The 54,011-nt window shown below is 35.4% G+C and carries 40 protein-coding genes; 10 read left to right on the top strand and 30 right to left on the bottom strand.

What is annotated here, in order from left to right; translation table 11 throughout:
- From ACJAT0_RS03700 to ACJAT0_RS03680, 5 genes are all read right to left on the bottom strand, one after another.
- On the bottom strand, positions 1 to 1,013 hold a 1,013-nt coding region (locus tag ACJAT0_RS03700; RefSeq protein WP_415180577.1), incomplete at its 3' end, for a M28 family peptidase.
- A 160-nt stretch (positions 1,014 to 1,173) separates the two neighbouring features.
- Complete coding sequence (locus ACJAT0_RS03695; protein ID WP_415180574.1) at positions 1,174 to 1,839, bottom strand: hypothetical protein; 666 nt, start codon at positions 1,837 to 1,839, stop codon at positions 1,174 to 1,176.
- 800 nt (positions 1,840 to 2,639) lie between these two features.
- The gene (locus ACJAT0_RS03690; protein WP_415180573.1) at positions 2,640 to 3,464 is read right to left on the bottom strand and encodes a mechanosensitive ion channel family protein; all 825 of its coding nucleotides are present in this window, start codon (positions 3,462 to 3,464) and stop codon (positions 2,640 to 2,642) included.
- A gap of 15 nt (positions 3,465 to 3,479) precedes the next feature.
- Positions 3,480 to 5,675 (bottom strand): acylase, encoded by a 2,196-nt coding sequence (locus ACJAT0_RS03685; RefSeq protein WP_415180572.1) that lies wholly within the window; start codon positions 5,673 to 5,675, stop codon positions 3,480 to 3,482.
- A gap of 692 nt (positions 5,676 to 6,367) precedes the next feature.
- Positions 6,368 to 6,565: a hypothetical protein gene (locus ACJAT0_RS03680; protein ID WP_415180571.1), complete on the bottom strand. Its 198-nt coding sequence runs from the start codon at positions 6,563 to 6,565 to the stop codon at positions 6,368 to 6,370.
- On the opposite strand from ACJAT0_RS03680, the gene ACJAT0_RS03675 reads away from it, so the two are divergent.
- Positions 6,564 to 6,728, top strand: coding sequence for a hypothetical protein (locus ACJAT0_RS03675; protein WP_415180570.1), 165 nt, complete (start codon positions 6,564 to 6,566; stop codon positions 6,726 to 6,728). The two genes, ACJAT0_RS03680 and ACJAT0_RS03675, sit on opposite strands and share 2 nt — an antisense overlap.
- A 449-nt stretch (positions 6,729 to 7,177) precedes the next feature.
- On the opposite strand, the gene ACJAT0_RS03670 is transcribed toward ACJAT0_RS03675, so the two are convergent.
- The 9 genes from ACJAT0_RS03670 to fumC form a co-directional block, all read right to left on the bottom strand.
- Complete coding sequence (locus ACJAT0_RS03670) at positions 7,178 to 8,377, bottom strand: glutamate-5-semialdehyde dehydrogenase (protein ID WP_415180569.1); 1,200 nt, start codon at positions 8,375 to 8,377, stop codon at positions 7,178 to 7,180.
- Positions 8,378 to 8,391: 14 nt separating this feature from the next.
- Positions 8,392 to 9,162, bottom strand: coding sequence for a glutamate 5-kinase (gene proB, locus ACJAT0_RS03665; RefSeq protein WP_415180568.1), 771 nt, complete (start codon positions 9,160 to 9,162; stop codon positions 8,392 to 8,394).
- Between the two features lies 1 nt (position 9,163).
- On the bottom strand, positions 9,164 to 9,967 hold the full coding sequence (gene proC, locus ACJAT0_RS03660; protein WP_415180567.1) for a pyrroline-5-carboxylate reductase: 804 nt from the start codon (positions 9,965 to 9,967) through the stop codon (positions 9,164 to 9,166).
- 1,037 nt (positions 9,968 to 11,004) lie between these two features.
- Positions 11,005 to 14,226 (bottom strand): ice-binding family protein, encoded by a 3,222-nt coding sequence (locus tag ACJAT0_RS03655; protein WP_415180566.1) that lies wholly within the window; start codon positions 14,224 to 14,226, stop codon positions 11,005 to 11,007.
- A gap of 259 nt (positions 14,227 to 14,485) precedes the next feature.
- Positions 14,486 to 15,598, bottom strand: a complete 1,113-nt coding sequence (locus ACJAT0_RS03650; RefSeq protein WP_415180565.1) for a sensor histidine kinase — start codon at positions 15,596 to 15,598, stop codon at positions 14,486 to 14,488.
- Positions 15,599 to 15,631: 33 nt separating this feature from the next.
- A complete protein-coding gene (locus ACJAT0_RS03645) occupies positions 15,632 to 17,905 on the bottom strand; it encodes a PAS domain S-box protein (protein ID WP_415180564.1) in 2,274 nt (757 codons plus the stop codon).
- Position 17,906: 1 nt separating this feature from the next.
- Positions 17,907 to 18,104, bottom strand: a complete 198-nt coding sequence (locus tag ACJAT0_RS03640) for a hypothetical protein (protein ID WP_415180563.1) — start codon at positions 18,102 to 18,104, stop codon at positions 17,907 to 17,909.
- Positions 18,105 to 19,232: 1,128 nt separating this feature from the next.
- Positions 19,233 to 19,541 carry a DUF6122 family protein gene (locus ACJAT0_RS03635; RefSeq protein WP_415180562.1) on the bottom strand — a complete coding sequence of 103 codons (309 nt, stop codon included), beginning with the start codon at positions 19,539 to 19,541 and terminating at the stop codon, positions 19,233 to 19,235.
- 1,372 nt (positions 19,542 to 20,913) lie between these two features.
- The gene (gene fumC / locus ACJAT0_RS03630; protein ID WP_415180561.1) at positions 20,914 to 22,308 is read right to left on the bottom strand and encodes a class II fumarate hydratase; all 1,395 of its coding nucleotides are present in this window, start codon (positions 22,306 to 22,308) and stop codon (positions 20,914 to 20,916) included.
- Between the two features lie 277 nt (positions 22,309 to 22,585).
- On the opposite strand from fumC, the gene ACJAT0_RS03625 reads away from it, so the two are divergent.
- Positions 22,586 to 22,750 carry a hypothetical protein gene (locus ACJAT0_RS03625; RefSeq protein WP_374002847.1) on the top strand — a complete coding sequence of 55 codons (165 nt, stop codon included), beginning with the start codon at positions 22,586 to 22,588 and terminating at the stop codon, positions 22,748 to 22,750.
- A gap of 563 nt (positions 22,751 to 23,313) precedes the next feature.
- On the opposite strand, the gene ACJAT0_RS03620 is transcribed toward ACJAT0_RS03625, so the two are convergent.
- From ACJAT0_RS03620 to ACJAT0_RS03605, 4 genes are all read right to left on the bottom strand, one after another.
- The gene (locus ACJAT0_RS03620; RefSeq protein WP_374002848.1) at positions 23,314 to 24,027 is read right to left on the bottom strand and encodes a pirin family protein; all 714 of its coding nucleotides are present in this window, start codon (positions 24,025 to 24,027) and stop codon (positions 23,314 to 23,316) included.
- A 921-nt stretch (positions 24,028 to 24,948) separates the two neighbouring features.
- A complete protein-coding gene (locus ACJAT0_RS03615; RefSeq protein WP_374002849.1) occupies positions 24,949 to 25,902 on the bottom strand; it encodes an NAD(P)-dependent oxidoreductase in 954 nt (317 codons plus the stop codon).
- 249 nt (positions 25,903 to 26,151) lie between these two features.
- The gene (gene serC / locus ACJAT0_RS03610) at positions 26,152 to 27,213 is read right to left on the bottom strand and encodes a 3-phosphoserine/phosphohydroxythreonine transaminase (protein WP_374002850.1); all 1,062 of its coding nucleotides are present in this window, start codon (positions 27,211 to 27,213) and stop codon (positions 26,152 to 26,154) included.
- 221 nt (positions 27,214 to 27,434) lie between these two features.
- Positions 27,435 to 28,544: an acyl-CoA reductase gene (locus ACJAT0_RS03605; protein ID WP_415180576.1), complete on the bottom strand. Its 1,110-nt coding sequence runs from the start codon at positions 28,542 to 28,544 to the stop codon at positions 27,435 to 27,437.
- Between the two features lie 44 nt (positions 28,545 to 28,588).
- On the opposite strand from ACJAT0_RS03605, the gene ACJAT0_RS03600 reads away from it, so the two are divergent.
- The 4 genes from ACJAT0_RS03600 (at position 28,589) to ACJAT0_RS03585 (ending at position 31,579) form a co-directional block, all read left to right on the top strand.
- Positions 28,589 to 28,939 (top strand): 4Fe-4S dicluster domain-containing protein, encoded by a 351-nt coding sequence (locus ACJAT0_RS03600; protein ID WP_374002851.1) that lies wholly within the window; start codon positions 28,589 to 28,591, stop codon positions 28,937 to 28,939.
- A 920-nt stretch (positions 28,940 to 29,859) separates the two neighbouring features.
- Complete coding sequence (locus ACJAT0_RS03595) at positions 29,860 to 30,045, top strand: DUF6503 family protein (RefSeq protein ID WP_415180575.1); 186 nt, start codon at positions 29,860 to 29,862, stop codon at positions 30,043 to 30,045.
- Between the two features lie 51 nt (positions 30,046 to 30,096).
- The gene (locus ACJAT0_RS03590) at positions 30,097 to 30,795 is read left to right on the top strand and encodes a hypothetical protein (protein ID WP_415180560.1); all 699 of its coding nucleotides are present in this window, start codon (positions 30,097 to 30,099) and stop codon (positions 30,793 to 30,795) included.
- Entirely contained in the window at positions 30,779 to 31,579 is an 801-nt protein-coding gene (locus tag ACJAT0_RS03585) for a hypothetical protein (RefSeq protein ID WP_415180559.1), read from the top strand. Before ACJAT0_RS03590 ends, ACJAT0_RS03585 begins: the two co-directional genes overlap by 17 nt.
- Positions 31,580 to 31,755: 176 nt before the next feature.
- Here ACJAT0_RS03585 and ACJAT0_RS03580 read toward each other — a convergent pair whose 3' ends face one another.
- The 7 genes from ACJAT0_RS03580 to udk form a co-directional block, all read right to left on the bottom strand.
- Entirely contained in the window at positions 31,756 to 32,259 is a 504-nt protein-coding gene (locus ACJAT0_RS03580; RefSeq protein ID WP_415180558.1) for a CIA30 family protein, read from the bottom strand.
- Between the two features lie 560 nt (positions 32,260 to 32,819).
- Positions 32,820 to 35,213 carry a T9SS type A sorting domain-containing protein gene (locus ACJAT0_RS03575; protein WP_415180557.1) on the bottom strand — a complete coding sequence of 798 codons (2,394 nt, stop codon included), beginning with the start codon at positions 35,211 to 35,213 and terminating at the stop codon, positions 32,820 to 32,822.
- A 419-nt stretch (positions 35,214 to 35,632) separates the two neighbouring features.
- Positions 35,633 to 37,756 (bottom strand): methylmalonyl-CoA mutase, encoded by a 2,124-nt coding sequence (gene scpA, locus ACJAT0_RS03570; RefSeq protein ID WP_415180556.1) that lies wholly within the window; start codon positions 37,754 to 37,756, stop codon positions 35,633 to 35,635.
- On the bottom strand, positions 37,753 to 38,046 hold the full coding sequence (locus ACJAT0_RS03565) for a hypothetical protein (RefSeq protein WP_415180555.1): 294 nt from the start codon (positions 38,044 to 38,046) through the stop codon (positions 37,753 to 37,755). Before ACJAT0_RS03565 ends, scpA begins: the two co-directional genes overlap by 4 nt.
- Before the next feature lie 199 nt (positions 38,047 to 38,245).
- On the bottom strand, positions 38,246 to 39,670 hold the full coding sequence (locus tag ACJAT0_RS03560) for a methylmalonyl-CoA mutase subunit beta (protein WP_415180554.1): 1,425 nt from the start codon (positions 39,668 to 39,670) through the stop codon (positions 38,246 to 38,248).
- Positions 39,663 to 39,998, bottom strand: coding sequence for an FtsB family cell division protein (locus tag ACJAT0_RS03555; protein ID WP_415180553.1), 336 nt, complete (start codon positions 39,996 to 39,998; stop codon positions 39,663 to 39,665). The genes ACJAT0_RS03560 and ACJAT0_RS03555 overlap by 8 nt, the downstream gene beginning before the upstream one ends.
- A gap of 18 nt (positions 39,999 to 40,016) precedes the next feature.
- On the bottom strand, positions 40,017 to 40,625 hold the full coding sequence (gene udk / locus ACJAT0_RS03550; protein WP_415180552.1) for a uridine kinase: 609 nt from the start codon (positions 40,623 to 40,625) through the stop codon (positions 40,017 to 40,019).
- Between the two features lie 396 nt (positions 40,626 to 41,021).
- Between udk and ung the strand changes: the two genes are divergently transcribed.
- Positions 41,022 to 41,687: a uracil-DNA glycosylase gene (ung, locus tag ACJAT0_RS03545; protein ID WP_374002201.1), complete on the top strand. Its 666-nt coding sequence runs from the start codon at positions 41,022 to 41,024 to the stop codon at positions 41,685 to 41,687.
- Positions 41,688 to 42,205: 518 nt separating this feature from the next.
- On the top strand, positions 42,206 to 43,273 hold the full coding sequence (locus tag ACJAT0_RS03540; protein ID WP_415180551.1) for a methyltransferase: 1,068 nt from the start codon (positions 42,206 to 42,208) through the stop codon (positions 43,271 to 43,273).
- Positions 43,274 to 44,069: 796 nt separating this feature from the next.
- Here the strand turns inward: ACJAT0_RS03540 and ACJAT0_RS03535 are convergent.
- Complete coding sequence (locus ACJAT0_RS03535) at positions 44,070 to 45,362, bottom strand: ectonucleotide pyrophosphatase/phosphodiesterase (protein ID WP_415180550.1); 1,293 nt, start codon at positions 45,360 to 45,362, stop codon at positions 44,070 to 44,072.
- Between the two features lie 880 nt (positions 45,363 to 46,242).
- On the opposite strand from ACJAT0_RS03535, the gene ACJAT0_RS03530 reads away from it, so the two are divergent.
- A complete protein-coding gene (locus ACJAT0_RS03530) occupies positions 46,243 to 47,535 on the top strand; it encodes an ice-binding family protein (protein ID WP_415180549.1) in 1,293 nt (430 codons plus the stop codon).
- Positions 47,536 to 48,519: 984 nt separating this feature from the next.
- Here ACJAT0_RS03530 and thiD read toward each other — a convergent pair.
- The 4 genes from thiD to thiM are packed head-to-tail and all read right to left on the bottom strand — an operon-like array spanning position 48,520 to position 51,377.
- Positions 48,520 to 49,332, bottom strand: coding sequence for a bifunctional hydroxymethylpyrimidine kinase/phosphomethylpyrimidine kinase (thiD, locus tag ACJAT0_RS03525; RefSeq protein ID WP_415180548.1), 813 nt, complete (start codon positions 49,330 to 49,332; stop codon positions 48,520 to 48,522).
- The gene (gene tenA, locus ACJAT0_RS03520) at positions 49,320 to 49,973 is read right to left on the bottom strand and encodes a thiaminase II (RefSeq protein WP_415180547.1); all 654 of its coding nucleotides are present in this window, start codon (positions 49,971 to 49,973) and stop codon (positions 49,320 to 49,322) included. The genes thiD and tenA overlap by 13 nt, the downstream gene beginning before the upstream one ends.
- The gene (gene thiE, locus ACJAT0_RS03515; protein WP_415180546.1) at positions 49,949 to 50,593 is read right to left on the bottom strand and encodes a thiamine phosphate synthase; all 645 of its coding nucleotides are present in this window, start codon (positions 50,591 to 50,593) and stop codon (positions 49,949 to 49,951) included. The genes tenA and thiE overlap by 25 nt, the downstream gene beginning before the upstream one ends.
- The gene (thiM, locus tag ACJAT0_RS03510) at positions 50,586 to 51,377 is read right to left on the bottom strand and encodes a hydroxyethylthiazole kinase (RefSeq protein ID WP_415180545.1); all 792 of its coding nucleotides are present in this window, start codon (positions 51,375 to 51,377) and stop codon (positions 50,586 to 50,588) included. Before thiM ends, thiE begins: the two co-directional genes overlap by 8 nt.
- A gap of 980 nt (positions 51,378 to 52,357) precedes the next feature.
- Here thiM and ACJAT0_RS03505 point away from each other — a divergent pair.
- Positions 52,358 to 53,626 (top strand): ice-binding family protein, encoded by a 1,269-nt coding sequence (locus tag ACJAT0_RS03505; protein ID WP_415180544.1) that lies wholly within the window; start codon positions 52,358 to 52,360, stop codon positions 53,624 to 53,626.
- Positions 53,627 to 54,011: the final 385 nt, after the last annotated feature.

Raw genomic sequence — 54,011 nt, 5'->3', positions numbered from 1 at the left:
GGTCGAGTAGGAGCCCATGCCAGCTGAGCAAGGCTTATTGCATTTACAGCAGTCAATTTTCTTGCATAAGGAAAGTTTACATGTTCTACTACATCTCCATAATTGATTCCATCTTCTGTCCTTATGTCTTGATGTTGTTGGGTATAGTTTTCATGAGCTTCCATAATACGTATCCCTGGAAAACCTAAATCTGCAAAAGGCCTGTGGTGGCCGCCACGGCCAAAACGGTCCAATCGATATACCATCATAGGCTTCATTTCTGGCATGTAGCTTTTTACAGATTTGTAAATGTACCTAGCTAACTGTCTTGAAATTCCATCTACTTCACCGCCGTAAAATCGTCTTCCTTTTCGTTGTCTTTCGGTTTCTGTAGGATCTGTTGGTTCTGAAAAAATGCGGAACTCGCGGTTATCAATTACCCCATCGACGCCTTTAATGTTTCCTATCATGTCATTGTTTAAAAAACCGATGACATTCCATTCTTTTTTCTTTGCATATTCAGCCAGTCCTTTACCACCAAATAATCCTTGTTCCTCACCACTTAACCCTACATAAACAATGCTGTTTTTAAACCTGCGTTTTGATAACACTCGGGCGGCTTCAATCGTTCCTGCCATACCGCTAGCATTATCATTTGCTCCTGGAGCATCTGTTGTAAAGTCCATGGTGTCGCTGGCACGAGAATCTATATCTCCACTCATCATAACCATATTATTGGGATTTTCTGTGCCCCGTTGAATAGCCACTACGTTGACTACCCAAGCATCCTGTGGAATCCTACCACCCATACTTGTAGTTACGTAATCCTTTTGATAAAACACTTCCAGACAGCCATCACAATCTTTAGAGATTTGGTCAAATTCTGCTTTGATCCATCTTCTTGCTGCTCCTATTCCTCGTGTGTTGGACACCGTATCAGAAAAGGTATTTCTTGTTCCAAAGCCAGCCAGCTTACGTACATCTTTTTCTATACGGTCTTCACGTACTTCATCAATGATGTTGTAAAGATCCATTTGATGATCTGTAGGGACTTGTGCGACTCCATAAAAGCATCCTAGCCATATGATAATTAGATGTCTCATAGTTGATTTTTTTTTTAAAGATAACAGATGTCTCGCTTTCGCGAAAGCGAGAATTAAAAAAAGCCTTACATAAAGAATAGCTCTTATAAATTTACTCCTCCATCTCTATGTTCACATCAGCTTCTGAAGCTGTAAAATGATTTTTGTTGATCCAATAGTCTGAAGTAATGATTTCATATTGATTATGTTCTAAAACTTTAAAGTACCAAATAATACCTTCCGCTTCCTGAAATTCTTCTTCCCCTAATAATTGATTTATATACAGCCGCTTTAGGATAGCGTGATCATCAATGATAGGTGCCAGACATTTTAAAACTATTTTTCTATCTATAACGATGTCCGTTTCTTGTTGAGGTGTGATGGATAGTCGTATAACACTTGCTTTAGCATGTGGAAATTTTCCATTATATGCCTTGTGTAATAAAACATTGATGTCAAAAAGTCTAGAGTGAAAAGAGATGTCAGAATAATGCTCCGCCACGTTTTCTTTAAGCATGTCGTTAGAAATTTGATCGATCTGTCCGGCAGTAAGTTCATTACCTAATTTATATTTCAATACTATCTCAGCAGCTTCTTGGGGTTCTAAATCAGAGATGGTCATGTATAATAACTCCTTGAGATCAGTGTCAGTGGCCTCTCCAGTATCGCCAAATTCAAGAATCTCAAGTAACTCTATAAAGTCTTTACGCAACCATTTACCATCGATTTGATCTATAGAATGTATATCGATTAAATTTACGTTGTATGTTGTAATCATAATTTCATTTAGGTTATCACAATTTATTTAGGAGATATTTTAAAATAGTTCACCTTTTTTTTAAAGGTACTGGGATGTTGGAGTGGGTTGTATTAAAATGATGGTAAACTTTAACGCATTGTGTGTTTGTTTTTATTTTACAAATGGTCTGTTTACGCCATCAACTTTATCTTTGCTAAGTTCCACCAAAGTAGAAGGATAAAACTTTATGTAATTAGTTTTTTACCGATTTATAAGATTTTTCTGTATATTTTTTATGGCTGCCATTTGTGGTTGAGCCTATTGTAAGAACTGTTGAATTTAAAATAAAGGTAAAACCTAATAGTTCAGTTCTTAAAGAAACAGTTAAGGTTGCGTAAATGGATTAGTAATGAACTTCGTATGATAAGAGTAAAGAAGTTTTTAGGTTTGGGAACGCAGTGCATTTCATTCATCAATTTACAGGTAATCTTCACGAGTTTTTCAATAACAAAAGTATTTATATGGAACAGCAGTATGGTTTTACAAGTGCTGCTCGATACTCAGTTGGTTTTAGACGTCAACCATCCGGCCTAATGTTGACATTTACTCACTCAGTTTTTATAAAAGTTGTTTTAAGATACATATCATTTTGCGTTGGATGAAAACAAAGTAAAAAAACAATAATTGTTATCGTTAAAATAAAGTATAACTTATGGAGTAGTGCGATGTGGTCTAGGAAAATTTATATGAGTTCGTAATTTTGGTGAACTTTAATAATTTAACTCCTAAGTCATGGATCAAAAAAACCATAAGGAGCGGCTCTAAAATCCAGACTTTATCTATTTATCCTTTTTTTGTATTTCTACTTGATGTGGATAAGGTATTTCTACACCTATAGCGTCTAGAGTAGGTTTAAAGTTTTGTTGTAAATAAAAGTTAACGGTCCATACATCAGCTGTTAAGGTGTAAGGCCTTACCAAAATATGTATAGAACTGCTTGCATTTTCGGAGACTTGAACTAAAGGCGCGGGATCTTTAAGTACTAAAGGATGGTCGGTACAAAGTTTAGTAAGCGCTTCCAGTGTTTTAGAAATATCTGCGTCGTAGCTAACACCTATTACCGTATCGCATCTTAAAATCCCTTCGGCATTGAAATTGATAATAGTACCGTTAAGAAGAGGTCCATTAGGAATGATTGCGAGCTTGCGTTGTGCTGTTATTACTTTAGTTTGCAAGAGGTCTATCTCTTTAATTGTCCCTATAATTCCTTGTGCTTCAATAGTATCTCCTATTTTGAACGGTTTGAAAAGAAGCAGTAGTACGCCACCAGCAAAATTAGATAAAGATCCTTGTAATGCGAGTCCTATCGCTAGCCCGGCTGCGCCTATCAATGCTGCAAAGCTCGTGGTTTGTACCCCTAGAGTACCTACTACAGATACCGTTAATAAAATCCATAAGACCCATTTGATCAGATTTAAAAGAAACTTTTCCAGAGTGGTATCGTACTCGTTAACGAGCATCAATTTGTGAGTTAGTTTTAAAACCTTTTTGATGAGCCATCTACCTACAAGGTATATAAGTAAGGCTTTTATCAAAGGGATTCCATACTCAAGGACTAATTCAACTCCTTTTTCAATATTGATGCTTTTTACTATTTCTTCCATAATCACAAAAGTATTCTATTTTTTTTCACCAGGATGGTAGGTTTTTCTCGCACGTTTTTCCACATCTTCCTTATAAAAAGCTACTTCTTTAAATTTTCCATCAGCATACAGCTGTGCTTGATCATCAAAGTGAGGCGAATTAGCGTTACAGCTTTGTCCTCCAGCTAATAGGGACTTTGCTCTTACTTGATCACCAAATTCTACAACAGCAATAAAGCTATTGCCAGAGGTTCCATATTGACGTTTTGTATCTTCTCCAAAGCGCGTGCCAAAAGAAGCCAAAGCGCCCCAAGACCCTGAAGCCATACCTACAGGAAGACTTGGTTTTAAGTCATTAAATTCTTGATTAATGTCACCATCGTTTCTTTGGTAACGATTGAATTCTCCCCAAGGAGTTTCCCAAGATCCAAAATCTTCCGTTAATTTTTCTATGGCTGCTTGAAACACTTCTAATCGCTCTTCTGGTTTGGATTTGTTACTCATATAATCAAATCTCCCTAATGGTGTAATTCGTCTATTTTCAGTCATTGTTGGAATTTTACCAGATCGATAATACGCATTTAGATAAAATTGCGCTAGTGTCATTTCAACAGATGTTGCAGATACTCTGAAGTCCCAAGTCTTTAAAATTTTTATGGCTTCTCTAGCTTCTGGTGTGTCCACTGAAGAATATTTTGAAGCATCTAATAATCCATTAATTAACATATCCGCACCGGGTAGATATGTATCATAAGCCAATTCAATTAAGGTATCTAACGTTAAATTCTCTGCTTTTTCTAATAGAGGAATAGCGTGTATACCTCTAAAGTTTTCTGGATAAGAACTCATATATACAGGATAGTCTTCTTTTTTAGGACTATTTTCTGCCGCACTAGTAAATGGTGTTGAATTGCAATTCTGTATCCAACCGTTTGCTGGATTTTTCAGGATGATATTATCTTCTAACTCATGAAGTCCATCCCAATCTGTTTCTGGGTTACTACCGTCAACAGGTTTTGTGTAATCAAATTTTTCATTTCTTTTAGGAATAAAATTCCCATGGTAATAGGCAATTGTCCCATCAGCATCGGCGTAAACGGTATTATTAGAAGAGTTGGTTCGAATATCCATCATGGTATAAAACTCGTCATGATTGGATTTTTTGGTTCTAGTAAAGGATTGTTCTAATGCTTTTATGGGACTCCACATTAAAGCAGTAGCTACCCATTTATCGTCATTAGCATGTGTTATAGGACCGTGATGTGAGCGATAGATCATAAATGTCTTTTCTTTTAAACCATCTGTATCTTTATAATTCAAAGTGACTTCCGTAGAGTCAATAGGACGTAAAAGCTTACCGTATCTATAATATCTTTCACCATCTTTTTTAATAATGGTTTCTTCGAATTCATCGATAATATCTGTTCCAGTAGAGGTATGCATCCAGCCGGTTTTTTCATTAAATCCCTGATAGACAAAAAATTGTCCCCAAGTTACTGCTCCATAGGCGTTGAGTCCTTCCTTGCTAACGACGTGAACCTCACCTCTAAAAAAGAAAGAAGTGTGCGGATTGATAAGTAGCATTGCATTACCAGATTTTGTCAAGTCACCTGAAATAGCAAATCCGTTGGATCCTCTTGGCTCATCATCTTTTAACCTTATCAAACCATCATTTACAGCGATTGTTGGATCCGTGTCTTTTTGATAAAAAGCTTTTATTTTTCTAGTAGAGACTCTTTCAATATCACCACCAATGGAACCTTCACTAAAATACATGGGCATCCAAGGCTCAAAATGTGTCAAGAGCTTTGGTGTTACTTCAGGATGAGTTGCAAGATAGTAGTTGATCCCATCTGCAAAGGCGATACAAAGCTCTTGTAACCATTTAGGACTGTTATTATAGTTTTCAATCGCCTCTTTTTTTGTCATATAAAGACGTACGCGTAGATCGCTGTATAAAGACGCTTCTCCTTCTATTTCAGCAAGTCTTCCTATGGCCCAAATATAATTGTGTTCTACCCGATTAAAATCATCTTCGCATTGTGCATATAACAAACCAAAGACCGCATCAGCATCTGTTTTACCATAAATATGCGGCACACCAAAGTCATCTCTTATAATTTCAGTATTTGCAGCATGTTGTTCCCAACGTTCTTTTTCTATGGTATCTTTTGAATGTTGGCAAGAAGTAAGCAAAATCAGCAATACATAAAGAAAATGATTTTGTTTCATAGGTATCTTTTTAAGAGGGCTTTATCGTTTTGTATGTGAAATATAGTGCTATTGAAAATCAATTTATCTCAGATAAGTACAGGATTATAGGTGTCAATTTGTACTTATCCGTAAATATAAACAAACCTCTTGAAAAGTGCACGTGAGTTATCCATGCCTTTGTAGATTACTGCTTTTACTTCCAGCAATTTTTAATTTTCAGGATCTGATTTTCTAATTCTCCTGTGTTTTTTCTTTTCTGTATGGATTATTTTAAGATATCCTTTACAGAATTTGTTCTCCTTTAGATATTTTAGACTGTAGTGTTTTGAAATTATCCAGTGTAAAAGTCGGCTGTTATTTCAAAAAAATCAAAGGAGAAGAATGCATTCTTGTGCTTGAGTGATATGAAGGAATTCTTCTTCTGCACTTAAGGATGCAGCATCTATCTCACTTGTGACTTTGGAACTATTCATCTAAACAGTTGTGGTAACCACCGATTCTGTATTCATTGTCGTTTCCATTGACAGTATTATTGTATAATTTCATTAAAGTTTTGACCTACAAAAGAACTTCTTATTTTAAGACTATAGGAATGTGTTTTCTGCTTTCGCGGAAGCGGAATAGCTACCGGTACGTGCCGCAGAAATACTATTTTTGCTAGCTACGCATCATTCAGATCCTTGATAATTAACGGAAAATATATTGGGGTTTTATTCAAAAGCAGGCCATACATCTGTTCCTTGAGCTAAGTCATAATCGCTCTTTCTGGTTATTCCATTTACGTAATAAGGACGATGTGTAAGTACAAAAGCAGGTTCTAATTTCGGATTTATTTTGAATACTTTTACTTGCGTATTGATCCATCTTACTGGAATTTGTTCTTCTAATTTATTTGGATTGCCTACCATGAAGGAAAAATTAAAAGTGGGTGTATCGATCTCGTTTTTAAAGATCAACACTTCTTTCTCATTTGCAGTTCTGATAGAATTATTACCTGATGAATCACCGATTCCTGAGGCTTCATTTCCATTTGATTTACAGCTATTACATAAATCAAAAGGGAATAAATAAAAGGCGGTAACTTTTTCACCTCGTTTAGGTATTTAAAATGAAAATGTTGTGCGGGAGTAAAAAGACCTAGACGCTGTTAGGTGGGAGATAAGATGTTTAGTTAAGGAGGACTAAATTTTATAGGGTTCTTATGTAATTGCTTTTCCATTTCCAGTTTTAAGGGGCTGTTTTTGAATTGGTAAAAGAACTGAGATGTTTTTTTGGTTATAACTTCTTTAGAAGTATGGTATCTCAATTCATTTTTAACCTTTTAATAGTTCCTTCATTTTATAATAGAAATCTCAACGACTCTATATACTTCTTCAAGATCATTAAATAGAATTCAACCTATTTTAAGACCACTAAAAAAAGCCACCTCCTTGGAGATAGCTTTTTATACTGGATGAAAAACACAGCTCGTAAACTGGTTCAATCAGAGATTATTTAATTGATTTTATAAAATTTAAAAATTAGACCCTTATATGTCCATCACCATAGACATAATATTTATTGGTTACTAATTGTTTCAATCCTAAAGGACCTCGATGATGCAATTTATCTGTGCTAATAGCTAGTTCTGCCCCAACTCCCATTTGACCACCATCTGTAAATCTTGTAGACGCGTTATGATACACCGCTGCATTATCTACTTGTTGCATAAATTGTTTTGCAAGAGCTCTGTTTTCTGTCAGTATAACGGCTGAGTGGCCTCCTGAAAATTTATTAATCATATCGATCGCAGCGTCTTCACTACTTATTTCTGCGATTAATAGTTTCATGGCTAAAAACTCTTCAAACCAAATGTCTTGTGTTTTTATAACTTCTTCCTCAGTTAGAATTTTCCCAACTTTGTAATCAACCACTAATTCTACGTTCAATTGAGTCAGTACGGCTTGAAGCTCCTTTAGTTTGTTTTCATAATCTGGAATGCGTTTATCGATTAATACTTTGTCTAAAGCATTACAGCCAGATATTTTATCAGTCTTTGCGTTAATAATAACTTTCACAGTTTTTTCCCAGTCTGCATCTTCGGCGACATATAAAAAGTTATTTCCACGTCCACTTATTAAAACAGCACAACTCGCATTGTCTTTTACAAACTTTATCAAACGTTCTCCACCTCTGGGAACAATAAGGTCTATCTTTTCTGGCGGGTTTTTAAGGAACTCTTGAGTTTCTTCACGTTTTAAATGAAGCAGTTGAATCCATTCTTTAGAAAGCGCATTTTTTTCTAAAGCTTCATGCCAACATTTTTCTAGAATTATGTTGCTATTCAAAGCTTCTTTCCCTCCTTTTAATAATATTTTATTATTTGCTTTAAAGGCTAACACGGCAGCTTCTATAGTTACATCTGGTCTAGACTCGTAAATAATCATAATGGTACCAAAAGGGGCCGTTTTATTGGTGATTTTTAAACCACTATCTAAAGTTATATCAGATATATCCTGATCTACTGGATCTTCTTGATTTTTCACTTCTTCAATGGCCTTAATCATTCCATCAATTTTGGTATCATTCACCACAAGTCTGTCATAAAGAGCTTGATCCTCTTTGTTAAAGGCCTCTAGGTCTTTCTTATTAGCTTCTAAAATGGTTTCACGTTCTCTATCAATAATAGAGACCATTGAATCAAGAACCTTATTTTTTGTTTCTGAACTTAATAATTTCATATTTATTTTGATTTTTAATGTATAAATTTTGTTCCAACTTCCTTATCGTCAACGATATCCACAATGACATTAGCTCGTTTGCCATTTGCAATGTAAGTAGGAATATTTTTTTTAGCGGCACTTTTAGCAATTTTCAATTTTGATCCCATGCCACCTCGACCTTCACCTTCTTTTTTATTAGAAGCTTTGACATATTGCTCTACGTCTTGATCGGCTGTTACTTCATTTATAATTTTGGAATCCTCATCATCTGGATGTCCCGTGTATAGACCATCTGTATCAGATAAAATAATCAATCGGTCTGCGTCTAATAATTCCGCGACTAAACTTGCCAGCTCATCATTATCTGAAAACATGGACATCGTTAAAGAAACTGCATCATCTTCATTGGCGATTGGAACCACCCCTTCAGATAATAAACCCTCATAACAATTGATCATATTTTGCCTGTGTTTTCCTATATCAAAATCTCTTTTTGTGGCCAGTACTTGCGCACATCGCATTCCATAGTCATGGAAAATACTATAGTAATGACGCATCATTCTGGGTTGGCCTATTGCTGAATAAACTTGTCTTCTAATGGATGGATCCTTTATTTTAGTATCTCCAAGAACCTCTTTTCCTGCGATAGCAGCTCCTGACGATACTAGTATAACCATAATGTTACGCTCGTATAAAACTGAAATCTGTCGCACCAGTTCCTTAATGACAGGACCTAAAATTCTATTATCTCTGTTGGTTAAAACATTCGTACCAACTTTTACTACTACTCGTTTGGTGTCCATATTATTTTTTTCCTAGTTCTACGGCCCTTTCAAATGCTGCATAAGCCGCATCTTTTATAAGTTCGTTTACATTATTGTCTTCCATGGAATCAATGGCAGCCTGTGTAGTTCCTCCTTTGGAAGCTACCTTATCAATCCAAGATTGCGGAGAAAAACTATTTTGTTTGAACAATTCGATGGCTCCTTCAAATGTATTGCTCACTAAAACCTTAGAGTCGTTCTCTGAAAAGCCCATTTTAAGGGCAGCTTCTAGCATCGATTGCATAAAATAAAATACATAAGCCGGTCCACTACCAGAAATACCCGTAGAGGCATCTATGTACATTTCATTTTCAACATGTATAGAGGTTCCAGTAGTATCTAATAAATTCCTCACCATGATTAATTCTATTGCAGAAACTTCTTTAGATTCCGTATAAGAAGTAACGCCTTTACCAACTTGCGCCGGTAAATTAGGCATTGTTCTAATTACTTTTTTAGTATCTAATTGCTCTTGTATAGATTCAATAGTGACTCCAGCCATTAAGGAAACAAACAATTGCTCTTTGTTGATCATTGTTTTCATTTCAGTGAATAAATCATCACAGTGATACGGTTTCACTGCGATAAAAACCAGGTCTGATTTCGGTAAACAATCTTCTAGTTTGCTGAAAACATTAAACCTTCCATCTTCATTTAGTGTTTTTATTTTATTAGGATCGGTATCATAGATCCTAAGCTTCTGCTTGGAGAGCAGCGGCGAGCTTGCCATCCCTTCAGAATAAGTTAAACCCATATTCCCTGCGCCAATTACTAATACTTTCATTTTATAAGGTATTGATTATCAATATGATTTGAGTACTACAGAGTGCAAGTATTATACAGAAGTACCAATATGACTTTTTAATTTAAAGAATTATGATATGTTTAGTACTTTGATGTATTAATAAGAGTTAGTTGTTAAAATTGTGATATCATGTCGTTATTCAATAATTTTAATTTTTTTATGGCTTGTTTATGCGACAACTTGTCGGTGACAAGTTGGAGATGTAAATTAACATTTGTGATATTTACATCCTTTTTGTTCAGTTTTATAGATGCTTTTCATGTTTTAGGTACATCTATCCACTGTACTTTACCACAGGAGTGAATGCGCTGTATAGGAATGGCATTTATCACTTATAAAGTACCTTATTTTACATCTAAGGCACTTTTTGAAGAATTAAAAATCAGAGGTCCAACATATAAAAATGGGAATAAGAAGCTTTTGAAAGGCGCCCAACAAATAGTGTTTAAAGGTATGTTTTGTAGTGTTTTAAATCTTTATAAGGGTTCTTTTATTTTACTAATAGGTTACCTATGAAATTCTATCTTATCTATATTTCTTATTTGAGATTCAAACCAAACTTAATTTCTATTTGAGATTCAAACCAAACTTAATTTCTATTTGACCCTTTTTAGACCAATAAACTACCTACTTTTTTAATTCTCAGAGGCAATTTGTTTTAGCAGCATTTTTTCTCCTATAGAAAAGTAGTATAAATAGTTTTTTATTTTTCTTAAAACCATATACTACTTTTCGGTATTAATCTTTTACTTTGTTTTTAGTTCCTATTCAAAAGTCCTGTTATTCGTGCATTAAGTAACTTGTTATATCCTGTTTTATGTTCCATAATTAGTAGTGTCTTTAAATAAATATTATCCTTGGAATAATCATTTTTTAACTGATTTATATCTTTCTCAAATAGAATATAGTTTGGTACGCGGGAATTAAATAATTTACAGATAGTCTTTGAGGCTCCTAATAAATCAATTAGTCATGCGGTAACTTCATTTATCAACGATCATAAACGTACATTAGAATTACTGGGCTATTAGCTTTAGACTACGGAAAGGTGTCTGTTCACTTATAATTCTACAGATGTAAATACCTGCGCTTATGTGGTTCCTTTTTAGGGGTATTTTATTTTTACCAGCGATGGTTACATGTTCTATTTGATATACTATTTTCCCCAAAAGGTCGTAGACTACAAATTGTACCGTTTCTGTTTGGGCCGTTGTAAATTGTATGGTGGTAGATGTTGTTAGTGGGTTTGTGGATGCAAAAAGCGCTGTGTTCTCTTGAACTATATTTTCTGATGGAGATAGGTTTTGTGTCAAACGCAGGTTTTCTAGGGTTAATTCTTTTGTAGTAGTTGTACCATTTAGGCTCGTCATTGTAAATACAATAGTAACTACATCCGTTAATGCTAAAGGGGTTCCATTATTTGCTTCAAAACTTGATATGGGTAGCATATAGTCTTGGGATGTGGTATTTAGAGTAATTGTGCTTTTATATTGTTCTTCCCAGGTAGAAATACTTGCTTTAACAAAAGTGATCTCTAACGATCCTGTACCATGTGCGCTAAATTCTAAGCTATTATATTCCTGTAAGTCTACTGCCTTGAATCTAGGCGTAAGGGCTCTGTAAGCTGCTATATAGCTATTAGTTGTTGCTTTTAAAACTACATTGCGTTCTATAGGAAAATCAGTTAAGTCAAAGGTAAACTCGTTGGGTAAAACTGTATAGGTATTTACCGTTGTTCCTTCTTGTGAATGATCAATTCCCCAAGGTCCATCAGACAAAAATAAATCATCTGGTGTTGCGATGCCATCCCCAATTCTAAAACCGATATCAAATAAGTTTCCGGTTTCTAACTGCAGGTTGGTACGGTACTGTTCCAACAAGTTTACTGCAGCATTCATATGGTCAAAATCACTTGTTTCTGTACTTCTAAAGTTAGCATCAAAGTGGATCGTTTCTGTGGCATTTACATTGATAATGTCTACATCTAAACCACCATTAAGGTACTTACCTTTTCTAACAAATACCGTTGGAGGTCTTGAGGTGTTATAGGACGAAATTGACTTTTGCGCTTCTAGTAAGTTTAATACCTCTTGACTTAATAAGAATAAATCATCAATTGTATTTGTCCAAATTTGGAAGTTATAAAAGGTAACATCTTGCTCGTATTGATCCAGATTCCAGTGGCTCTCAATGGCAAAGTTGGTATCGTTGTTTACTATTGTAGCAGACAAGCTTAATACAAATTCATGCGTGCCATCAGCATTTTTAATAATAGATTTAATGAAGGATTGACCGTTGATTTCCATGGTACTTACAGACAGTAATTCGGCCCCTAACAGACGGTCACAAATGTACTTGGTATGCTCGTAAACGCCATTATCTGTTTTGATGACTAAAACAGAAGCTATAGCAACATCATTTTTTAAGTAATCTACACCATAGATTTCAGTAGCATTTGTAATGCTAACTAGGTCTGTAGGAGATGCGTTAATGACTTCATTCTCATTAATAACATCTAATGGAATGAAGTCTTCCAAGGTAAAACTAGATAAGATGTTGTGTTGTAAGTAACTCCCTTTTTTAGAAATCCTTTTTGCAGACATTCTATCAAATACAAAACTGGTTTTTGCACGGTTAAAATTGCGCTTATTGATTTGTTCTGATAGCCTGCCGTTACTTTCCAAACCACCATCGTTACTTCCTGTTGTCGAAGGATCAGAGACGACACAATTAATAAAGCTTGAACAGGAAGAGTCGTCACAATCTATCAGTCCGTCGCCGTCATCATCAATGCCATTATCACAAATTTCTTGTGATACAATTGCTGTTGGGCAGCGTGCGCCATCGCTGTTAGTGCTGGAAGGGCCAAAAGAAAATACAGTGGCATCTATAGCATCGGTTGCGGTTAAGTTTTGAACACTTTGAATTGCATATAGGGTGCCTGTCTCACTTGCAGCGATATAAAAACGTCCATCTGCATCAAAATATACGGCGTCATACGTATAGGTGAATCCCGATAAAATAGGGACTTCCCCTATGGCTATAACGATCCCAGTTGCTGGGTCAATGCGATATAAAAGATTGGAGTTTTTTTCTACTGAATATAAATTTCCATCTAGACTATTAAAAGCCCAGTCACTAATATTTAAGTTTTGAGACAGATGATCTGTCGACTGGTGTTGTGTATAATTTATGGAATTAGGATCAACGTCGATTCTATAAAATGCTGTGCCGTCACCTTTTAAATAATACACGCCGCTTGCACTTACATCACCTGTATAGCTTGTACTGCTGGGTAATTCGTTGATATGGTAATTTATGGTATTAAAATTTGCTCCAATTCGGACAATCGTTTTTTCTGGGGTGCTTAAAGTTCCCCAAATATATCCGTCTGTTGGATTATATCCAGTTGCGTTTATAGTTCCAGCGGTAATATCTGTCGCAATTTCATAAGAAGTTCCCGACTCTATATTTAATGCATATACATCGTTGTTCTGAAATAAATAAGCACTAGAAACACAATCAAAAGGAATGTTATAGGATGGAATTGTCACAATAGATGTACTAATTGCTATAGCGCCAGCAGTGGCATAAAGCCTTCCATCTAGTATACTGTCAGCACCTAATGAAACAGCACCTGGGTAGCCTATAAAAGTCCCTTTCATAATAGTATTAGCACCTAAACCAACGGCGCCTACAGCAATCCAAAAAACATTGTCAGACGAGGCACCATTGGTCAAAATAATTTCTGAGCCAGCTACCGAAGAAAGAGCTCCACCTATTTTAAAAATAAACAAAGCATTAGGATCACCTTGGGCATCTAATATAAGAGTACCAATGATGGATGCAGCAGCACCAGCGGTATACACCCCAGGATAAATGGTTTCTCCAGCTATAGTTCCATAAATTGTGCTGTGCGTTGTTATGGTTACAGGTCTATTTTGAAGTTGAACGCATGCAGCAGTTAAGTCTATAGTTGCTTGTGCAGTAATTGAATTGGCATTCTCTATAGTTCCATTTAAAATTGAAGGAGATCCAAAACCAGATATTGCTCCTAATTGTGACCCAACATCACCTGTAATTGTGGAGGTTCCAGTATTGGCTACTGCTCCTGATCCAGTAAACAAAATAAAATTAGCTGCTGAGCCTAGATCAGGGTCTGTCGATAACTGTGAATTTTGAGCTTGTAAGTTAAAACTACTCGAGAAGATAGCTATTGATAATAGTATTCTGTTCATGACCTTCTTTATTTACAGCATAAATGTATGCTACAATTTCAAGTTTTTTTAAATTTTTCGTTTGATGCAAATTGAATATCGATGGCACACAATTTACTGTCGATGAATGGGTTGGATAGATAGAAAACCCCATTTTCCCATTAGAACAGGTAAAACTGGGTTGTGATAACCGTATTGTTTTGTTAATTAAAAGAGTACTCGTGCTGCCCTTGTAGCCTTGATTTAAATTTTTGCACTTACCCATTTTTTTTTCAAAGCCTTAATGAATTTGATTTGCCGCTGCTACTTGAGCTAGGGGTATACTGAAATAAAATACAGTCCCAACTCCTGGAGTGCTTTTTAAGGATACTTCTCCCTGATAATGAGAGATGATCTTTTTTACTATGCTTAAACCCATTCCTGTGGCTTTAGCAGATTCGTTTGCTTGAAACATTTTAAATATTTTTTTATGATATTTTGGGTTAATCCCGGAACCATTATCTGTAATAGAAAACATATATTCTTGTGCGGTTTTTTTGCACTCTATGTCAATTATGCATTCTTTCTTGTCTATATGTTGCACAGCATTTTCCAGTAGAATCTCAAATACTTTTCTTATCATATTTCCATCGATATATAAGGTAGGTAACGTATTCTTTATTTTAATTGTTATGGATGCAGTTGTATGGATATCATTTATAATTCTTTGTGCAATGGTATTTGTATTGACTAACTTGTCTTTGAAAACAGCAGTTGTGATGTTGTTATATTCTTCTAGTTTTACTAAAAGATGGTCCATTTCTTCTATTTTTTCTTCCAAGATTTGAAAGCTTTTAGAAATATCTATTAATTCGTTAGTATCGGCGTTATCTTCTTGAGACCAAGATAACAGATCTGAAATATTTCTCAAAGAAGATTTTAATTCATGCGAAATTAAATGAGAATAATTTTCTAATTCATTTTCTTGATTTTGAAGGACTTTATATAAGCTTGCTGTTTTCTCTTTGTTTTTGTTATCTCTTTCTACCTTTTTTTTAATCTTATTTTTAATTGCATTTAATAAGTCAGTAACATTAATTGGTTTAGTCAAATAATCTTCAGCACCTAAATTCATTCCAAGTCTAACATCCTCTTTTTCAGCTTTAGCTGAAATAAAAATCAATGGAATACTTGATGTATGTTGGTTTTCTTGTAACTTTTCAAACATTCCAAAACCGTCAAGGCTTGGCATTAGTATATCTGAAATAATTAGATCTGGTTGCTTTTTTAGAGCTATTTCAAAACCACTGTTTCCATTTTCAGCTTGTAAAACGTCATAACCTTCCATTACAAGAATATCATAAATCTCTTCCCTTACAGCTAATGTATCTTCTACGATTAATACGGTATACATAGTTTTTTTATTTTATTGCTTTACCTCTTCCTTTTAAGTGCAAGTTTTGCTAGTATTTAAAATCTTTATGATGAATGAGGAGCCATTTCCCACAGTACTGTTTACGATTATTTTTCCTCCGATTACATCTATCGCTTCTTTTACTATCGCTAAACCAAGACCGGTTCCCTGAATTAAATCGACATTTTCTCCTCTGGAAAAAGGTTCAAATATGGTCTTAAGTTCTGATGCTGATATGCCAATTCCAAAATCTGTTACAGAGATGATGGTGTAATCTTTTTCAGATGACAATTCAACAATAACTTTTTGAGCATTCGGCGAATATTTTACAGCATTACTAAGCAGGTTTATAAAAACATTCCGACCCAGTTTTTCATCAATAAAAACATCTGTTTTTTTTAAATCTTCACGATCTATTAATATAATTTCATGGGACTTGTTAATGGAGCTATATACCTCTTCAATTATTTCAGAAATAAATTCCCCAAGATTTACCGGTGCTGGAGTTTGTTTTATTTTACCTGCTTCACCCTGTCCAATAATTAAAATATCATCTAAAAGTTTGGTCATGTGCAGCACCTGGTCTTCTATTTTGTTTAATTTCTTTTTTATCATCTCGGGACCCATCTTGCTCCAATATTTTTTAACAGAGCCAGCAGCAAAATTTATGGATGACAATGGAGTTCTAAATTCATGTGATGCTGTAGAAACAAATCTCGATTTTAATATGTTTAAACCTTTTTGCTTTTCTAAAGCTTCATTTAATTTTATGGTTCTTTTATTTACTTGATCTTCTAATGCGTCTCGATAACCTACTAATTCTGTAATATCTTGGCCTACACCTAGTACACCAGTAATTTCTCCTTTGGCATCTCGACGTGTACTGGAGTTTAATAGGACCATGACACGCCGACCATCTTTAGTAAATAAAGGGAATTCATAGTTAGCCGTTTCTATTCCAAGTAAAGCATCGTCTAACACTTTTTTTACGGACTTTTTGTAACCTTCTGTGATGTAGTTTTGTACCAAGTCCTTTCCTAGAACTTCATCTTTTGTAAAACCCGTAATCTTTTCAGAGGTTTGGTTCCATTCATTTACAAGGCTTTGACTATCTATACCAAAAATAGGAGCGTTGGCAGTATCTATAAGCAGAGTCAAGTCCTTTGCGACACTTTCCATTTCAGAACGGTACCCATCAAGTTCGGTTTGGAAGGCAAGTTCTTTATTAGCAAGAACGAGTTCTTCTGCTCGTTTTTGTTTTTCTTTGTTTTGAAATTCAAGTTCTTTATTGGCTATGACTAATTCATCCGCCCGTTTTACCTTTTCTTTATTTTGAAAGGCAAGTTCTTTATTAGCAAGGACTAATTCTTCTGCTCGTTTTTGTTTTTCTTTGTTCTGAAAATCTAGCTCCTCGGCACGTTTTTCTTTTTCTTCGTTAGCAAGCAGCAATTCAATAGCCCTATTGTCTTTCTCTTTGTTTTGAAAAGAAAGCTCTCTATTAGCTATGGCTAATTCATCTGCTCGCTTTTCTTTTTCTTTATTTTGAAAGGCAAGTTCCGTATTGGCAAGAATTAATTCATCTGCTCGTTTTTCTTTCTCCCTGTTTTGAAAAGCAAGTTCCGTGTTGGCGAGTGCTAATTCATCTGCCCGTTTTTCTTTCTCTTCATTTTGAAAAGCAAGTTCCGTGTTGGCGAGTGCTAACTCATCTGCTCGTTTTTCTTTTTCTTTATTTTGAAAAGCAAGTTCTGTGTTGGCTAGTGCTAACTCATCTGCTCGTTTTTCTTTCTCTTTATTTTGAAAAGCAAGTTCTGTGTTAGCGATGGCTAATTGCTCTGTTTGTTTTAAAAGGATATCTTTTTGAACAGTTTGAGAGTTAATATCAAACATGATCGCGACATATTTGATGATTTTCCCATTTAGATCTTTAAAAGGCATAATGGTTATGTCCATCCAATAGAGTTGTCCTCCTTTATGCTTATTCAATACTTTACCTTTAAACACTTCCCCAGAACTAATAGTTGATATCATATCAGTAAAAAATACATCAGGCTGTTTTCCGCTCTTTAATATTCTATGATTTTGACCCATTAATTCTTCTCTATGGTATCCGTAACGTTCACAAAAATTATCGTTAACAACTGTAATTTTGAAATTAGCATCAGTTTCAGAGACGATAGCGGCCTTATTTAAACACATGATTTGTTGTTCTAGCTCAACTTTAATACTGGCTAATTCATTTGTGCGCCCATCTTTCCTTTTGTCTTGAACGGACAGAATTTTATTGGGAATGATTAATTGTTTTGCCACCCTATCTTGCTCCCTGTTTATCATTATCAATTCCTCTGAACTTTTTTCTTTTCTTTTGAAGATAAAGTTTTTTATGGGCAAGGGCTAGTTCATTAATGGTATGGTAGAGCTCTAATTTTTTATTTTTAAGTAGTCGCTCTGCTTTATTCTGTGCTTTTATTTCTTTTTGGACTTCCTGTTTAAGTGATTCTATATCCATAGCATTGTGTTTTTTTAAATTTTATTTGCCAATAGTAAGCTTGGCACTAAATTTCAAGAGGGCTGCTGTGGCATTAAAACACTTCAAAATCATTAGTATTCCACCTATGGTCTCGTTGAGAAAGAGCCGTGGGGCCTAAATATATATCAGCACTTTATTTTTAATTTGAACAGAAAAGAGCACACTTATAATCTTGTGTTTACACTAAAATAAGGATGTTCAGGATTCGTGTAAAACACTAAAACAGCTATAATTATTTCTATTTATCGGTATTATTGCTATTGTTTATTACCTGTAATTTTAATAAATATACATAATTTTATAGAAGAACGAATGTTGTCTTTCTCATTAAATAGAATTTTAATGGATGTATAGAATTCTGTTTATGTGTAAGTTATCCTATTTTGTTTTGAATAGATCAGAAATACTAAAGGTTTTTCTTTTATCGATGAGGACAATGAAAACCCTATCGTAGTCTTTGTAAGCCGTTATCAATAATAGAATAATTATCTAAATAGTTTTCAAATTTTTGTTTACACTTAAGAGAATACAAAATAGTATTTCGCACTATGTTAGGGCTGCTGTTTGATAAAAATAACTAGGCTTAAAATACTGCTCCAATGTTCTTTGAAGTAAATAAAATAGAGGGATACAATATTTTGATTCCTATACATATCTTAATTTTTTAGACGTAATAGCACTATATTTTTTATGGGATGTGTAGTTTTTTCAGTATTCTATCTTTTTTTATGAATAAGTCATTTGATAGTTGAGATGGACGCTATCCAGTAACTAGCAGTACTTAAATGTTTCATTAAATTTAGCTTCTCTGTTGATCTCATAGTGCTGTTAACTTGATTTATAAATGATTTGCGTCTTATATGTTCTTAAGTATTTTAATTAACTATCAAAAAGTTGAGCATTAAAGTTGTTCTTTAAATACGGTTCGTTTTATAATTCTTGGAATCCTATTATTAATGGAAGGGCTTGATGACATCGCTCTTCCGCAAAAGCGAAACGATCATCAAGGCCTATAGAAACCTCCTCTTATTAACGACCTAAACAGATGGAAATGAAGCGTCAACCTCGGATAGCAGGAAAAGGCCTAAAATAATTAGTGCCATTTATTCACATCAACAAACAGTCTATAAAATCAGTGAGCATGTGAAAAAGTAGCCCCATCCCGATAATGCGAATTGGCTTGGGGAAGAATAGCAATAACAGATAGACCAGAATCGCATAGTAAGAATGTAAGGGATGGTAGTTAATACTGCATCTGTTCATTTCAAAAACTGGAGAGGCAAGCAGATGGTCAAGATCTATAAGCATGGTGGTAAGGAATAAGAAATAAGCCATCTTCCAATTTTTTCTACAGAAAATTAGGGCGATAAGTAAAGGAAAACCAAGATGTAAAAAGTAATGTATAAAAGTTTGCATATAGAGGTCCAAATTAATAAATAATATGAAGATCTGGCTAGGGTGGATTATGTTTTATTTTATTTAAAATGTCCTGATATTCATGAGGTGTTTCAACGGGTCTATGGGCAACGCAATGTCTATATATTTTAACCTTTTTATGTCCAGCCGCTTTATTCAAAATACAAATGACCAAGAACGAATAGAAATATCAGGTTCCAGTCTTATTTATCCAGTCACACCTCTATTTTATGTATATAGGAAGCCTTCTTTTTTTAGCACATTAATGTTCTCAGATCATAGCGAGTGGCAAAAATATTTGCGTAGGCTACTACATTAGTAGGATAGAATTTTAACATAGATTCAACTGAAAATAAACCGGTATAAATTTTTAAAATATACGCATAGTGTGCTCCAATGGCTCTAGTCATAACAGCTGCAAAAACGATATATGTTCTAAAAAGAGCTAATGTAATTATGATAATTAAGACTGTATAAATGCTGATGTTATTTGGAGCATTTTGTTTGTAGAGAAGACACCTAGTCTACTACTTTAATGGTTTATTAAGTTCAAAATTTATGGAGATGTATTAAAAAAAAATTCAGGTAATTGTATCTCTCATGGAAGTAACCGCATTTTTTAACTGTTTTATCCAGTTTATAACTGCGTTTTTTACACATTTCTATAATGGCTTTTGGTTTCCATTCATCATTTTCTGTTTTACCATGTCCATGAGATATCATTTTTTTACGTTCCCGTCTTTAAGAAAAAGCTCATAACTCCATTGCATGGGATTTTTAATAGTTGTGAAATATTGTTCTTTTCTATCGCGTAGCGCAATTCTCCATCGATTTTAGAACATTCGATTTTAAAACGATAACTCCTGAATATAGAGAGTTTTCTGTTGTAAATTCTGTTCCAATAACCATAATTGTCCAACCTTTTGTCATGTTCATCCAGTTGTTTCTATGGTTAGCTTAGTCTTCTATCACTCTGGGAAAAGCCACTACTATCGGCAGGGTCGCGATATTGCTTTATAAAATGGGATAAAAGACCTAGTTAGGCGGTCTCTTTAATAAATCTTGAGGAGCAAAAACAAAAGATCTTGCAGAGTTTTGGACCAACTTTTGACTCAAAGCTCCGGTATTAGGTACCTAAAAATATAAAACAACTTTTAAATTCATTGTGGATACAACGCGTTGTGCGTCACATATAATTTAGATAATGAAGTTTAGTAAATAATAGTTTTTTTTTTGATAACAGAGCAGGCTGCGCACATAAATCAAAAAAGCCGCTTCAATCGGAAGCGGCTTTTTATTTGTAATTTTAAGGAGGTATTTATTGTTAAAGATGGTCGTGGAAGTAATACTTGCCAATGCCTGTCCCATAGTTTCATCTATGACCCACCATGTCTTCTGGTTTCACCCATTCGTCAAATTCCTGTGACGTGACATACTCAAGAGCTAGAGCGGCTTCTTTTAGAGTTGTTCCTTCCGCATGTGCTTTGTTAGCGATTTCTGCGGCTTTATAATAACCTATTTTAGTGTTTAAGGCAGTTACTAGCATTAAGGAGTTGTCTAGTAAGGATTTGATGGTTGCCTTGTTAGGTTCAATTCCTACAGCACAATTCTCATCAAAACTTCTACAAGCATCTCCTATCAATTGTGCACTTTCTAGAACGGCAGCGGCCATAACTGGCTTAAAAACGTTGAGTTCAAAGTGTCCTTGCATACCACCTACAGTAACTGTAGTGTCGTTACCTATGACACGAGCACAAACCATGGTAATGGCCTCAGCTTGAGTAGGATTTACTTTTCCTGGCATGATCGAGCTTCCAGGCTCGTTTGCAGGAATGATCAATTCACCTATACCACTTCGTGGACCACTTGCGAGCATTCTAATATCATGAGCGATTTTATTCAATGAAACCGCCACTTGCTTTAACGCGCCATGAGTTTCTACTAAAGCATCGTGTGCGGCTAAAGCTTCATACTTATTAGGGGCCGTTATGAATGGCAATTCTGTAAACTGTGCGATGTATTCAGCCACTTTCACATCATAACCTTGAGGGGTATTCAATCCAGTCCCAACAGCAGTTCCTCCTAAGGCAAGCTCGCTTAAGTGAGCAAGTGTGTTTTTTAAAGCTATAATTCCGTGGTCGAGTTGAGAAACATAACCAGAAAATTCTTGTCCTAAAGTTAGTGGCGTTGCATCCATCAAGTGAGTGCGTCCTATTTTTACTACATCAGAAAATTCAATGGATTTGTTGTGTAGTGTGTTGCGTAACTGCAGGACCCCTGGAATCGTGTTTTCTACCACTTTTTTATAACAGGCGATGTGCATTCCTGTTGGAAAAGTATCATTAGAAGACTGTGATTTATTCACGTCATCGTTAGGTTGTATCGTTTTCTCGCCTTCCCCAACTGTCTTTCCAGCAAGTTGGTGGGCGCGGTTTGCAATCACTTCATTCACATTCATATTAGATTGCGTGCCAGAGCCTGTTTGCCAGATCACTAATGGGAATTGATCGTCGTGCTTTCCTTCTAGTATTTCATCACAAACTTGGGCAATCAAGTCGCGTTTTTCTTCTGCCAGAACTCCTAGATCACAATTGGTATACGCAGCAGCTTTCTTTAAATAAGCAAAACCGTAAACAATTTCTAACGGCATGCTACCAGCGGCTCCTATTTTAAAATTCATTCGAGAACGCTGGGTTTGCGCACCCCAAAGCTTATCTGCGGGAACCTCTACGTTCCCCATTGTATCTTTTTCTATTCTATATTCCATGTGGTTGAATTTTATACAAATATAAAACCTGTGCCTTGTTTAACCATTCAATTCAGATTAATTATAATTGGAGAGTGCAGAGGTGGTGTTGAACGCAACTATATTTTTCTCTTATCTAGCTCAGGGCGAAAGCGAGAGTATCAATGGAATAGGAATCAATTAAGGACTATTCAGAGGAGAACCAGCTTTGTAAACAGCTTTTTGTTAATAAATGCCTCTCAGGCTTTGAATTTTTAAGCTGTAGTCTTTATATTTGCATATAAATTATAGAGAAATAATGTTCGATTTTGATCAATACTTAGGCTTTTTGGCATTTTTAGGAATTCTTACTTTGGGATTTTGGTTAATGATTTTTTTAACCGCCATCATTCCTTACTGGATAGCAGGCTCATTGTTAGAAAAAATAAAGCTAAAGAAAGAAGCAAAACTCAAAGAAAAATAGGCACAAGCTTATTTTTAAGCCTGTTATGATATAGCAACAACCGTGCAAAATTTCTGTACGGTTTTTTTATGCGCTTATTTTAATGTTTTAATTTCAAGGTCGCAAGTCACAAAGATCGATCGAGCAGCAGTTCACCCTTTAAATCATTCTTGATAATAAAATACGAGCGTGCTGCTCTTATATTTATTCAGAGCGCTACAAAGTCTTTATTTTTAATTTGATATGTTTAGATGCACGCCTACATTTAATTTATTAGTCTTGTTCTTTAAATGCCTTAAGAGTTTGGCAATATTGGTCTTTTTTGGTCACGTTTATTTCTTTAGAACCGGCTAAAAGTTGCTCAAGTCCCTATAGGAAAACCTTGTGTCTGTATCATCTTTTAAGTTTGCTGTAAGGAGCTTTATTTTGTTATTAGTGATGACAGATCACACTAGGGCATTTACTCTAAAGAAATTTAAAATCGCATCCACAGGATAGCAAAGAGTATTTGCTAGGGCATTAAATTCGTTAGTTGCTATTTTTTAGGTTTTCCTATCTATTCTGAGGGCGTCCTTCGAGCTGTTTTACCCCATCGGAACTTCCATCAATAAAATTTCTGAGTCTTCAGACATAGAGCTTAATTCAAAGGAGTCTACTTCCCAAATTCCATATCCATCGCGATGGCTCAATTCCTGATCACCTATTTTAAAAGAACCTCTCAAAACAAAAGCATAAACGCCATTACCAGATCTCTTTAATTGATACGAGCTTTTCACATCGGTATCAAAAATCCCCAAATGAAACCATGCATCTTGATGAACCCATACACCCGCATCTTCAGGGTTAGGAGAAAGTATTTGTTTTAATTGATTGTGTCTATTTGCAGGATCAAGAGTTAGTTGATCATAACGAGGCGCTACGTTTTGTCGATTAGGGATAATCCAGATTTGAAGAAACTTTACTTCTTCTTTTTGGTTTGCATTTTTCTCACTGTGAGTAATACCCGTTCCTGCACTCATCGCTTGAATATCTCCATTTTTGATAATGGCGGTTATTCCAGTACTGTCCTTATGCTCTAAATCTCCAGAAAGGGGAATACTTATGATTTCCATATTATGATGTGGATGAGCACCAAAACCCATACTACCAGAAACGGTATCATCATTTAGTACACGTAATACGCCAAAATTCATTCGGTCTGGATTGTGATATCCAGCAAAACTAAAAGAATGATAGCTATCTAACCAACCATGGTTGGCATGACCTCTTGTTTTTGATGGGTGCAGTATTGTTTTCATAGGGACAAATCTATTGTATATACAACCAATATAGCGTTAATGGAATCAAAAGTTAATGGTTATAGAATTTTGTTTAAAAACTAATGGCGTCTATATCGTAATTCAATCTTAAGGTATCTGCAATAGGTATAGATTCCCGAATAAGGAATACAGCTGCGTATGGGTTTCCATTGATGCAGCAAATGTTACAACAGAATTCTAAAGCAATATCTGAATTAGCTTTTGTTCTTATAAAACAGTGTTTTGAATCTGATTTTCATAAATCTCAAAAGCTTGTGCAAAAGGCATTTTATCAGCATTGACAAAATTTTGGATAATTGGTAAAGGAGAAACTTTATAATTAGTGCTGTTTCATCTAAGTTCTAAAACGCCACTTTCCCATATATCTTAATTACGTTCCTTACGATTACCAGCTAATAAAGAATTGTAGTTGAGAACTTTAGAACGTTGGGTTCAAGATATTTCTGTGTCTGTATCAAAAACGTGTTGTTCAAATTTGTTGAACTCAAAATCTATCGAATAGTTAGCATCTGAATCGGTAATTCTAGAGGCAATTTCAACATAGGTATTTCATCTTCCGCAATATGGCTGTCGTTCCTTAATAATTACTTTATAATTTTGAAATGGAACTTCTCTATTGCAGTCCTTAACGACTCCATAAACAGCTCTCGTTAGGGTAGTTTTGATAAGGACAACATCTTTTTCACAAAAAGAAAATAGTATAAAAAAAAGGATACAATTTCTAAAAGCTGTGTAATTTAAATAGTACAGGAAGTTTTCCTTCTTAAGGATACCCTTATTTTTTGGAGTGGAATTTTCATATTTCGCAACGTATTTTATGGATAGGTGATAAGGTATTAATGGAATCAAAAAAACCGCATTCTTGATAGAATGCGGTTTTTAATACAATGGATATTTTGTTTACCCTAAGATCTCTATAATCTGATCAGCTAGTTCAGTTCCTATGCGATCTTGAGCTTCATTGGTTGCAGCACCTATATGCGGGCTTAAGGAGAGCTTAGAATTCATAAGAAGAACTACTTCAGGAGCTGGTTCTTTTTCAAAAACATCTAAGGCAGCAAAAGAAATATGTCCGGATTCTAAAGCTTCTACGAGAGCCACTTCATCAAGAACACCACCACGAGCAGCATTTACGATAGCAGCTCCTTTTTTCATCATTTCTAATTCACCTGTTCCTATCACGTAATCGTTTTGTGCGGGAACGTGAATGGTAATGAAGTCAGCCGTTTTTAATAATTCTTCTTTACTTACTAGGGGTATTTCTATGTTGACGGTTTGACCATCAAAAAGATCCCAAGAAACGCTAGGTGCTTTTTCGGCAAAACTATCATGTGCTATTACCTTCATTCCTACGCCAGCAGCTATTTTTGCTACTTCTTGACCTATACGACCTATTCCAATAATCCCTATTGTTTTACCACGTAATTCAGATCCTTTTGCATACAGTTTTTTTAATCCTTTAAAGTTAGATTCTCCTTCTAAAGGCATGTTGCGATTGGAATCAAACAAGAAACGTACACCACCATAGAGATGTGCAAAAACCAATTCAGATACACTTGCACTACTAGCGGCGGGAGTATTGATGACTTTGAGGCCTTTTTCACGAGCATAAACAACATCTATATTATCCATTCCAACTCCGCCACGACCGATGATTTTTAGACTTGGACAATTGTCAATGAGTTCTTTACGGGCTGTCGTTGCAGATCGTACTAAGAGAACGGTAACTTCGTTTTTATTGATGTAATCCTCTAATTGTTCCTGAGCTACATTTGTAGTAATCACCTGGTGACCAGCTGCTGTTAATTTATCTATTCCACTTTGTGAAACGCCGTCATTTGCTAATATTTTCATTTTTTTAAGTATATGAATTATAGATTTTAGCTATTGGTTTTTGAAGTCGGTGGCTATTGTCTAATTCGTTTTATTATTGTTTTGAATTTATCTTTTTTTATTTGCCCTGTTTTATAAACGATGAAACAAAAGTTGTTTGTTTATAGAATATGACTGTAAAACAAGCTCTAACTTTCCATTTAAGGAAGGAAGCTTTATTATGGGCTATCACTTATTTCAAATTTCACGCTTTCCTTCAACTTTGTGTTGCTAGCCGTTTTTCTCTAGTTCTTTCATAGTGTCTACGAGTACTTGGACACTTTCTAGGGATAATGCGTTATACATACTTGCGCGATAGCCACCTACTGATCTATGTCCATTTAAACCATTGATCCCAGCCTCTTTCCATAAAGAATCAAAAGCTGTGGCATGCGTTTCATCATTCAACATAAAAGTCGCATTCATTTTAGAACGGTCTTCTTTATCGGTAACAAATCCTTTAAATAGAGGATTGCGATCTATTTCATTATAAATAAGAGCTGCTTTCTGATTATTTAATTTTTCTATCGCGTCAATACCGCCATTTTCTTTCAACCAGTCTAACGTAAGCATGCTTACATAAATAGGAAAAACGGGTGGCGTATTAAACATAGAGTCTTTAGAAATATGTGCTTGGTAACTTAACATAGAAGGAATCTGTCTGGATACTTTTCCTAAAATATCTTCTTTTACTACGATTAAAGTGGCGCCAGCTGGACCCATATTTTTTTGTGCACCTGCGTAGATTAAATCGTACTTCTCAAAATTGCGTCTTCTTGAAAAAATATCACTACTCATGTCGCATATAAGAGGAACTGATACGTCTGGTGTATGCTGCAATTGGGTTCCAAAAATGGTGTTATTGGTTTGAATATGGAAGTAATCCACATCGTTAGGAACTACATAGCCTTTTGGGATATGGTTGTAGTTGTCTGTTTTAGAGGAAGCAACTTCAACTACTTCTCCAAACATTTTTGCTTCTATAATGGCTTTGTCAGACCAAGTACCTGTATTTAAATAAGCTGCTTTTTTCTCTAAAAGATTATAAGCAACCATTAAGAACTGCATCGTTGCTCCACCACCTAAAAAAAGGGCTTTGTAACCTTTATCAGTTAATCCTAAATGCTCTAATGCAAGGGACTGTGCCTTTTCCATAACCGCTACAAAATCTTTACTGCGGTGAGAGATTTCTAAAATACTGAGGTCATTAAAATTAAGAACAGCTGCTGCCGCTTTTTTAAAAACTTCTTGTGGCAGTATACATGGACCTGCGCTAAAATTGTGCTTAAGCATCGTTTGTAGGCTTTAACTAGTTAATATAAATTTATTTTATCAAATATTGGTAAAAGGTTGATATTTCTCTCAAAAAAACGGAGGGTAACATCGGTCTAGATCAGATTTTTGTTACCATCAAATATAAAAGGAAATTTAAGTATGCTGTCTAAAAAAAAACAATATTAATTACAAAAATGCAAAATCAAGAGGGAAAATAGGCTATCAAATCATAAAGGTTCTTAAGATAATGTCAACAAAAATTGAATCACATCCACTCCATCTGCATAGTCTTGTAATCGAGGGGTTTGTGTAGTTCCAAAAGCTACAATTTGTGGCGCAGTTTTTTCTCCTAATTTTTTTACAATCCTTGTAGCTGCTTCTCCTTGTACAACAATGCATTGCAGTTTATCATCATTTTGGTCAAATTCTGTTGCAACATCTTCTATAGAAGAATAATAACTGTAGCCTAAACTAGCGATAGGAGAGGAGTAGCTGTTATTTTCTTCTTTGATCAATAAAAATTCATTATCCAGTAAATCAAATTCACTCATGAGATAAACGGCTTTGTTATAATCGTAATTATTTAAATACTTCTCATTTTTTATGAGCTCTTTTTGCACGAACATTCCATTAAAGAAGAGATCAAAATTATAGCCCTGAGGTACTTTTAAATGACTCACACTTCTACATCCCAATCCAAAATAAAGAAAGACATCCTTACTTAAGGCTTCCATTTGTTCTAAAGTTTCATTTCCTGTTAAGACGGCTACGCTATTGCGATTCTTACGTATAATATTAGGTTTGTTACCGAAGTAATGCTCAAAATAACGAGCGGTATTATTACTCCCAGTAGCGATAACAGCATCATAATTTTCTAATTTGCCGTCGGCGTAGGAATAGGATGCTGCTAATTCTGGACAGAATGAAGTGGCTATTTCCAGCAATAATGGTGTCAAAACATCATCATTGCTGGAATTTTTGATTAAGGCATGATGTCCTGTGATGATAACAGATAATACATCGTGAAAACCTACTAATGGTAAATTACCTGCTGTTATAAGCGCAACAGTTTTTGTTTTTATGTGCTCCAAATGATAGCTTTGTGTCCACTGCGTTAAATTTTCTTCTGTTAATGCTTCGGCCCATTGTCTTATTGAGAATTCTAGCGTGTCTTTTGTAAACCAAGAATTTTTACGTTCAGCGAGCTCCAGTCTTTGTGCCATGCGGTCTTGCCAGCTGGTGCCGTGTATTGTTGTGGTTTCCAAAGTTCCTTCTAAATAAGAGTGTAATTGTAATCCTGCTTTCGCGAAAGCGGAAATACGATCATTTAACGAGGTATTAATTGACATTGTCTTCACTAGTCCGTATTTTTGCACAAAAGTAAAGTAAAGCTATGGCAATCATCATAACAGACGAATGTATTAATTGCGGCGCATGCGAGCCTGAATGTCCAAATACAGCAATTTATGAAGCGGCAGACGACTGGCGCTATGCTGATGGAACAGATCTAGACGGGAATGTGGTATTACCGAACGGTAAAGAAGTAGATTCTAATGAAACGCAGGAACCGGTAAGTGACGAGTTTTATTACATTGTCGCAGATAAATGTACGGAATGTGTAGGTTTCCACGATGAGCCACAATGTGCTGCAGTATGTCCTGTAGATTGTTGTGTACCAGACGATGATGTTGTAGAAACTAAGGAGGAGCTAGAAGGGAAACAGGCTTTTATGCATAAATCTTAAATTTTAGCAAAACATATTTTTTTATAGAGTAGGTGTATGGGTCCATTAAGACTTCCAATCATAAATAAATTCCCAAGGGCTTTTGCCTTTGGGAATTTATATTTTAACTAATTCCAAATCTGGGTATGTCTATTTCCTTTAAAACGGCTAAAACCATTGCTTACTGAATTTATCTAAAGGCCCTACAAATGAAAGAAATATACGCATTAGCCATTTATAATAGCTCCAAGGTTAGTTCAATAGTTTTTATATCCTGAACGCTTTAAAAGTTAAAAGTTAGGATCTGTCAGGAAATAGGAAAGGATGTAATCGTGATGTCCAAAGATCAATACCCAAATGAATAAGGTGTAAAAGCATTATTGGTTTTATGTTTAAAATGGGCTAAATCGTCTGAACATCAAAACAAATCTACGCGGTTTCTATTTGTTCTTTTCATTACAATTTGTACGCAAGCTCAATAATTAGCAGGATTGCAATTACCGGACAAAGCGATGGAAGTTCACAGTCCTAATGGGCATCGACCAGCTTTTAAAGATTCTTTGAAATTTAGGATGAGCACATTAAAAAAGTCAGATCGTGTTAGCGATATTGTAATTGATAAAAGCGAGAATATTTTTGAACTAAATTATTAATTAGGAGATGATTGATATGGTTTTAAAGTCAAAGACGATGCTTGCTAGACTTTTCTAAATAATAGCAACAATATAAATTGTGTAAAGGCAGTCCTCTGGAGAGAATACTTTATTTATCTCTAGGGTTTACCCATGAAATTAAAGGAGGAAGGAACTCTCAATTTTGAGAAAATAGAAGGTAAAACTTTTAGAGGTAAAGAATTCTTAGTATTAAAAGTTTTTTAGGAGGAAGCGGTAGGAAATGAGGTGTGGTTTTTCTACTTTAATCCATATTGTTATAGAATGTAAATTTACCGATTTTTCAAAACAGATGCGTCCAGCAGCATTAATTTAGATTCAGGTGAGTATATGTTACTTTCAGGAAATCAGGTGTTGAATGAAATTAATAAAACTAAAGTTCGCGAATTTTACTATAATAAAAATGATAAATACCTAGGAGTTGTGGCTCCTACAAGACAATTAAAATTTCAATAAATTATAAGCAACCTTTTCGCACTTCTTGCATCTATATATAAATTACGAAAAATGAAAAATTTATTTTTTCTATTCCTACCAGTTTTGCTCTTCTCTTGCGAAGCGAGACTAGAAAATGATGTCAGAGCACTTTTTAAAACAAGGGTAGTAGATGTATCTGGTAATCCTATCGCAAATATGAAAGTAACTGCCACCACTTTTAGAACATCTCGGTTTGTTTTAGGACAAGAATTCTCTAAATTTTCAACAGCTGATGAGGATTTTCTTTTGGGAAAAGGAATAACCAACACAAATGGTGACGTAGAATTTATGATGCTGGTAGATGGTGGGTTTTTTATAAATTTTAATTCTGAAAATTATAGAGCTAATAAAATAGGCGTCTCCAGACAAGAATTAAATAACGATTTATTATTAGACATTCCAGAAACTGTATTAAAAGAAACGGCACTGGTAGAAATTGACTTTTTAAACACCTCAGGCGCTACAGAGGAATACGATGTTGCCTTCGATTTTGAATCCATAGATTGTGGCTTGATTTATAGAAATGATATGCTGGCGCAGGACGAAGAATGTCTCTATTATACGAATTGGTCTAGAGGTTTTAATCGAACAATCGATGACGGGTCTTTTGCATTGAACGTATTTTATCCATCTGTAATTGATGTGGTGTATACAAATACTTTAGGAAATGAATCCATAAGAACTTTTACGATAACCAGTCCATTAGAACGTTATGAGATTCCATACTAGAATAATTTTAGGCATGCTATTCTTTATGGTTGCTGGTATATCACTTGCACAAGAAGAAGTATCAGAAACAACAGCACTCCATTCTGAATCGCCCAAGCGTTTATTTCTTACTGATCTTTATGTACAGCGAGGGATCCCGTCTGGGGATAATTTTGCAGGCAATGGATTAGATGGAGGAATTGGATTTGGAATGCGCATGCAGTTTTACTTACTTAAAAACTTTTATATAGGTGGTGCGCTCTCTCAAGATTTTATGAGTGTAAAAAATACGTCCATAGCAGGTGAGTATTCTAGAGCTACAAAGTTCAATGCTTATCTTTTTGTAGGTTATGACTATCTATTAAACGATGATTGGAACGTTACTGCCGATTTAGGTTATGGCTATAGTCAGAATAAGAACAGACAAAATAGTTCTCAAGGAGGCGGAAAATTTAGAGATACGGGCAATGTGTTGCGTTTTACCACAAGTTTGGAGTATACGTTTAGTTCTGGGGTATCGTTCTTTTTTAGCCCTAGTTATGAGGTAGTAAATTACAATATTGATGCGGCTGCTGCACTGAACAATACATTTAATAATGGGAACTACTTCAACCTTGCTTTAGGAGTGCGTTTAAGTGTATTAGACTATAATAATGTTCCCTTAAAGAAATCAGATAACCAAGATCTTCAAGAATTACAGAGCCGCAACCGGGATGATTTGAGTATTAAAGAAAAACGCAGGTTGTATTTTCTCAAAAAGAGAGAGATTAGGAGATTGCGCAAAGAGCGAAGGAGAAATAATTAATTTAGGAAGTATGGGTGCTTCAGAAACACTTTTTTTCAGATTTATAAAAAGACTTCTTTACCGATAAAAAGGAGTTTTCATAATTTTAAAATGAATATTGGATCATCATAAAAAATATAAGTCAAATGACCTGCGATAATGATCATATTAGGCATGGGAATTTTTAGTTCCATTCTTTATGATTTCACAATCTCAATAGAATCAATTAAAAGTTCAAAATTCTGTTTTTTACCGTTTGCTATCAATACAGTGATGCGGGTCATTTGATCTTTATTAAAATTAGCTATTTTCAACGTATTTCCTCTCCAAGAAGGTTCCATTTCAGAAAGCTCTATTTCAACGGTTTGCCATTCACCGCTAGTATCAAACTCTTTAATATAATTATGTCGGTCGTATGCAAAGGCTTTTACTCTAAACTGAAAGGTCTTTCCATCGCCTTTCAACTTGATTTTAACCTTGCTAGTAGGGCTCACTTTTACTGTTTCAAAATCATAATCGACAGAACTAAACCCTCCATTTCTTTCTGTAGTGACATACCCATAAAATTTTCCATGACCTTCATCAGTAATTTTAAAGAAACTTTGAGAAATTCCACCCATAACTCTATCATCAACAATATTCCACAAGGAGAGGTCTGAATTTTTGTTAAAATCAAAAAGAGTATCAGTAGGTGTATTCATAAGAAGAAGTATGGTGACAAATGAAAAGGCTCGTATCATAATTGATTAGACGATTTATACGGTACTATCTTACTTATGGAAACCCTGTATGCAATCTAAAGAGAAAGAAAAATGAGTATATCCAGATTTCTTTATGATGGTTGGCTATTTCTCAATAATTTTAAATCTACCATCCAAAGCTTGTTTTAAAACATTTTTTATAGTCTCTATTTTGCTGCTTCGACACGGACATAGTAAGGTGGTGCTGTTTGTGTTTTATTTATAACCACACAAAAACAATTCAAGTTAGTAATGGAATAAGACAATTAAATAAGCGTATCTCGCTTTTGCGAAAGCGTGCAATTAGGAATCTTTTAAAATAAAAAAAAGCGGCATTATCACAGTAACACTGTTGGAATCACTTTATGATAAATTGAATATCAAAAAAAAGGCTCTACATATTTATTTTTACACAGTCGAATAATGAAGCATTAGCAATACAGATACTTGTTTTGATGGTCTTTTCGTAACAAATAAACCATTTATTACCAACGTATTATAAAAATTAATTTAGCATAAAATTAGTTGATCACTAATTTTTTAGTCCTGGTATTATTTTCAGAAATAACCTTTACCAGATAGATACCAGCATCTAAACTCTGTACATTTATGGCAGCTTCACTTGAAGCTATATCGGCTTTAAGAACTATTTGTCCTATGGTATTAAAAAATATAGCATAAGCATCGCCTTGTGTAAAATCACCTTTTATTATTACTTTTCCATTACTAGTTGGATTGGGGTACATCTGAAACGTAAATTCTTCTATTTGTGTCGTATGTAGAGCATTATTTAAAAAGATCAGTTCAAAGCGAGAGGTATCAGTACTCAAAGGATTGTTTAAATCAAAAGTTAGTCCTACAGAGTTGTAACCTGAAAGAAGTAATGTATCGCTATTTAAAAAGCTATCGTGTAAATAAGCTTCAAGACCTGTATGAAGATTATTAACATGAATTTCTAGGTCATAATTAGAGCTTGAAATATTTTTTAAATCAAGTGGAATACTTTCATTATTTATGGGCATGGCTCTATTTTCAAAACTTAAAAATGTACCGTTAAGTTCTCTTGAAAGGTTCACTTCAAAATTTTCAAGTTTAATAGCGTCGTTTATGTCTAAAGCAGTGTCACCATCTAGGAACAGTGTTAAACGGTCAAAAATAACAGGAGCGCCATTTAAATTTCTATAAAGAGAAAGATCTATCACAGGTCTATTTTGAGGGGTTGAAAAAGGACCAAGAGCATTCTCTGCCACCGTCTTATCTGTTGATTTAAAGTCTAAACTTGCTGGGCCAGGATCTATAGTACTAACAAAAAACGCCTGTCCTGGTTGGATATATTTCCTTAGATTCATAGAGTCATCACTCATGTTTACGGTTTCATAAGCGCCTCTAGTGGCCGCATTTGAATTCCATATATAAACAAAGTTGGGATTGATATTATTTTTTGTTACGGTAGACATATCGATGGTCGCTTGATATGGATTTCCCACAAAACTAAATCCGCCAGCGTTGGGGTTAAGTGGACCAGAGTTTATGGTTGTATCTAATATTAGGGAACCGTTGGTAGGTATGCTAACATCAGTGTTAGGATTTGAAGGTGCTGTTGACAAATCATAATTGCGATCACCACGTACAAAAATATTGAAAGGTTGACCTGCGGTTAAAGTAGTCGTATTGGTATCGGAAATTGCTTGCCATTTGTAGGTTCCATCGCTAGGATCTAGGTCATAGTATATTAGTGATGGATTACCAGTTGCAGTTGGGTCAAAGCCATTTGCACCACTTGTAGATCCAGTAATATGAGTTCCAATACCGGGAACAGAAAGACCGTTAGTCTGCCAGTTTTCATAAATGCTTGTACTGGTTGTAACTGAAGAGGCTATAAACCTAAATGCTTTTCTGGGACTGGTAGAACCCGTAGGTATAAAACGGGATACGCCTACCTCGCCAGTAATAGTTGCCATTGGTCCATTGATGAATTGCGCACTTCCCGAAGCATCACTGTCAAAGTTTAACGCTCCAGAGTCTGTAACGTTAAGATGACCATTCAAGGAAAAAACTTGACTGGACGCAATGGCTACAGTCGCACCGGTGTTAATAGTTAGTGAATTATCTACGGTAACATCCATATTCATTACTATAGGATGATTGATAATGATTTCATCTTTAGAAGACGGCAGATTTCCATTAGTCCAGCTGCCATCCAGACTCCATGAATCAGGAAATGGAGCAGCATCTGCATTAGTTGCTATTCCATATGTAGTGCCATTCGGATAATTATAATAAGTGGTGTAGGTCATGGCAGCTGCTCCATAATTGGAACCGTTATTTGTGATTCCACCACCGTAACCTTCATTTGAAGAAAACATAGCTGTGCCAGAATTTCCATAAGGATCACCATAAGAGACTACAAAGCTAAAGGAATCGGTAGAAGTTAAATCTAAATCAGACCAATTTACAGTTAATACAAACGGATCTGCTGCTGTATTTCCAACTGCTGCCACAAATCCTAATCCATTTTCACCGATCGCTCCAGCAGCAGGAATACTAAACAATCCTGCAAAATTGTTAGCACCAGCTATGGCATGAGTGGCTTCAAAACCTGGCGGGAAGTTCATAGGCGCAGATCCGAAATTTGAAATGGCTCGTCTTCCACCATCAGCTCCATCATTGACATTCCCGTCAATTGTAGTGCGACCTGTTGCTCCATTAGCTATATACATAACCATATTGTTTCCTCCTAAATCTCCAGCTCTATCGATGCGTATACTAATAGTCGTGCCGTCGTCATCAATACTCATCAAACTGTTTCCTATAGGACCACCAAAGCCGCTTCCTGTATTTGCGGTAAAGCTTACTTGAGCTTGAGAGAACATTATAGCGCAGCATAAAAGTAAAACAGTATATGTTTTTTTCATTTTTTACATATTGATAAATCAAAAATAATTTAAGGTTGGAATTTTACCAATTATTAATAGACATAGTAGCGAAAACGTTTGAGTTGTAGGAAATGTCTTTACAACAGTTTTTAGACCCAAACAAGTTTTATACAGAGGTTACCTAAAATGGGTCTGGTATGTCTAAGAGGGAAAAAATTAAGAAACGTATTTTGTTGAATTAAGTACTACTAATAAATTCAACACGTCTATTTTTTGCCAATGCACCTTCATTTTTAGAGTGGTTGACGGGCTTTGATTCTCCAAAACCTTTAAGGCAATCCGGTTTTTAGAAACTCCTTTAGAAATCAAGTAATCCCTAAGGTTTTTGCTCTATGTGGAGAAAGGGGTAAATTGTATGCAGCTGATCCTATCGGGTGCATATGGGCATTTCTTCCTCCTTATTCAGGCATTAACAAGCCTAAAATATCAATTGCAGCCTCACTGATCTTTGTTCCTGGACCAAATACAGCTGCCACTCCAGCATCAAATAGAAATTGATAATCTTTACGGGGTATCACGCCACCTACCACAATCATGATGTCTTCTCGGCCATATTTTTTTAACTCTTCCATCACTTGAGGAACAAGGGTTTTGTGTCCTGCAGCAAGGGAAGAAACGCCCAAAACGTGCACATCGTTTTCTACAGCTTGCTTAGCAGCCTCAGCAGGTGTTTGAAATAAAGGTCCAATATCTACATCAAATCCCACGTCTGCATAGCCAGTAGCGATTACTTTTGCACCTCGATCGTGCCCATCTTGTCCCATTTTAGCGACCATAATTCTCGGTCTGCGCCCTTCTACTTTTGCAAATTGGTCAGCTAGTTGTTGCGCTTTCGCGAAAGCGGGATCATTCATAATTTCTTTTTTATAGACACCTTGTACGCTTTTAATAGTGGCTCGATAGCGGCCGTACACTTCTTCTAGTGCATCAGATATCTCTCCTAAAGTAGCTCGCTCTTGAGCTGCAGTTACCGCCAGCTGAAGTAAATTACCGCGATTTTTTTTGGCGCAATCCGTTAAGGCTTGAAGAGCCTTTTTTACTTGCACTTTATTTCTAGTGGCTTTTATTTCCTTTAAACGATCCACTTGCTCATTTCTTACTGCGTCATTATCTACTTCAAAAGTATCCATATGGTCTTCATCAGGACTCAAGTATTTATTCACACCTACAATAGTGTCGATTCCAGAATCTATACGTGCTTGTTTTTTTGCCGCAGCCTCTTCAATGCGCATTTTAGGAATTCCAGCTTCGATCGCTTTGGTCATTCCGCCTAGTTCTTCAACTTCTTGTATGAGCTCCCAGGCTTTGTCGGTTATTTGATCGGTAAGTGATTCTACGTAATAAGATCCAGCCCAAGGATCTACTGTTTTTGTAATCCCAGTCTCTTCTTGAAGAAACAGCTGCGTATTTCTTGCGATACGGGCGCTAAAATCTGTCGGTAAAGCAATGGCTTCATCGAGCGCGTTGGTATGCAAACTCTGCGTTCCACCAAAAGCTGCCGCAGAGGCTTCGATTGCCGTACGCGCCACATTATTAAAGGGATCTTGCTCCGTAAGAGACCATCCAGAAGTCTGGCAATGGGTTCTTAACGCCAGTGATTTTACGTTCTTAGGATGGAACTGTTTGATTAATTTTGCCCATAGCATACGTGCTGCGCGCATTTTGGCAATCTCCATAAAGTGATTCATTCCTATGGCCCAGAAGAAAGATAGGCGAGGAGCAAAGCTGTCAATATCCATTCCTGCGTCCAGACCTTTACGTACATATTCCAAGCCGTCGGCAAGTGTGTACGCTAACTCTATATCACTTGTTGCGCCAGCTTCATACATATGGTAGCCAGATATAGAAATAGAGTTGAACTTAGGCATGTGCTCGCTCGTGTATTCAAAAATATCTGAGATAATCTGCATACTAGGCGCAGGCGGATAGATGTACGTATTGCGCACCATGAATTCTTTTAGAATATCGTTCTGTATCGTACCACTTAATGATTTAAGATCCACTCCTTGTTCCATGGCAGCAACGATATAAAATGCCATAATAGGTAATACGGCGCCATTCATGGTCATAGAAACAGACATTTTATCTAAGGGTATACCTTCAAAGAGAATTTTCATATCCTCCACACTATCAATAGCAACACCAGCTTTACCCACATCCCCTGCAACTCGTTCGTGATCGCTGTCATAACCTCTATGTGTGGCGAGATCAAAAGCAACAGATAATCCTTTCTGACCAGCAGCGAGATTGCGTTTATAAAAGGCATTAGATTCCGTAGCGCTAGAAAAACCAGCGTACTGCCGCACGGTCCATGGCCTGCGCACATACATAGTAGAGTAGGGACCACGTAAGTTAGGAGCTATTCCAGCTACAAAATCAAGGTGTTCCAATTTTGCGATATCTTCTTTTGTGTATTCTTTCTTAATTGAAATCCCTTCAGAAGTTTCATAAGTAGCGGTTTCTGGTCGTGCTTTATGAAAATCGTAATTGGGTTTTATGTGGGTGATGTCTTTTCTTTTCATAATACTATGATCTGGTTGGCACTAGTTTTACAAGAGAACTTTTTTGAGCAAGATAGCAGGAAACGATCAACAGATCGGTTTTCAAAATAAAGCGCTAGTGCATTCCTATAATTGGAATCTTTGTTTTCTATAGCTGGTGAACTAGAAACAGCACACTTCATTTTGTTGTCTTTATTTATTTGAAAATAATGCAGTGAGGTATTCAATACACGCTTGTTAATCTCCATTAATTTATTCTCCTGCAATGAACCGAATTTGGTTTTTTTAGCGATGTTTGGAATTCCTTTCATTTGAACATTAATAGGTGGATCGTATTCTAATTCTCCGTTTTTATTTGATACATTTATTTCGGCATCTCATGTATAAATGATCCTTTCAGAATCTAATTTTGAGTAACAGCAGGTGCCACAAGATAACTTATCAAAGCGACTTTCATAAGGTCGGAATTGATTCTATCTTATTGAATTATACATCTTCATAATAAAATCATCACAATTTCTTTATTTCGCTTTTTTCCAGCTCTTCTGCAATTCTTTTGGCTACTATAGGTTGCACTAAAGTCTTGCGCGGATTCACTTTTACGAAAGGTAGGATTTCATATTCTTTTTGCAAGGGTTGTGCAGCATTAGGATACTTATTTGCTCCTATAAGAACTCTTTTTCCAGTATTGAAATCTTCTTGTTCTTGTCGCGCACTTTCTTTGATTTTACGTTGTATTGTTCCTTCAAAAAGGGATTGTACAAAGCCGCCAGCTTTCTCGATATCCTTAAAGGTTTCCAGCGCTTTTTCTACCAGTTGCGTGGTAATTGTATCTATATAGTAAGAGCCGTCTGAAGCGTTTCCTATCTTATTGAGGTAAGCTTCATCCTTCAATATTATTAATTGGTTGCGGGCAATCCTATCGCCGAATTCGTTTTCCTTATTAAAAAAAGTATCGTAGGGAAGGTTGCATAAGGTATCTGCACCGCCTAAAATAGCGCTCATACATTCTGTGGTTGTGCGCAATAAGTTCACGTTGTAATCCATCAAAGATTTATTGCGCAAGCTTGGAGTAGCGGTAATATAACAACCTAAATCAATTGCGTAAATATCTCCAAGTGATTTAGTTAGTATGCGATAGGCACGGTATTTTGCAATTTCAAAAAAGTAATTGCTACCTATGGCGGTATCGATGTTGATTCTTTTTGTCGCTTTAGAAGTTTTACGGAGCCCTATCTGATCTTCTGTATCCTTGTTTTCCTTAAAAGAATCCAGTTTACCAGCATTATTTAAGTGATTTAAATATTCATTGAGATGAGCTGTAAAATAAGCTAATTCTTGAGTGATGGTCGCGCCAGACTGTTGATACGCTGTGGTGTCTACTGTAATATTCGAAAAATAACCATTAAAATCTGTGATGAAAGAATCAAAATTTTTATAGTCTTGATCTTTATTTTTAAACCAATTTCCTTCAGATGTTAATTGATGTATGATGTCTATGTGAACGTAGGCATGTGGTGCTATTTTATAAATAGATTTCAAATAATCTATATCAAAAAATTGTGTGTGTATTTGAATTCCCACCTTAGGAAGGTTTTTTAACAAAATAGCTGGGTCCACCTCTTTATTCGGAATATTCAACAGAAGGCCCTCGCCACCGCGATGGAGTATATCGAGTGCTTTTTTGTTTGCTGCAACTGCATTACCTGCATAAATACGTTGGGAAATATACCAGTCGTTAGTCTGTGATGAGCGATTGGGAATATGGAGTACTGGAGCGCTATCTCTGTGGTAAAAAGGCTTGATATTGATTCTTTCGCGAGTGGCTGTTATGAGCGTATCATTATATTCAGCTCCTTTGAGGTCAAACTGTATTTTTTGTTTCCATTGTGCTTCAGAAACAGGGTCAAAATTTTTAAAAAGTTCCTTATTCATTATCGTCAGTTTTTACAGAATCTGGGTGTTGAATGATAAATACTTCTTCATTATCACGCTTCATTAAGTAGCGTTCTCTTGCAAATTTTTCTATGCCGAGACTGTCTTGTAAGGACACAATTCTTGCTTGATCACGTGAGATTCCTTTTTTGTAGAAGTCTGCATTATGCTGTTTTTCATCAAGTTGTTTATCAATAGCTTTATGAGCGGTAGCCCAAGCACTACCATCTAGAAATAAGATCCAGATGCCAAAAAAAATGGTGATGATCGTATATTTATTACTAAAAAATTTCCACCACGGATTAGTCTTTAATTTTTTCAATCCCATAAGTGGAAATTTAAGAAATTATCCTAGCTTTTGATCAATAATGGTACGCAAGATTTTAACACCGACAGAATTAAAGCGATTGGTAGGTATTATAACGTCTGCATATAATTTAGTAGATTCTATAAACTGTTGGTGCATAGGTTTTAATGTGTTTTGGTAACGCTCTAATACCTCATTGAGATTACGGCCACGATCTGCAATATCACGTTTTAATCTTCTGATCAATCGCTCATCGCTATCACAGTCAATATATACTTTTATATCAAATAATTTACGTATGCTCGGCATGGTAAGAATCAAAATCCCTTCTACTATAATTACTTTACTAGGTACTGTTCTTATCGTTTCTCCGGTACGATTATGTTCTACAAAACTGTATACAGGTTGATCTATGGTATTTCCTTTTTTTAATTCTAGAAGGTGTTTTTCTAAGAGATCAAAGTCAATACTTTCTGGATGGTCAAAGTTGATTTGTGTGCGCTCCTCATAGGTGAGGTTGCTGGTATCTTTATAATAAGAATCTTGAGAGATAACCGTTACCTCGTGATCAGGATACTCATGAACCATTTGTTGTACAACTGTGGTCTTACCGCTGCCTGTTCCACCGGCGATTCCTAATATAAGCATGAAATAGTTTTGTTTTTGTAAAAGTACGGTTTTAGTGATGAGTTTTTGACCTTTTCTCCCGATAGCTATCGGAAGGGAGTGCTGCGTTTTAGGACATACTTTTAAATAGGTAGATGATTTTCAGCAAGCCTCCCGCCCCTTACTTCGATACTTTGATAAATAGCACAAGTAAACGATGCGTAGGTCGGACCTGGTATAGGGCTTAGGTTGTAATGGTCAAACCAAAAAAGGAAAATTCTATGTATTTTTGAAGCTAAAACGAACTGTCATAGCAACACCACCTCTATTTTCTCATGCTAAAAAAGCTACTAAAAAGTAGAATTTATATATGTATCAATCAATAGATTCAAAACTCAAAACCAAAAAACTTCTAGTAACTTTACAAAAAAAAGTAATATGCCTTTACAGATAGAAGCTAGTTGGAGAGAAGTATTGCAAGAGGAGTTTAGTCAGCCGTATTTCGAGGATTTGATTGAATACGTGAAGCACGAATATGGGGAACATACTTGTTATCCTCCAGGCAATAAGATTTTTGCAGCTTTTAATCGCACTCCCTTTGAGCAGGTTAAAGTGGTTGTTATAGGACAGGATCCTTATCATGGCGCTGGACAAGCAAATGGTTTGTGTTTTTCTGTGGCAGATGGTGTCAAGCACCCACCTAGCTTGATCAATATCTTTAAAGAAATCTCTAAAGATCTGAACCAGCCGTATCCAGAATCTGGAAATCTAGAGCGTTGGGCAGACCAAGGTATTTTATTACTCAATACAGTCCTTACGGTACGAGAATCTATGGCTGGTAGTCATCAGAAAAAAGGTTGGGAGAAATTTACTGATGCAGTGATTAAAAAGATCTCAGAAGAACGCAAAGATGTCGTTTTCTTGCTTTGGGGCGGATTTGCTAAGGGAAAGGCAAAATTAATAGATGAGAAATTCCATTTTATACTTGAAACGGGCCATCCGTCGCCATTAAGTGCTAACCGTGGTTATTGGTTTGGGAACCAGCATTTTTCTAGGGCCAATCGTTTTTTACAAGAAAAAGGAATAAAGCCAGTGAAGTGGTAGTTGGTGAACAGTTTGAAGTATATTTATTTTTAAGCAACCTACCCGCTTCCAACTGTTATTTTGTGAGATCTCAATCGATAACTTCTTGTAAATAACTTAAGATATTCGTCTTTTTTTGTATTTTATATCTGAGGTATAGGCTATCTCTGTAATTTTAAAGATGGCCATTAGGTTGCTAAACAACTAGAGTAGCAGGTGTATGATTTTCATTTCAATCAGGATTTTTTTACAACTGTTTTAGAGGAAAGGAATGAAGCTAAGGTATTCAATTTTATAATTATTCTTGATATTTATTTATCACAGCCTTTTGACCTGTTTAATTTTAATTATGGTGAAAATGTTCTAATTTTGCTGTTGTGTGAGGGATTGCAGTGAAAATCCCACAGCTGGGACCCAAATTTTCTTGGGTACTGTGCGAGGAATTGAAACGGAAAGCCCGACCACCTTTGTGGTCACGCCCTAATCGATAAGGTTAAAGTGATAAAATACCTTATATTACCAGTTATCAAAAACTATTCATGAGTACAGATATAAAAGTTAACAGACCAACGCCCATAGACTTAACGGATAGGCCAGCATTTTATGATGCCGATTCCAATCTGGTTACGACTATGAATAATTTAGAGGAGGGAAAAGTAGTTCTTGTGAGATCATTTTATAGCAACGGTTTAAATTTACTTAAGGAACTGCATGTGCACCTTAAAAAGAAATTGCCTAACAAAACCTATCAAGAGCAGCAAATATATAGAGATACTTACCGCAAGCTTTCTCATCTTATTTTATTAGAAATAGTTCAGCATCAGCTAGAAGTTAAAAAAGCACCTTCTATTGGATGGTTAGAAAAGTTATATCCAGATACGAGTGAGTTTCATCTTCCTATTCCTCAGGTTCAAGGACTCAATAGCTCCTGGCAATGGTATAAAAAAGGTATTTCTATTCCTGTATTGCGCAATAAAATTCATCCTTACTACGGTACTTATTTTCCGACACGTTTTGATCATTTAGAGGTCTTTGACAACTACTTAGAACGTTATGAGGGACCTAAGAAAGCCGCTTATGATATAGGAACAGGATCAGGCGTGTTAGCTCTTCAGATGACCAAGTACGGTTTTCAAAAAGTATCTGGTACAGATGTGAATCCTAATGCCATTTTCGGTTTAAAAGAATTTATGGGAGAAACTAAATTATCTCGTAAGATTGAGCTCGATCACGCACCACTTTTTGGCAAGTTTGATACTCCTGCAGAGCTTATTGTATTTAATCCGCCATGGTTACCAGCATCACAAGAAGTCGATGGACTGGATGAAGCTATCTATTATACTGTAGATTTATTTCCAGCATTCTTTGAAGGAGCAAAAGAGCGTTTGTTACCGGATGGAAAAATAGTGCTTCTATTTTCTAATATTGCACAGATAACAGAGGTTACTAAAGAACACCCTATAGAAAAGGAGCTGGTAGAAAATGACAGATTTAAGTTAGAACGTTGTTTTAAAAAGCGAGTAAATTCTGCTTCCGAAAAAACCAAACGCGATCCACACTGGCGTGATATGGAAGAGGTAGAGCTTTGGGAATTGAGTCATAAGTAGGATTTGATGGTAGTAGTTAATTAATTTTTCGTTCTTCTTCGGTACGGGTTAGATACCAGTAGAATATATAAAATATGCTCAGCACACCAGCTATAAAGGCCCATAGAAGGCTCCTGTTCCTGGTCCATGAACACACAACGGCAATGGAAGAAAAGACAGCTGATCCTGCAGATATTCCTGTGGTGTAGTTCGGTACTTCCTGTAATAAAATGGTTAATTGCATTTTTCTGATTTTATTGTTATTTTAATGGTAAGGTTTATAATGTTGTGGAACGCTGGCGTAATATTAATTACATACTTGGCAGTTCATAAGAATCCTTCACGGGTCCAGTTGGTTGTTAACTAACTGTTCGATGATTTTACTTCAAGAGCGCTATGAATATCTAGTTCTCTACTGATACTGGCTTTACTATCCATCAGGAGGTCAATCTTATCAGTTTTAATATAAACTCATCCTTAATACTACTTAGGATGAAGTTCTTAAAATTGAAAGTACTGAATTTTAACTTCCTCTTTTACAAGTGTCTTATAGCCATCAAAGTCGACATTTTCAAATTTTTTAAATTTCAATATGTCGGTGTAATAATTTACCGCAGTATTTTTGTTGCGCATTGGTATTTTAGGGTGGATACCGATTGAAATAATTTCAATATTCTATCTATAAAACTCAAGAAACTCTTGAAAAGCTGCAAAGATCTTTTCCTTATAGCAACTAAGGTGGTAAAAAGGACAAGCGTTTTCTTAGGAAATATATCATCAATTATAAAGCAGATTCAATGTTGTCAGGCTCGTTTTTTTAATTGACGGTTGGTTTAAGTACGCTGTTTATTTGATTTAATTTACCGTCAATAGTATTTGGGATTTCTAGTTTTAAGATCTCACATATTAGTGGGTAGATGTGAATGTTTTTTAAGGAGGGAATGGCATAGTTATTTTTAAAAGCAGGGCCGTTTGCATAAAATATCCCGTGCATATCTTTTTGTTTAGTGTCATAGCCGTGAACACCAACCGTTGTGATGTTATTTTCGTGTAAAGAGGCTATGCGTTTTCTACTGCTGAAATAATAACCAAAGTCTGGTAATACTTGGAAGGTTCCCCAATCTTTGTTTTTTGGTGTGTATTCAAAACCGGGAGTGTTTTCAGTTTTATAAACTTTAAAATGAGCTTCCTTTTGCTTTAAATAGGTGTAAACAGCATCCTTATCAATATCTTTTTTGGGATGAATATTTACTATAGCACCATTGTTTATGGTCAAAAATAACTCATCATTCTCTATAGATTCTATCGGGATCATTTTAGAGGTAGATAATTCTGTCATGCCATGATCAGAAACGATAATGATGTTGATGGGTAGGCCAGTAGCCTCTGCCTCTTTAAACAGAGTGCCCAAATTTTCATCTAAGTCAAATAATGCTTTTTTTAATTCTTCATCATTTCTTGGACCGTATTTATGTCCTGTATCGTCCATGTCAGAAAAGTACATAGTAATTAAATGAGGTCTCCTCTTTTTAGGTAATCCCAGCCAGTCAATAACTTGAGTAACGCGTTTTTGATTTTCTATTTTACCATCATATATTTCATAATAACTAGGTCTTATACCTTGAATAGCCGCTTCAGAACCCACAAAAAAATAACTAGCCGAAACCATATGAGCCCTTTCTGCTTGCACCCAAATTGGGTCACCTCCATAAAAGGTGCCATCTTCAACCATCTCACGGTTTCCTATATTATAGGTAACCTTTTTTTCATTGCTATAAAACGAATTACCTATAATGCCATGTTGATCTGGATACATACCTGTAGCAATGGTATAATGGTTGGGGAAAGTTTTAGATGGGAATGAAGGAATTAATGATTGTGCTTTCACACCATTATTGATAAATGTACTTAAATGTGGGGGTTGATACTTTTCCACATAATCCCATCTAAAACCATCGAGAGAAATTAATATAACATAAGGTTTTTCAAGGGAAGCTTTTGAATTAATAGTAGGTGTTGATCCCGTTACATTTGAACTGGATTTACAGGATGGTAAGGTGCATATGCAAATGATTAAAATAATCCCGTACACAATAGTTTTTTTCATCATTATAGTTCGATTTTAAGGTTGCTTTGAATGATTAAAGTTATAGGGTTAGTGATGTGTTTTATCAAATATCAGTACCTCTTTTCATTTGCTGTTGATGAGGTAAATCTAGTGAATTGGTAAAGCTTTAGGGCATGCCTTAAAAATTTCTTACTTATGTTTTACATAATGACAACCAGTTTTATTAGTAACAGCCTTTATGTCGTGAAGCATTGAATTAAAGGAAGGAGTAAAATCTTCTTTGTTACTTATGTTTGCGACGATGGAACTCAGAAAATACAGTTTAGCAATAGAAAAAAAAATTTTAAAATCATCTTTACAAGAAGGTGTTTTTTGATGATTTTATTAGTGTTAATCATTTTATAGAATTCGAGGAATAATAAATATCTTTATTATGAAGCTACAGTCTCAAATAATGGTTGGATAGCTATTGTGTTTTCTTTACTTAGTCAAGAGCCAGTTCGGCAAATTATTAATATAAAATCGAAATATAGGCAGGTAGAGATTATGAATAAACTACAAATTTCCTATGTCCAATAGCTTTTAAAGTTACTCTTGTATTAGCGTCAAATACATGATTTTTTAATTACCTGAAGTAAATACTTTAACGATGCGATAAGATGGGAGTAATGGCAATTGTTTGGTGCAATGTTGTTTATTCTTTTTTGAATCAATAGCAAGGTTACTTATTATAAACTGGTGAGGTATTGCTAAGTGTTTTTGGATAAATCACAAGTGTTTTAGATCTTTCTTATTCTTATAACATGTATTTCAACGGATAAAAATGGCTTTATATCATAAATATTATATAAATCATCGATTAAATGATATTAAATTAGACGAATGGATATTATTTGATATATTTAAATAATTAATGTGTTAAATGATACTTATGAAATCTTACTTAAAATATTTTTTAATTGGTCTTGCTTTATGTTTTTTTTACAGCGGATATTCACAAGTCGGTATAGGAACAAGATTGCCAGAAGAATCCTCAATATTAGATATTTCTTCTACCAATAAAGGGCTTTTAATTCCTCGGCTAATCACATCAGAAAGAGATAACATAGCACTTCCAGCGACAGGCTTAATTATTTTTAATATTTCAGAGAACGACGTTGAGTTTAATGTTGGAACTCCAGAGGCACCTGTTTGGATAGGTACTAAAAGGCCTGTTAAACCCATGATGTATTCAGTTTCTGAGGGTAGTGTTGTCAGCACTGAATCTTTAAGTAACTCACTAATTACGGGCATGACTGTGTCTTGTTCACCAGGCACCTATTTAGCATCCTTTAATGCGCAGCATACAGGAAATGAAACTCAGACATTCAGTTCGTCCAGAGGTGTTCTTGATTTGGTTGATATATACGATGATTTAATAGCTTTCCCAGGCGGAGTACCACATGGGGTTACTTTTGGTGGTGGTGAGGTTTTATCCCCAGGAGTTTATGACGTAGCCGGAGCGGCATCTATTACGGGCTCACTTACCTTAGATGGTGGAGGAGATTCTTCTTCTGTGTTTATTATCAGATGTACTGGTGCTTTTTCAGCAGCAGCTAATTCCAATCTTATTTTGCAGGGAGATGCAGAGGCTAGGAATATATTTTGGGTGGCGACTGGTACAAGTTCAGCCATGACTATAAGCGAGTACTCATCAATGAAAGGAAACTTAATATCCAATTCCGGGGCGATTTCAATGGCCGCTAATACGAGTCTTAAGGGAAGGATGTTTACAAAGACAGGAGCAGTTAGTGTCGGTGCAAATAGTGTTCTTATAACTCCATTAGGTGATTCCCCTATTGATTTAAGAACGCTTGCTTCTTTTGTCATGTTCAGCACTAATGGCGCCATTACATCTGACGCAACTTCTATCATCCATGGAGATTTGGGTACTGCATTAGGAGCTATAGCTATTGCAGGCACTCATTATGGGGAGAAATTTCCACCCGGTACGAAGCCTGTTGTGGGAACCAAAGGAACAACCTACTCTTTGCATGAAAATGGAGTTGAAATAGCAAATTCTAGTAGAATAATTAATTCATTAAGTACGGTAGTGTCTCTTCACACAATGGTGACGTTAACCGAACAGAGAGACATTGAAGTGCGATGGAAAGTTGATGCTGGTGAAGCAATTCTCGATAATAGAGTTTTATCGTTGATTCGTTCAGACAATTAATGTTCTTCGAGTTGAAAGTGATAATTTTGATGGTTGACTAAAATACCTTTGTGTTTTTAGACAATAATCCGGAATATTTAGGCGTATTAAATAAATCACATAGATAGAACCATGCGAGGTTTTAATAAATAAGCTTTTTATGAGCAATTAAATTTATTTCTGAAAGCCAGTTTTTAAGTTTTATGATCTTTATAATCACGCAAAAAAAACTTTGGTACATGCCGTAACACCTATGTTTTAAGTTTTATTCTATTACATTCAGACGTTCAACTACAAATAACAAAAAAGATAATACAGTTGCTGTACACCGTAAAGCCTCGACTTCGACAGCCATGTTAATTTGCTCTTTTTATTATTTGATGCATCTTCTCCCGATAGCTATCAGGACTGTGAGGTTGTAGATCTCATTTTTAAGCCTTAACGGAGCTTATTTCCGTATCGTTGTGAGTAACGTAGCTGGTTCCTTTATAAATCAATGGTTATGAATAAATATTTTTTTTGAGTTGACATAAGTGTTTACCTATTAGATGTATAGGGCTTTAAAACGGGTGTACTTTAGTATTAAAACAATGAATTTAGAGCTATAAAGTTCCTTATATAATTTCTAGATGATCTTTGAGTAGCTATGGAATGATTGGGTTATTATCATTACACACTTGTACCGTTTTTTTTTTACAAAACTGGAGTAGTGTTGTCAGTTATAATTTCTTTATCTGTCAATAGATGTATTCCCCATTTCTTTGATGTGTTAGCTTTCGCGAAAGCCCTACAAAAGGAGCATAGGAGTTAAAATAAAGACTGATAATAGTGATGTTAGAGCAGTCTGTGAACACGCGAGGATTATTGATTTTTTTGTTTTACTATGAAACTGCCGTGTATGTGATCTGCTTGGTTTAACTGGAACGCGGCCCAAGGGTAGGCCACCTTGAGAGGCGCAGTGGTGGTCATGTAAGCATCAGCCATCTACTTGATTGTAACCAGTTGTTATAATCCAAAATGGTTGATAGGACCATTTCCTTTACCTAAAATTTTATTTTCTCCTTGCGCTATGGCTCGATTTATATAATGGCATCCTTTTTTTACTGCGTCTTGTAAATTGTGTCCTAAACTCAAAAAAGTAGCGATACTTGATGACAAGCTACAGCCTGTTCCATGTGTGTTTTTAGTAGCTATCCAAGGGTTGTTAATAGTTATTATTTTGTCTTCATTAAATAGGTACAATACATCTGTGGTCTCTCTGCCTTTATGTTTTAAATGACCTCCTTTTAATAAAACAGATGTGTGGTATACTTGTCCAATCTCTCTAGCCGAATTTGCCAAGTTCCTTAATTCAATAGTACCGTCTATTAAAAGTTCGGCTTCAGGAATATTGGGAGTAATTAAACTCGCATTTGGGAGAAAGGCTTTCAGAGAAGAGATAGCGTCATTAACCATAAGCGTATCTCCAGAAGTTGCTACCATAACTGGGTCGAGTACTATATTTTTAAAATTGTACGGGTTTAGTTTTTTTACTACTGTATCAATCACTTCAGAAGAATGCAACATGCCAATTTTTATTGCACCAAAAGTGATATCGTTTAAAACAGCATCTAATTGTTTTTCTATATGCAAAATAGGTATGGGGTGTATGTCCAATATTCCTTGTGTATTTTGAGCTGTAGTGGCTGTAATAACGGATGCTGCATAAGCACCACAGGCACTAATACTTTTGATATCTGCTTGAATACCTGCACAACCTCCTGAGTCGCTGCCTGCAATTGTCAATACACTGTTATAGGCTGTTTTTAAATTTTCCATTCTTCTTTATTATAGGCACTGTCCCAAAACATCCATTCTAATTTTGATGCTTTTGCAAAAGCCACTTCCATGTTTTTTAACTTTTCATCTGAAGCCGTTTGTGCATGCCTATTCGTTATTTCTACAGCCTTATTTACCGAGTTTTCAAAATCTTCTCCTCCGTAGGTGTTTATCCAATCTTGATAAGGGTTGTCTTTCTTGTTGCTCTGATGTGCAAGGACATAATCTCCTATTTCTTTATAGATGGTAAAGCAGGGCAATACAGCTGCTAAACCTTCTTCTATACTGTGATTGTTTGCGATACGTGCTAGATAACTGATGTACAACTCGCAACTAGGGGAAGCTTCCTTATTAAAGTTACTTTTGTCTATAAAAGTGAGATGCAGCTCATTCTCAACGTTGATGATTCCTGTGGCCGAATTTAAAAAAAATAGCGCGTCCTCCGTACTGGTGCATTTAACACTTAATAGAGCTAATATCTTTTTATACTCAGACAAGTATAAGGAATCTTGATTGATATAATATTGAAATACGTCTTTAGGAAGGGTCCCTTTGATTAACTCCGTAATAAAAGGGTGGTCTTTTATTTCTTCCAGGATAAAGTCTGATTTTCCTCTTACGGTCTGATACCAGTTTGCCATATTATTTCTTTTAATTTTTTCGTTTCTTTTTCGGGGAACGCTGCTTTAGAAATAGCCGATATTACCGCAATACCATTAGAGCCATTTTTTATGATGTTTGCAACATTATTTGTTTGTATTCCTCCAATACAAACAATAGGTTTAGAAAATAAGGTTCTAATTATATGAAGTCCCTCAATACCTAATGGAGTTGCTAAATCTGATTTTTTAGTGGCAGTATTAAAAATAGGAGAGATACCTATATAGTCTACACCTAGTTTTTCAGCCGCTATAGCTTGGTCCCTGTCGCTTACAGATAATCCTACTATTTTATTGGTACCTACTAGTTTTCTAGTCAAAGAATAAGGCAGGTCCTTCTGTCCTATATGCACCCCATCTGCATCTACTGCCAAGGCAATATCTATTCTATCATTAATTATGAATGGAACCTTATACCTATGGCAAAGTGTTTTTGATTGCAGGGCACGTTTATAAAAAGTATAGGTGTCGCAATTTTTCTCTCTGAGTTGAATAATAGTTGCGCCGCCTTTTAATGAATCTTCTAAAATTTTAAAAAAAGCATCATCATCTGTAACGCTATCATCGGTTACAAACATTAAAGAATAATCTATACTATTCATCTAATTTAATTTCCTTCTTTATGATTTCATCCGACATCAAGTACAAACTATCTGTAAAATTGACCTGAAAACTACCCGGTCCTTTTGACATTTTACCTGCCCTATCACCTGCTATTCCCATAATAGCCATTGCGGCAGTAGAAGCTAAATGCATATTAGGTTCAACAGCCATACAAGCTCCTATTATAGAGGTTGAGGTACATCCCATACCTGTAACTTTTGTCATTAGCGCATTACCATTAGAAATTTTACTGATTACATCACCTGTAATGATATAATCTATTGCACCACTAACAACTATCGTGTTGTTTAATTTTTTTGATAATTTTATAGCTCCTATAACGGCATCTTCCGTTTGTATAGTGCTGTCTACTCCTTTAGTATTATGGGTTAGTTGAGCCAAAGCCATAATTTCTGAAGCATTTCCTCTGATTACATTTGGAGCAGCTATTTTTATAATTTCCAGAGCAGTTTGTGTCCTGTATGTTGACGCGCCTATACCTACTGGATCAAAAACGAAAGGCGTATGACTTTCTTTAGCTTTTTTAGCGGCTAAGAGCATGCTGTCTATCCATTTTTCACTCAAAGTACCCATATTAATCACCAAAGAAGATGCGATGGAAACCATATCTTCTACTTCTTCTATAGCGTGCGCCATAACAGGTGAAGCGCCTATAGCTAACAAAGCATTTGCCGTAGAATTCATGACAACATAATTGGTGATGTTATGTACAAGTGGATTTTTAACACTTATGTTATGTAATATGTTCTCTATACCGATCATTTTTATTGTAATTCTGAATGACGTTTTTGTACAAGGTGAATAACTTATTTTAAGCTACTAAATTAGTAAACAAATCACAGATAGAAAATGACAAAGGCACTTTCTATCTTAAGTACTTGAAATAATAATTAATTACACATTGCTTCTTTGTAAAACTACTTATATTGTCGTAGTAATTTGTATTTCCTTTTTCAGTATCCCCTTTTTTAAATGCTATTCTTCCATGATGAAAGGACTTTTTGTCCAGACATCTTTTAGGATGTTTTATTTTAATTACTTAATAAAACGTCCTTGATCTTTTTTAATTTTACTGCTTTTCAGAAACTTACATTTTTAGAAGTACCCAACTGAATTGACTGAGCAAGTTATTTAATTCCAATTACATTTGATTTGAATTTGCTTTTTTTGGGTAAAACAGGATGCAAGCAATTAATTTACGCGTTTTATTCTTTTTGCACGTGATTTTCTCATTCATCCCATATTTTTAAATAGAATAAAAACTACTTCAAATTGTTCAAGAAACTGTTAGGAAAAGGAATATTAAATAAAAAGGCCTCCGTAGAAATTTACAAGGGTTAATTTCTTTTTATTAGGAAGGTGTTTTTGATTTATGTAGGCTTTATTAAAAACCGATCAAAAATAAACAGTCTGATTTAAGGCACGCGAATAGCCATTTTAAAAGCCTCTGTAAATTTAAAGTTAGGGTGTATATACAATGGTGAATACAAAATAACCTTAGGAATAAGGCAAGAGCTTTTAAGTGGTTTTACAATAGTATTATTGTGTTTTGCTTAGAGAGCTATATGTTCCTTATCACCCTATTTCGACATTTTTCATCTTCCTATCTCATTATAAATCAGCTTAAACGTCAGAAAAAACCGCTTAAAAGGAAAAATAAAAAATTAGAAACATTTTCATTAATTTTTAGGTATTTTTATATTACTATTACTCCCGTAAAGTTAAAATAGCAATCAAAAATTATGAAAATAATGCAACACATTCCGATCCTAGCAATGTTATTTGTGGGACTTATATCAGGTTGTTCTTCCGAGGTGGATTCCTTAGAATTTGACGAATTAAATGTGCCAATCAAACAATCATTTCCTTCGAGATTACCGGTCAATTTAGGTGTTGCTGGAGATTTTGCAATTCTTTCGAAATCAGGAATTACGAATGTGCCACCATCATTAATTGTAGGTGATGTGGGAACGAGTCCCATATCAGGTACTGCGCTTATACTAGAATGCCCAGAAGTTACCGGAAATATATACACGGTGGACGCAGGAGGCCCTCTTCCTTGTAGAATAACCGATGAGCCTAGACTTACAACTGCAGTGTTAAATATGGAGGCGGCCTATACGGACGCAGCTGGTCGTACTAATCCGGATTATTTAAATCAAGGAGCTGGAGTTATAGGAGGACTTAGATTAAGTCCAGGACTTCATAAATGGACAGGTACACTTTTGATACCAACAGATATAGAAATTGCTGGTGGCGAAGATGATGTATGGATATTTCAAGTTTCAGATACGTTTGAAATGAGCTCTGGTGTTAGAATGAATTTATCTGGAGGAGCACAGGCAAAAAATATTTTTTGGCAAGTAGCAGGTGCTGTGAGACTAGGTACCACATCTCATTTTGAAGGAAATTTATTGGGGGCAAAATCAATATCTGTGCAGACAGCAGCGACCGTTAATGGCAGGTTGTTGGCACAAACTGCGGTAACTTTAGAAATGAATACAGTTAGATTACCTGAGGAACTGCCTTCAGTCGAAGTTGGTGATTTGGTACATGGCGGTATAGTGTTTTGGGTTAATCCACAGGACAGTAGACATGGTTTAGTTAGTGCTCTTGAAAACGCATCACACGAGGATATGGAATGGGTGCAGAGAATTTCAATGATAGGCGCAATCGGTAACGACATAGGAAGCGGTGATTATAATACAAAACTAATAATTTCTGATAACCCGTTAGTTCCTGTGCTTAGCTATGCAGCGGGAGTATCAATATCTTATACAGGTGGAGGTTATTCTGATTGGTTTTTACCAAGTAAAGAAGAACTGGAAACAATATACATAAATAGAATAATTTTGGAATCAAAGTTAGGTGTGATTGGATTTAGTAATAGGTATTGGAGTTCTACAGAGGAAAATGATTCACAAGCTTGGTATCATAATTTTTCTAATGGTACTCCTTCTATGGGTCTAAAGACAGACAAGCAATATGTTCGTGCTATTAGAGCGTTTTAATTGTTTGAATACACACTAGAAATCGGTCCAAAAAAAATAAAATATTTGATATTTTAATTGCACTGCTTCCAAAATGGTAATAAGGTAAAAGGTTCTGCGAAAGTGGAACCTTTTTACATCCATTATGTTACTAGTACTATTTAGGATTAGTTGGTAGGTTTATATTTCTAAAACAGCTAGGAACAATATTATTAATTTGTATTTTAAATCAAAATATGCATTGCCTGCATTTAGTGATTCTTATTTGAGATATAAAGAGGATTTTAGAATAGAGATTGGTTTCCTATTTTCATGGTTGGTTTTATATCAAGAGAAACGTCTAATTTTTATAAAGAATATTAACCACTTCCTGTGAGCGTTTATTATTTATTTTAAAGATACCTCA

The sequence above is a fragment of the Nonlabens sp. genome (assembly GCF_047636915.1).
Classification (GTDB): domain Bacteria; phylum Bacteroidota; class Bacteroidia; order Flavobacteriales; family Flavobacteriaceae; genus Nonlabens.
The sequence above is the reverse complement of the archived record's forward strand: the minus strand, read 5'-3'. Positions and strand labels throughout refer to the sequence as shown.

Coding starts and splice junctions, on each gene's coding strand:
- ACJAT0_RS03635 (WP_415180562.1), bottom strand. CDS start 19,541: ATGCAAACTTTTATACATTACTTTTTACATCTTGGTTTTCCTTTACTT.
- ACJAT0_RS03605 (WP_415180576.1), bottom strand. CDS start 28,544: ATGTCAATTAATACCTCGTTAAATGATCGTATTTCCGCTTTCGCGAAA.
- ACJAT0_RS03575 (WP_415180557.1), bottom strand. CDS start 35,213: ATGAAAAAAACATATACTGTTTTACTTTTATGCTGCGCTATAATGTTC.
- ACJAT0_RS03695 (WP_415180574.1), bottom strand. CDS start 1,839: ATGATTACAACATACAACGTAAATTTAATCGATATACATTCTATAGAT.
- thiM (WP_415180545.1), bottom strand. CDS start 51,377: ATGATCGGTATAGAGAACATATTACATAACATAAGTGTTAAAAATCCA.
- ACJAT0_RS03685 (WP_415180572.1), bottom strand. CDS start 5,675: ATGAAACAAAATCATTTTCTTTATGTATTGCTGATTTTGCTTACTTCT.
- ACJAT0_RS03555 (WP_415180553.1), bottom strand. CDS start 39,998: ATGGGATTGAAAAAATTAAAGACTAATCCGTGGTGGAAATTTTTTAGT.
- ACJAT0_RS03505 (WP_415180544.1), top strand. CDS start 52,358: ATGAAAATAATGCAACACATTCCGATCCTAGCAATGTTATTTGTGGGA.
- ACJAT0_RS03655 (WP_415180566.1), bottom strand. CDS start 14,226: ATGAACAGAATACTATTATCAATAGCTATCTTCTCGAGTAGTTTTAAC.
- ACJAT0_RS03535 (WP_415180550.1), bottom strand. CDS start 45,362: ATGATGAAAAAAACTATTGTGTACGGGATTATTTTAATCATTTGCATA.
- thiD (WP_415180548.1), bottom strand. CDS start 49,332: ATGGAAAATTTAAAAACAGCCTATAACAGTGTATTGACAATTGCAGGC.
- ACJAT0_RS03580 (WP_415180558.1), bottom strand. CDS start 32,259: ATGAATACACCTACTGATACTCTTTTTGATTTTAACAAAAATTCAGAC.
- proC (WP_415180567.1), bottom strand. CDS start 9,967: ATGAAAGTATTAGTAATTGGCGCAGGGAATATGGGTTTAACTTATTCT.
- ACJAT0_RS03675 (WP_415180570.1), top strand. CDS start 6,564: ATGAAGGAAAAATTAAAAGTGGGTGTATCGATCTCGTTTTTAAAGATC.
- fumC (WP_415180561.1), bottom strand. CDS start 22,308: ATGGAATATAGAATAGAAAAAGATACAATGGGGAACGTAGAGGTTCCC.
- ACJAT0_RS03670 (WP_415180569.1), bottom strand. CDS start 8,377: ATGAAATTATTAAGTTCAGAAACAAAAAATAAGGTTCTTGATTCAATG.
- ACJAT0_RS03590 (WP_415180560.1), top strand. CDS start 30,097: ATGAAAAATTTATTTTTTCTATTCCTACCAGTTTTGCTCTTCTCTTGC.
- ACJAT0_RS03600 (WP_374002851.1), top strand. CDS start 28,589: ATGGCAATCATCATAACAGACGAATGTATTAATTGCGGCGCATGCGAG.
- serC (WP_374002850.1), bottom strand. CDS start 27,213: ATGCTTAAGCACAATTTTAGCGCAGGTCCATGTATACTGCCACAAGAA.
- ACJAT0_RS03565 (WP_415180555.1), bottom strand. CDS start 38,046: ATGAAAGGAATTCCAAACATCGCTAAAAAAACCAAATTCGGTTCATTG.
- ACJAT0_RS03530 (WP_415180549.1), top strand. CDS start 46,243: ATGATACTTATGAAATCTTACTTAAAATATTTTTTAATTGGTCTTGCT.
- tenA (WP_415180547.1), bottom strand. CDS start 49,973: ATGGCAAACTGGTATCAGACCGTAAGAGGAAAATCAGACTTTATCCTG.
- proB (WP_415180568.1), bottom strand. CDS start 9,162: ATGGACACCAAACGAGTAGTAGTAAAAGTTGGTACGAATGTTTTAACC.
- ACJAT0_RS03625 (WP_374002847.1), top strand. CDS start 22,586: ATGTTCGATTTTGATCAATACTTAGGCTTTTTGGCATTTTTAGGAATT.
- ACJAT0_RS03560 (WP_415180554.1), bottom strand. CDS start 39,670: ATGAATAAGGAACTTTTTAAAAATTTTGACCCTGTTTCTGAAGCACAA.
- thiE (WP_415180546.1), bottom strand. CDS start 50,593: ATGAATAGTATAGATTATTCTTTAATGTTTGTAACCGATGATAGCGTT.
- ACJAT0_RS03690 (WP_415180573.1), bottom strand. CDS start 3,464: ATGGAAGAAATAGTAAAAAGCATCAATATTGAAAAAGGAGTTGAATTA.
- ACJAT0_RS03540 (WP_415180551.1), top strand. CDS start 42,206: ATGAGTACAGATATAAAAGTTAACAGACCAACGCCCATAGACTTAACG.
- scpA (WP_415180556.1), bottom strand. CDS start 37,756: ATGAAAAGAAAAGACATCACCCACATAAAACCCAATTACGATTTTCAT.
- ACJAT0_RS03620 (WP_374002848.1), bottom strand. CDS start 24,027: ATGAAAACAATACTGCACCCATCAAAAACAAGAGGTCATGCCAACCAT.
- ACJAT0_RS03615 (WP_374002849.1), bottom strand. CDS start 25,902: ATGAAAATATTAGCAAATGACGGCGTTTCACAAAGTGGAATAGATAAA.
- ACJAT0_RS03585 (WP_415180559.1), top strand. CDS start 30,779: ATGAGATTCCATACTAGAATAATTTTAGGCATGCTATTCTTTATGGTT.
- udk (WP_415180552.1), bottom strand. CDS start 40,625: ATGCTTATATTAGGAATCGCCGGTGGAACAGGCAGCGGTAAGACCACA.
- ACJAT0_RS03640 (WP_415180563.1), bottom strand. CDS start 18,104: ATGGATATAGAATCACTTAAACAGGAAGTCCAAAAAGAAATAAAAGCA.
- ACJAT0_RS03650 (WP_415180565.1), bottom strand. CDS start 15,598: ATGTATACCGTATTAATCGTAGAAGATACATTAGCTGTAAGGGAAGAG.
- ACJAT0_RS03680 (WP_415180571.1), bottom strand. CDS start 6,565: ATGGTAGGCAATCCAAATAAATTAGAAGAACAAATTCCAGTAAGATGG.
- ung (WP_374002201.1), top strand. CDS start 41,022: ATGCCTTTACAGATAGAAGCTAGTTGGAGAGAAGTATTGCAAGAGGAG.